Genomic DNA, 57,671 nt, shown 5'->3' on the forward strand with positions numbered 1-57,671 from the left:
CAGGATCATCACTATGACCAAGAATGACCTTTAGCATTTTATCCTCTCGATTAATTCAAATTTATTTAGTTCACTCTTAAGGTGAAGCCATCAATTAGGCTGCTATCAAAATATTTATTTGGCAGTATTATCTGTGCAACACTCGGATCATTTAACATACCTTTTAGCCAGCTTAAACCTACAATTACCACTAAGCTCAGGTTTCCCAGAAACAAGTAGAGAATAACACTGCTGATGCAAATTTTTAATTTATCAGTAACAGTTAAAATTAATTGTAAAATAGTAATATAGCCATCCTATTTGATTTATAAATTCCTCAAGAAGTTAGGGAATAGGGTGTAGAGAATAGGAAGTGAATTGGTTCACGTTTCATTGCAGACTGCTATCGTAAGTATGTAATATAGCGTAATTACTCACAAAGTTAATATTTAGTATTGACAAAGTTTTTGCTATTTAAATAGCATTTTGAGGTAAGCTAATTTGTACTTAAAGTGTGTTGATAGATGAGCGATCGCTATTACAAATGTTAGTAAATAATGATACTGTACTTACGTATATTTACAATAAAAGCCTCCCTGGAATACTCAGGAGGCTTTTATACTTTTATTTGACTTAGGTAGCAAGGGTGGGAGGTTTTGGATACATACACTCCTCAACCCAGTCTTGATTAAGCGGCTGTGTTGAGCAAACCATTGTGCCGCAACAACGAAACTGTACTAGGTTCCCTACCACGGAAGGCTTTGAAGATTTCCATTGGGTGTTTGCTACCACCAAGTGCCAGTACGGTATCGCGGTAGCGTCTACCTGTGGCTTGAACAGCTTCTTCGTCATCTAAACCAGCTTCTTCAAAAGCAGCAAAAGCATCAGCACTCAGAACCTCAGCCCACTTGTAACTGTAGTAACCTGCGGCGTAACCACCTTCAAAAATATGCCCAAAGGCACACAAGAAAGAATCTTCGCTCAGGGGTGGTAAAACTGTTGTTGTCTTGGCGATACGCTGACGCACCTGGGCGGGAGTTTCATCACCACCAGGACGATAGCGATCGTGCAGTTCGATATCCACACTGCTAAAGTGAATTTGCCGCAGTGTAGCACTACCACTCATATAATTGCGTGCTGCTAACAGTTTTTGGTAATAATGCTCTGGTAATGGTTCGCCAGTTTCGTAATGCTTGGCCATACCAAATAAAGTTGGGCGTTCATAGCACCAGTTTTCCATGAATTGGCTGGGCAGTTCTACCGCATCCCACTCGACATTGTTGATACCTGCGGCACTAGTGTAATCAACCTTGGTGAGCATATGATGTAAGCCATGACCAAATTCGTGGAATAATGTCTCTACTTCATAGAAGGTCATTAAGCTAGGCTTACCATCTATGGGTGGAGTTTGGTTACATACCAAATAAGCTACAGGTAATCTAACAGATGTAGCACCATGATCATGAATCTTGCCTCGGTTGATGCATACATCCATCCAAGCACCACCGCGCTTTTCCGCAGGACGGCTGTAAGGATCGAGGTAAAAATAGGCGATGGGTTTACCTGTGTCGTCAGCGATTTGAAAATATCTTACATCTTCATGCCATACTGGGGCTTGGCCATCGGCAGGGGTGACAGTGACACCAAACAGCCGCTTAACTAGTCCAAATAAACCGTCTAAAACTTGGGGTAAGGGGAAATAAGGACGTAATTCTTCAGTTGTAAAGGAGAATTTTGCTTCTCGTTGGCGTTCTGCCCAAAAGCTAATATCCCAGTGTTGTAAATCTGCGGCTTCTGGCGCGCCTTTAGCAGCAGCAAAAGCTTTGAGTTCGGCTAACTCTTTGACAGCAGCATCATAACTGGCACTGCGCAGTTCTTCTAACAGTGCTTCTACGGCTGCAACATTGGGAGCCATTTTACTAGCAAGGCTTAACTCGGCAAAATTTTTGTAGCCTAACAAATTCGCTAGTTCTAACCGCAGTTCTAAAATTCGGGCAATTAAAGGATTATTATCTAACTCACCAGAAGAAGCACGGGTGATAAAGGCTTTGTAAAGCTGTTCACGCAAGTCGCGGCGGGTGCTGTGCTGCATGAAGGGGCCGTAACTCGGGAAATCTAAGGTGATGCGCCAAGGGCCATTTTCGGGGGTGGCGTTTTCTTCACCAGCTGCACGGGCAGCTTGGGCTGCTAGGCTGAGTAAACTTTGGGGTAAACCGTCAACTTCTGCTTTGGTTGTCAAAGTTAAACTAAAAGCTTTAGTAGCATCTAATACATGATTAGAAAATTTGGTCGATAATTCTGCCAACTCCATTTGAATAGCATTATAGCGATCGCGGGCTTCACCTGATAAGCCCACACCGGATAATTCTGCATCGCGGATGGCAGCTTCGACAATGCGTTTTTGGGCTGGTTCTAAAGTTGACCAGGTATCACTAGCCCGCAGTTCTTTAAAAGCATTGTAGATAATTTGGCTTTGACCAAGTTTATTGCTGAACTGAATAACTTGAGGTTGGACAGTTTCATAAGCTTCGCGCAGCTCGGGGCTATTCTTCACTCCCATGAGATGACTGACTATGCCCCAACTCCAATTTAGACGTTCGGTGAGTTTTTCTAACGGTTCAACTAAACCACTCCAAGTTGGCTGGACATTCGCTTCTAAAGTAGTCAGTTGCTCATCCAGTTCTGTTAATAACTGCTCGAAAGCTGGGATAACTTGTTCTGCTCTAACCTCCGTAAAGGGCGGTAAGCCAGTACCTTTGAGCAAGGGATTTTGAGGAATAGTGACTGCACTCATGGTGTTAAATATCTATGATATATCTTCTAATTTAGCGATCGCGCTGGCTTTTTAGCCTTGCCAAAATGCCGAAATAACCGAATGTATCTAACAGAAAACAGGGTTGAAAGTCCCGGAGTGTCTATGTTTATTAGTTTTGTCATCATTTTTTCAGCAACTGCCATAAGTTGTATTCTTTTGGTGGTGCAGTACATGGCTTTACTAACCCAGAAAATAAAGGTCAGCTAAAAGGAGCATTATATAATTCCATCGCTGATCAAAAAAATGGGGTACAAGCCCCGTCGTTCTACGACGGCTTTCTGGTAAAATAAGTATAGTCCCCATAGGGCATTGGGAGACTTTAAACGGACATGGAGGAATGGTAAGACCACCTGTGGCGCAACAAGCGCGAAGTGTCAAGGAATCCTCGTTCCTTCAGGACGAGGAGGTATGTCAACAACGTTCTTGGCTAGATATGCGGCAATTTTTTGCAGAGATTTTTCGCAAATAACCACAGACGCATTTAATTACTTTTATAGAGACTTAGCAATGCTAAGTCTCTACTTTTATTGTGGCAGAACTTGTTTTTCTGGCTCAGGCGAAGATAGTTGTTGAGCAATTTGCTGGAGTGTCACCTTGATGCCATATTCTGGACGCAGAGTGATTGAAGGTTGTGGCACGATGGAAAAACCTGGCACGACATCGATTTGGAATTTTTGGGCAATTGTCGCCAATAATAAAGCCGCTTCCATTTGAGCAAAACCCTTCCCAATACAAATCCGCGGCCCATCACCAAAGGGAATATACACACCTCTTGGCAATTGCTTTTCAAGTTCTTCTGTCCAGCGTTCTGGTTGAAAGGCCTCCGGCTGTTCAAAATATTTTGGATGACGATGCATCACCCATTGACTAATCATCATTGTTGTACCTTGGGGCACTTCGTATTCGCCAATTTTGGTATCGTGTGCAACTTCTCTTCCTAAAAGCGACACAGGCGGATATAACCGCATCGACTCTTTAATGATTTGTTGAGTGTAAGTTAAGCGGCGTAAGTCTTCTACTGTTGGTAATTTTCCTTGTAAGACTTGCTCTAACTCTGCTTGTAATTTCTCTCTGACTTCAGGATGTTGCGATAAAAGCATCCATGTCCAAGATAAAGTATTAGCTGTAGTTTCATGACCAGCCAGCATGAGAGTTGCAACTTCATCGCGCAGTTGCTTATCATTCATTCGCTCATGGGTTTCTTCATCCTCAGCATTCATAAGCATGAAGAGTAAATCATGAGTTTCTGTATTATTTTTGCGTCGCTCGTTGATTAATTGATAAATGGCTGCATCCATTTCGGCAATAGCTTGACGATAGCGAACATTTTCTGGTCGAGGAAACCATTCCCAAACTAAAAAATTCTGTCTTCGCTTGCTCTCAAACCAGTGCATAGTTATATCTAGAGCGTCAGCTACCACTTTAGCTTCACCTGCATTGACATCAGTGTTAAAAATACACTTCATGACAATCTCTAGAGTCAGACGCATCATATCTGCATGGATGTCGTGAACTTCACCATCTTGCCAGTTTTGTAACATCCGGTTGGTGTATTCCACCATAATTTCGCCATAGCCGCTAATTCGCTTTTGGTGAAAAACAGGTTGAGCTAAACGACGCTGATGAAACCATGTGTCACCTTCTGCTGTTAATAATCCTTCACCCAGCAAAGTTTTTAAGACACGAAAGCCGCGGCTTTTAATAAAATTTTCGCGGTCTTTGAGGACTGCTTCAATATAATCAGGATTTGTCACTACACAAACAGGTGTTAATCCTAAACGTAAGGGAACAATATCACCATAATCACGGCAAGCAGTGAGAAAAGCTAATGGATCTTGTCCGAGGTCAAGTAAATGTCCCACGATAGAATTTGCTGGTGGCGATGGTAAATCAAAGACATCTTGTGTCATGGTGCGTTAATCCTGCAAGTTTATTTGTAAACAGCTAAAAATATACTTTTAGCAGAAAATTTTCTGAGTTTTCTACTGGATATTTCTACTATTTCACTTTTACAGGATTTATTATTTTATAGCTAGACACTTCTCAGCCTTTAGCTATATTTCTTTTGAATGATTTTGTCCAAACATTTATACAAAAATATCCCTGATATTTCTCAAATTCAGGGATATAAACGTCATTATAAATTGGTGATAACTGCTGGATAACAAATTAAAATCTAATGCCTATTTGACCGTTAACCCCGCGCACCGAATTATAGCCTCCGCCGACAAAAACATTTTTGGTCGCCCCTACTTGAATTCCCCCAGAAACAGCCAAACCTTTATCTTCAGAATATAATCCTAAGCCTACATAAGGAGAAATAACTGGTAAGTTGATAAATTTCAACACATCTACCCCAGTCGAACCGTCTGGGCCACTGCCTACTTCCACACCTAAATTTAAGGCTCTTGCGCCCACTGCGTAAGTAATATCGCCCTCGTTGCTCCCAACTGAAACCCAAGGCTGGGGTATGAGTTGAGCAGATGCTTGGCTGGGAGTAAATAAAGTCAAAAAACCAAATGAAGCGAGCAATGTTTTAGCAATAATTCCTTTGGTCATGTTTTTCTGTTGATGTTGAGCGCTAATGATGATTAGTGGTGACGCATTTATTGAGGTTAAGTGCCTAAACTGGTTCGTCAGCAACTTTCACAGCTAGTTTGCCTATTTTGTTACCATCAAATAGTTTGAGAATAGCTGATGGTGCATTTTCTAAACCTTCGACAATCTCTAGTTTGTACTTAATTTTGCCTTGGTTTAGCCATTGTCCAAGCTCTTGCATCGCTTCAGGAAATCTGGGCAAATAATCAAGAATAATAAATCCTTGAATTTTGGCTCGCTGCATTAAAATTTGGCTATAGTTGTAGGGGCCAGGCACGGGTTCGGTGGCATTATAAGCTGAAATCAATCCACACAGAGGAATCCGCGCGTGCAAGTTAATTTTGGTTAGCACAGCATCTAAAATTGCCCCACCAACATTATCAAAATAGATATCAATGCCATCAGGACATGATTGAGCTAATGCTGTTTCTAAATTGGCGGTTTTATAATTAATTGCATCATCAAAGCCGAGTTCTTCTAATAACCAACGGCATTTTTCATCTGAACTAGTTATTCCCACTACACGACAATTTTTAATTTTGGCAATTTGTCCGACAACAGAACCCACGGCTCCGGCGGCGGCTGAAACAACTACAGTTTCGCCAGCTTGAGGTTGTCCGATATCTAAAAATCCACAATAAGCGGTAATACCTGTAGCACCTAAAGGCCCAACAAATGCAGTCAGTGGACAGGGTAAAGGTGATGGTAGTTTGGAAATACCATTACCAGTGTTACCCAATGCTAGAGCATAATCTTGCCAGCCAAGTAGTCCAGAAACTAAGTCTCCTGGGTGAAAATTGGGATGTTTTGATTCTTCTACTACACCAATACCACCGCCGCGCATGACTTGACCAATGGCTACAGGCGGCATATATTGAGGGCGATCGCTCATCCAAATCCGATTGGTAGGATCTAATGAAAGATAGATATTCCGTACCAAAACTTCCCCATCGCTAGGGCTTGGTATTGGTTCTTCTCGATATTCAAAATTATTAGGTGTGATATCGCCAACTGGTCGAGATGCCAAGCGAAATTGTCGATTTTTGCCTGTGTTCATAGGTTTCAGCCATTGAGTAATTTAAAATTGACGTGACCAATTATTCGGCCAACGTTCTACAACTACCTTGGTTTGAGTAAAAAATTCGACTGCATGATTACCTTGTCCGTGTAAATCACCAAAGAAGCTATCTTTCCAGCCACTGAAGGGGAAGAATGCCATCGGGGCGGCGACACCAATATTAATCCCGATGTTTCCGGCTTCGGCTTCGTAGCGAAATTTACGCGCGGCTGCACCACTGCTGGTAAACAAACAAGCCATGTTGCCATATTGACCACTATTGACTAAGGCGATCGCTTCGTCAATACTATCTAAGTGAATCAAACTTAAGACTGGGCCAAAAATTTCGGTGCGGGCTATTTCCCCTGTAGGACTGACATTTTGTAAAATCGTCGGCCGGATAAAATTACCTTGTTCATAACCAGTAATTTGCGGGTTTCGCCCATCAACTAATAATTCTGCGCCTGCTGCTACGCCTTGTTGAATTAATTGTTCTATGCGTGTTTTACTTTGGCTGGTGATGACAGGCCCCATTTCTACGCCTTGTTCTAAGCCATTACCTACTACACGTTTTTTGGCTATTTCAGCTATGGCTTCGGTAAATCTTGCCCTGGCTTCTCCCACGGTAACGGCAATGGCAGCAGCTAAACAACGTTGTCCGGCACAGCCAAAGGCACTATCCGCCGCAATTTTGGTGGTCATTTCCATATCTGCATCTGGCAAGACAATGATGGGGTTTTTTGCCCCGCCTTGACACTGCATCCGTTTGCCATTGGCTGCACCCCGACTGTATATATATTTAGCTACGGGTGTAGAACCAACAAAACTAATTGCTTTGATTTGAGGATGATCTAAAATTGCATCTACAGCGGCCTTTGCACCGTTAACTAAGTTAATTACACCTTTGGGTAAGCCAGTTTTTTCGATTAATTTAAAGATTTTTTGCATTGTCAGTGGTACTTTTTCGGATGGTTTGACAATGTAGGTATTGCCAGTAGCGATCGCATAAGGTAAAAACCAAAAAGGAATCATCCCCGGAAAATTAAACGGACATATCACCGCCACCACTCCCAAAGGTTGACGAATCATAATTTCATCAATACCTCTGGCTATATCTTCTAGATTTGTTCCCTGCATCATCATCGGGATACCACAAGCAATTTCCACATTCTCAATGGCGCGACGCATTTCACCTTGCGACTCAGCTAAAGTTTTGCCACACTCTTGGGTAATGGTACGTGCCAAGTCCGCAAAATTTTCTTCTAGCAGATTTTTAAGTTTAAATAGATACTGCACTCGTTCTGTAGCGGGAGTGCGTCGCCAACTTTCAAAGGCTACTGCGGCTGCTTCTGCGGCTTGATGTACCTCTGAGGCTGGTGATAAAGGTACACGCGCTAGAATGGCGGCTGTAGTTGGGTTGATTACATCTAAATATTCTGTTGCATTCGATGTCAACCACTGACCATTGATGTAGTTGGGTAAGCTAGAAATACCATTCATGAGAATTGGCAAAATGTAGATGCAGCAATCTTATCTTAGTCTTTTCAATTACTTATTTACTCTTTGCGCCTGAGCGTGATATTTATGCAATTAAACTATCCCACAGATACATTAAATACTTTATTGAGCCGTTGGCAAAAGACACTGCAAACTTTTGCCGTTGATAAATTAGCTGCTGAACAAGCTTTTGTTAAGTTAGTTGCAGCTTACTCCACGCCTGAGCGTCATTACCATACACTGCAACATGTTGAGCACGTCCTCAACACCGTCGATGTTTTGCAAGGCTATACTCGCAACTTATCGGCTGTGCAACTAGCAGCTTGGTTTCATGATGTAGTATACGATAATCAAGCTGAAGATAATGAAGAAAAAAGTGCGGATTATGCTTGTGAATTATTGAGTGATTTAAGTTTGCCACAAAGTGCGATCGCCACAATCACTCGTTTAATTCTTGATACCAAACATCACCAAGCAACTGTTAATGATGAAGATACCTACGTATTGTTAGATGCAGATTTAGCCATATTAGCTGCTAATCCAGGACAGTACAAAGAATATACTGACTCTATCCGGCAAGAATATGCCTGGGTATCAGAGGCAGATTATATTCAAAGTCGTACACAATTTCTCAAAAAACTTTTGCAGCGTCGGTATATTTATTTTACACCTTTAATGTGGGAATTTGCTGAACCAGCTGCTAGAGCTAATCTCCAACATGAAATTCAAAATCTTGTGTACAACTAGTTAATCTTGTTTTCATTTTTATTCGGGTACTTTACTTTTTGGCAAAGTACCCTATTTTATAATTACTTATGCCGCTTTTGAAAGCTATTATCGCATTTACACTAGACGCGGGCGATCGCTTAATAAAAATTTGTCTGAAATAACATTTATTTAATTACCTGAAATGCGCCATCTTTAGGTGAAACTAAAACAACTAAATCTTTTATATTACTCTCATCAACTCGGCGGTCATGATTTTCATTAAATTGCACTTCTGTTTTAGCACCTTTGACGGAAAAATCAGGCTGATTTAGTTCTTCATATACACGTTTGCGCGTTGGATTAACGCCACTCCTCTTTAACCCTTCTACAAGTGCTTGGGTTGCATCATAGGCCATCGCCGTTGCATAGCTAATTTTTGTAGTTCCCCAAATTTTTTGAGATTGTTTTTCTAGAGAAAACGGATTATTACTACTTCTGTGCCAGGGAATCGCAACGACCATCTTACCGTATTTAATTTGAGTAATTTGGGCACTATCTACATAAGATGTATCTCCTCCTAAGATAACTGCATCTCCGCTGCCTTGTAATATCCTATTAATCTCCTTATCTAAAATATCATCACTCATTGTTAATAAAATAAAATTAGCCTGACTTTTTTTAGCTGATTGTAAGCATGGAGATACATCCTTTAATGGATTAGATAAATCACATTCGTTGACTATTTCTCCTGCTTTACCAAGATTTTTTTTAAACTGTTGACTAAATGATGTACTATAAGGCTCTTCTTTATTCAGAAAAATTGCTATTTTATTACCCTGTTTTTTCCGAATATAATTTACTAAAGATTTGGATATATCATCGTCACTTGGTGACACCCGAAAAACAAATTTGTCTAGATTAAAATTAAGCTTAAAAGTATCACCACCATGAAACTTAGTTCCTCTAACCGCTGTACTAGTCGGAGAAATACTTACTATTCTTTCATCACCATATTTTGTATTGCTATAAATTTGGCCTGCTTCTAGTACCAAAATGCTAGAGTTATGACCGATAACACCTAGAGTTTGTTTATCTTGTTCAACAATTTGTTTGGCAACTTGTTGAGCGATCATAGTTTTTTGTTCATCGTTACAAATTTGCACCAGTAACATCTTCTTATTTATCAGTTTGCTGGGGTTGGTATTTAAATCATCTTGAACAATAGCCACTCCCCGCAAAATTTCTTCAGCCAAGGGATTCTCATTGCCTATGGGAACACACACTGTGATTTTGTAAAATTGATTACTTTTAGCAGCTATCGCATTATTTAAATAGATCCGAATTTCCGGATCATTCTTTTTCACCTTCTTAAGATAATCTTCAAAGCTGGAAATTGCTAGAGAAAAATCTTTATTTTGAAAAGCTGTTATTCCTTTTTGAATGTAAGGATTGTCTTGTAGACCTAAGGGAAGAGGAATGAAACGTTTCTCTCCACAACTAAAGCGAGAATCATCAATACAAAGTGGAGGCAAAGCAGGAGTAATAGTATGTAAATACTGCCAAATACCCAACCCCAATAAAATGACAGAACCTAACCCTCCTAAGAGCAATTTTTTTCCTAATAGTGAAGGTTTTACTGGTGCAAGTGATGGCGTTTGAGATTGAGTTTCTGGAGGTGTTGCTATGGGTGTATTGGGGATTTGCACAGATGTTAAAGGTTCCGGTAGCGGTGTTGGTGCAGATATTCTTTGGTTATCTAAAACCTCAATTACTTGACGTGCAGACTGGAAACGATGATTAATTTCAAATGACAACATCGTATCTAAAATTGTTGCCAATTGGTCACTGACATCAACGTATTTTCGCCAACTCCATATATCTCCAAGACGTAAATTTTCGGTAGGTTGTAATGTTAATAAACAAACACAAGTTGCCGCTAACGCATATAAATCTGAAGATGCAGATACAGCTAAACCTGCTCTTTGCTCTGGTGAAGCATAACCCGGTGTTGAGATGGCAATAGATTGTTCTGCTGGTATTCCTGCGATTGCTTGTTTGACAGCACCAAAATCAATTAAATAAAACCTTTGATTTTTTCCAAAAATGATGTTCTCTGGTTTAATATCTCTGTGAATTAACATCACAGGTTGAAGATTATGAATATAATCTAGTACTGGTAAAAGCTGCTGCAAAAGTTTGATAATTTCTGCTTCCGACCATTTCTCATTTTTAAGTTGCCGAAGATTTTGTCCTTCTATATAATCTTGGACTAAATAAAATAATATGCCGGCATTTTCTGGTTCATGATATTCTTCTTGAGGTGGAGCAGCAAGCTCAAAAAAATCCCACAATCTAGGTATTTGCGGATGATTTAAATTACGTAAAGTTTGGGCTTCTCTTTTAAACGCGTTTTGGACATATTCCAATTGTGCATCTGACCACGCACTGTGAGAAAGATTTTTTGGTCGTAACTGTTTGATTAAACACTCATGCTCTAAATTACAATCCCATGCGCGAAAAGTTCTGCTAAATCCTCCACTACCTATTGGCTCTAAAGGTAAGTAGCGACTCTTCAAAATTAGTCGCATTCCGCAGTTAGCGCAATACCTTTGTTGACCTTTGGTTTGGCGGAATTCCTCAGGAATATCGTTTTCTGGATAACGGCAGTGAGGATTTGTACAGTAGGCTCTCATAAATTAACCTTCAAGCAGAACAAACCAGAAATACTAATGACAATATTTTCCGCCGAGTAAGTATAAATATTATACCTAACTTTTGAAGACAACAAATTTGAGGTGGGTGGAAAATACTTACTTTTACTCTCTCACACCCAACTTCAAAAACTAATATTTGTGCGTAAATATAAATATAAATTTTCCAAATTTAGGGATTTAATGCTACTTTAATTACTCTCCGTGCTTTCATATCACAAAATACTTCTTCTAAATCTTTTAAAGGCCGCTTTTCACTAATGAGTAATTCAAAGGGTATTTTGCGAGTGGCGATTAGTGCTAATGCCGATCGCACATATTCAGGAGTATTATGAAAAACACCTTTTAAAGTTAGTTCACTATAGTGCAGTTGTTCGGTATTTACGGTAATTGTCGTATCTCGTGGACAACCACCAAATAAGTTAACTGTTGCCCCCGGACGCGCGCAAGCGATCGCACTTTCCCATACACTAGGTATACCTGTCGCTTCTATGACTACATCAGCACCCCAGCCTTGAGTTAATTCTTTGACTACACCAGGAATATCTGGAGTTTGATGATAGTTAAAGGTTTTAGCTGCACCGAGTTTTTGCCCAATTTCTAGCCTGTGGTTGTTTCCTCCCCACAGCAATACTTCCACACTATCAGCTAAGGCGGCGACAAACATTAAGCCAATTGCCCCATCGCCTAACACGACTACTTTATCTTGAGGCTGAATACAAGAACGAGCTACTCCATGCAGTACACAAGCTAACGGTTCCGTCATTGCGGCTAGTTCAAAAGGCAACGCATCAGGAACACGCAATAAATTATGCTGGACTATCGGTGCAGGAATTTTTAAATACTCGGCAAATGTGCCATTATTCCAAGTCAAATTTGGGCATAAAGAATACTCTTTTCGTTGACAAAAAAAACATTTCATGCACGGTGCAGAATTATTGGCAACGACGCGATCTCCTACACGCCAATTTGTCACACCAGCACCCACAGCCACAATTTCGCCTGCGGCTTCATGACCAAATAAAGTTGGTGGTTTTAGCATCTTGGCGTGACCACCACGCCGCCAAACCTTTAAATCTGTGCCACAAGTTGTCGCTGCTCCCACCGCAATTACTATTTCACCAGCTGCGGGTGTGGGGTCAGCTACTTGCTCTAACCGTAAATTTTCCTGACCATAGAGTAAAGCTGCTAACACTTTAATATTACTTAAGTAGCTCCACCCGATTTTATCAGGTAGAGCTTCCCAGAGCATTGAGGATGTGAGATGAATCTCAACCTCAAAAATAAGTGAACCAATAAAAATCATCGTTTTTACTAGTTCACTTTATTTGGAAAAACTTACTTCCGTCCGTGTGTTTGGATTAGTTGATGACTTAATTACAAGCCTAAGAATTAATCTTTGGTTGAGATAAAATTCCTGTATTGCGAGTATCCACGTTAGCTAAACGATTAACCATTAACAGTGGTACTTCTTGTCGGCAAGAAAGGCAAAACCAATACAATTCACCGTGACGGACATGACGCAGTAGGGAACCACCGCAACACGGGCAAGTGTTGGCTCTCATACTCATACGAATGTCCTCCTCAGAACAAAATTAATGTTAAATACAGGTAAAAAAGTTGTTGATTATAATCTGATTTTGACCGCAACAATATAAATACTTAAATTAATGCGGTTGTTAATAATTTGTTAGTAAACTTTTGCCTAGCCAGAAACCAATTGGCTAACGCTAAGTTTATAAGTTGTTTTGGTTTAGTTTGTAAAACAGGCCTCTAGTAAAGATTATTATCATCTTTTTTTGAGGGCAAAGCATTCTTACTTACTCTTTTAAGATTTTAATTAACTTAACTGACTCTGAAAAGTGCAACATTAGTTAACACTTGTTAACATTAAAGTCAAAGCCTGCCACTAAATTTAAACCTAGAAAACTTGTTTAGTCACGTTAGTGCCTACACTTTTAAAATATAACTTACCTTCGTTGATTTTCATCTATCTTGAGGATCATAAACCACTAATATATTTTGTAGCAGAACTTACAAAAATCCAAGTTTTGTAGCCGCAAATACTAAAAATCCGGGATGGGATCAATTTTCTCGCAACCTAAATCTAAGGAAAATTAGGCAATTGAGAGAATCTATAGAATAAAGATTAAATAATACTAAAATTTTGTTAACTGAAAAAATCCCACGTTAGTTTGATTAATAACTAAATGAAAATTGTTACTTGGAATGTTAATTCGATTCGCACTCGTTTAGCACACGTAATTAATTGGTTAAGTGAAAATCCTGTAGATGTACTGTGTTTGCAAGAGACGAAAGTAGTAGATAGTGATTTTCCGCGATCGCCCTTTGTAGAATTAGGCTATCACCTCTATATCTGGGGACAAAAAGCTTATAACGGTGTTGCGCTGATTTCTCGTCAACCACTAACAGATGTTAGTGCAGGATTCACAACAATCTTGCCGGAAATTGAACCAGTATGGGATGAGCAAAAGCGGGTTATTACAGGTGTAATTGAGGGAATTCGGATTGTCAACTTGTATGTTCCCAATGGTTCAGCTATTGGTAGTGAGAAATATGAGTATAAGTTACGTTGGTTAACTGTCCTGAGAAAGTATTTACAATTGTTGCTGCAATCACAATCTGCCATTTGTATTTGTGGCGACTTTAATATTGCGTTGGAATCTATAGATATTCACGACAAAGTGAATGGTGAAAATCATGTGATGGCAACTCCAGCAGAACGCCAAGCCCTGAGAGATGTTTTAGAATTAGGCTTTGCTGATGCTTTTCGTAAGTTTAATTCGGAAGCAGGACATTATAGTTGGTGGGATTATCGCGCCGCCGCCTTTCGGCGTAACATGGGCTGGCGGATTGATCATCACTATCTCACACCAGAACTATACGATCGCGCCAAAAGCTGCATAATTGATGTCGAGCCAAGAAAACTCACCCAACCAAGTGACCATACGCCAGTGATTTTGGAATTATAGATGAGATAAAAGTATGAAGTATGAAGTATGAAGTGTGAAGTATGAAAGCTGAAATAGTAGTACAAATTAACTATATGAGACAAAAGTATCAGGTAGGTTAAAAGATGAAATTTCATAATTCATACTAAGCTGCGGCAAGCCACCCCAAGGGTGTCACCACACTACACACTTCATACTACCCTGCGGGAAGCCACCCAAAGGGTGTCTACACACTTCATACTTCATACTTCACACTTCACACTTTAATTACTATGTTTTTAGTAACTGGAGCAACAGGAGGAATCGGTCGTCGAGTCGTGAGACTTCTGCGCCAACAGGGAAAATCAGTACGGGCATTTGTCCGACTGACTTCGCGTTACAGTGAATTAGAACATCGCGGTGCAGATATCTTCATTGGTGATTTGCTGCGAGAAAAAGATATAGACAAAGCGACTCAAGGTGTCGAGTATATTATTAGCGCCCACGGTTCTGGGAGCGATGTCTTATCTCTCGACTACCGCGCCAATATCGAACTCATTGACCAAGCAAAAGCTAAGGGAGCGCAACATTTTGTCTTTATTTCTGTACTAGGAGCGGATCGCGGCTACGAAGATGCAGCTGTTTTTCAAGCCAAACGAGCAGTAGAAAAATATTTAATCAATAGTGGTTTAAATTACACTATTTTACGTCCTGCTGGATTAGCATCAAACTTGCTACCCCTGGCAGAACAGTTTCGGGAAACAGGTTTATATTTATTAGTCGGCGACTCCAAAAACCGTAGCTCGATAGTGAGTACAGACGATTTAGCAAAAATTGTGGTGGATGCGGTGACACTTACAGGCGCTCGCAATCAAATATTTTCCGTTGGCGGGCCAGAAATTCTGCAACGGGAAGATATTCCCCACATTTTTGGGCGAATTTTTAACAAAGAACCAATAGTCATCAACCCGCCGATTTTGTTAATTGATGGTTTGAGAACGGCTATCGGTTTATTCAATCCCCAAACTCAACAAGCGTTAGGCACTTATCGCACATTACTAGCCAATGAATTTTTCTGTACAAAAGAGGAAATAGCCAACCTAGAGAAAACTTTTAATTTTCAGTTAGAAACCTTAGAAAGTTTTTTGCGACGTTATCTAGCAGTTTGAAGTAGAGATATAACAGGAAACAGAATTGCCAGTCTGTTGATATTCATTCACCTGCAATCTGTGGTCAGTCATTATGTCTTTGTCATTTGTCATCAGTCTTTTGCATCCGGACTATGACTAATGACAAAGGACAATTAACAAAGGACAATGAAATTCAAAATTTTATGAAATCTCCCTTAGTTGCAAATCCCACCCAAGCGCGTCAGACAAAACAGCGATTCGCTAAACCAGAAGATCAACTCTCTTATGAACTGGGTAAGGCTGTCCAGGAATTGCCACCACTTTACACCAGATTGTTAGCAGGTACAATCAGCTTAGTTGTCTTTGGGACGATCGCTTGGGCGCATTTCTCAGAAATTGATGAAGTGGCGATTGCTCAAGGGGAATTAATTGCTTCTACCCAAGTGCGTCCTGTCACATCTTTGGGTAACGGGTTAATTGTAGCGGTGAAAGTGAAAGAAGGCGATCGCGTCACCAAAGACCAAGTATTAATTCAACGTGACCCCAACCTGCAAAAAACCGATGTGAATCGCTTAGATCAATCCGCCAAGTTAATCAAAGAAGATATCCAACGTTTAGATGTAGAACGTATTGGTGGTAAAAGCACTGGCGAAGAACTCCAAGATGAACTGTTAACAGCACGTTTGCGAGACTATCAAGCCCGTCAAAGCGCAGCTGAAGCCGAAGCAAATCGTCAACGCGCCTTACTTGACCAAGCAAAAGTCCGCTTGGTGCGATTGCGTGAAAATTTTGCCAGCGCCAAAAGTTCTTTAATTAATGCTAAAACTAACTTAGTTAATGCTCAAAGTATCCGAGAAGGCGTTAAAAAAGCTCAAGCGATCGCTCAAGATAGAGAAGAAAAACTCCGTACCTTAATTACGCCTGGGGCTGTTCCCCGAGTTGACTACCTAGAAGCCCAAGAAAGATTAAATACTGCCAATACAAATATTTCTAGAGCCGAAGATGAAGTAACTAATGCCACTAATAAAGTTACTGAAGCCCAAGACCGTGTTGTCTCCTTGGAAAAAGATATTGCAGCCCAAGCGCAAGAAGTTCGTCAAGCCGAAGAAGCTTTTCAAGCAGCACGCTCTCAAGCACAACGCTTAACTTCGGAACGGCAAAGCGAAATTTTAACCCAGATGAATAAACGCAAGGAAGAATTAACCAATGTCGCAGGTCAATTAGAACAAGCGAAAATGCAGCAAGCCGGAGAAACTGTTAAAGCCCCAGTTGCAGGCACAATTTACCGTATTAAAGCCACTAAAGGCCCAGTACAAGCAGGCGAAGAACTACTTTCGATTCTCCCTGATGGCGAAGAATTGCAGTTAGAGGTGAAAGTTCTCAACCGCGATATCGGCTTTGTTCGTCCAGGAATGAAAGCAAAAGTGAAAATGGCAACTTTTCCATTTCAAGAATTTGGCACTATCGATGGTCAAGTTGTGCAAGTCAGTCCTAATGCCGTAGTTGATAAAGAATTAGGCTTAGTGTTTCCCACCAGAATTCAGTTAACTAAACACTCATTAAATGTGCGCGGTCAACAAGTTATATTTACACCAGGGATGTCTGCTACAGGCGAAATCGTCACTCGCAAGAAGTCAATTTTGACGTTTATTATAGAACCTGTGACGCGTCGTTTTAGTGAAGCCTTTTCTGTTAGGTAATTTGGGTGTCATACCAATTTAATGTGAAGTTCCACATATGTTGATATAAAACAAAGATAGAAGTGGGATCAACACAACCCACAGGCATCAGAAAATATGGCTAGAAATACGTACAAGTTTGCTGCTGCTGGGGAAGATGAACCGATTGTATTTGGTGCGTCCAGACCTGGTTACTCCAATCAACAGGTATCTGATTGGATTGAGTTCATGAAGAAACAAAAGATCCAACGCGTCTGCTGTCTTCTCCCCCAAAAGCAACTAGCTCGTTACTCAAATCTTTTAGCCATATATCAACAAGAATTTGGTGAGCAGCAAGTTTGCTGGGCCCCGATTACAGATTTTCAATTCGCTCATTTAGAAACGCTCACCCAAAGAATACTTCCTTTTTTAGTAACAGCAGACAAACAAAACCAAAAAGTAGTGGTACACTGTTCCGGTGGTATTGGCCGCACTGGTCATGTGCTAGCTGCATGGTTGGTTAGTATTCGGGGATTCTCCAATCAAGATGCCATCGCTGCCGTGAAAAGAACAGGCAGAAATCCTTATGAAGCGGCGATTGCATCTATTTTCAAATTTAAAAATCCTTTGAAAGTTGTACAGGAACTTAATGTACTTTTAAATGATTGCCGTCTAGCATTCTGTTCGACTAATCCTGACGAATTTATTTGACAAAGCTATCCTCTGTATCTGAATCAATTAGCTGCCCCCTGCGGCTTTAATGATAAGTCTTTAACAGGAAACGACATCACACCCTGAAGTCAAATCTTGAAGCGGTAAACCCTGATTTGTTAAGATTTCCCATGCAACCACCTTGAAACAGGGCAATGTCTCACTACCATGCAAACATCTACAATTGACGGTAAAGACGCAGCAGCTATCCAAGCCGCAACAACAGGAGTTGTTGTGTGCGATCGCTCTTTTTGGGGGCGCATCTGTGTTTATGATGAAGATCAGATTCGCTTTTTACATAACCAAAGCACTAACGATTTTCAAAGCCTCAAGCCAGGGCAAGGTTGCGATACTGTCATAGTGACATCTACCGCCCGCACAATTGACCTAGTTAGCGCTTATCTTCTCCCTGATGCTGTGATACTGTTGGTTTCACCCAACCGTCTAGAAACGTTGATGGAATGGCTAGACCGTTACATATTTTTTGCTGACAAAGTAAAGATAGCCGATGTGACAAAAGACACTGCAATCTTCAGCCTGATTGGGCCAGGAAGTGATGCTATTGTCGAGAAGTTGGGGGCGGGAGAAATTATTGGTCAAGCTTATGGCAACCATATAATGATTGATGTGGGGCTGACTGTTGCCGTTGGTAGTGGCTTGGCTTCACCTGGATATACGCTCATTATGCCAGCCACAGAAAAGCAACGAATTTGGCAGAAGATTTTAGACTTAGGCGTAACTGAATTAAGCGAACAAGGTTGGGAAACGTTACGAATTTTGCAAGGTAGACCAAAACCAGACGCAGAATTAACAGAGGATTACAATCCTTTAGAAGTTGGTTTATGGCAGACGATATCGTTTAATAAAGGTTGTTATATCGGTCAAGAAACTATTGCGCGGTTAAATACATATAAAGGTGTAAAACAACACCTTTGGGGTATCCGCCTCGATGCCCCTGTGGAAGTTGGCAGTGCGATCGCTCTAGGAGAAGAAAAAATCGGTAAACTGACTAGTTATACACCAACATTAGATGGTCACTTTGGGTTAGGTTACATCCGCACCAAAGCTGGTGGTGTGGGGTTAAAGGTGCAACTAGGAGAAGTTGCCGGCGAAATTGTCGAAATTCCATTTGTTTCACATGAATATCCCCAGTGAAAACAGAAATATTGATAAATCTGCCTTGAGTAGACTTGACTTATTCAAATTAGTAGTTGATTACTTGAGTAGGCTGTTAGAGCAATAAAATATCCTCCTCAATCAAAAGAATGGATATCAGCTAAATTGCATAATGGCAATCTACACAAAATATCAACTACTTATCTTCAGGGATCAGGCAGATTCATGAAACAAACATCCCCTTTAGAATTACAAATTGTTAGTAATACTCCTGGTCGTCTGCGATTAAAAATTGCTAGCCAAGCGCAGGAATCTCTAGATATTACAGAAATCGCTAACACTTTAGAATATCTTTTTCCTCAAGTTAAAGAAATCAAAACTAACATCCAAGTAGGTAGCATTACAATTTATTACTCTGGTGGTAACGAAACTTTAAGAGATGCTTTCAGTAAATTACAAGATTCAGGTATAAATTTATTAAACGCTCCAGCTAAAAAATTACAACCTGCGTCAATCACCCGGGCTGTATCTCAATTCAATCAGCAAATCAAACAAACAACAAAAGATACAATTGATTTGCGATTACTTGTATCATTTAGCATTATTGCATTTGCTATCAAACGTTTACTTCCACAGTTAGCCCGTTGGCAGTCAACAATATTGTATTTATTGTTGTGGTCTGCCTTAGAAAGTTTATTTAAAATTAGCGACAATCAAGAAACACCAAATGAATAGATATTTTGGTATCTATTATGATATTTGATTAGGGTCTTTATTTAACACTTGTATGTAGCGATCGCCTTCAGTTTCATCATCATAAATGTAATCTCAAGTTGCAGTCAAAGATAGTAACCTAGGATGGGAGTAGGGAGTAGGAATACTACTATATCTGAAAGCAACTCGATTGAGTAATTAACAAGCTCTAGTCTTTACCAAGAATGTAAAGCACGTAATTGCGGTGTTTTTTTAGTTTGATGAGCTTCCATTCTTGTTAGCACATCATCTAAAATTGCTACTGCTTGTACAATATAAGGGCCTTTATTTAACATCACACATTCTGCCCGTTCTGCCATTGCCGCATCGGTCATTTCTGCTCGTGATGGTAAACCGTTTTTCACAAGGTTTTCTAATACTTGAGTTGCCCAAATTACGGGTACATGAGCAGCTTCACACAGCCAGAGAATTTCTTCTTGAATTTCGGCTAGACGTTGATAACCAATTTCCACAGCTAAATCTCCTCGGGCAATCATAATGCCAAATGGCTGTTTACCTGCGGCTTGGACGATTAATTCTGGTAAGTTTGTCACAGCTGTGGGGGTTTCTATTTTGGCAACGATCGCAGGTATTTTAGTATTACTTGATAACCTCGCTTGTAATTCTTGTTGTAAAGTGGCAATATCTTCTGGTTTCTGCACAAAAGAGTAGCCAATAATATCAACATCTTTGGCGTTAGCTGCAATAAAGTCTAAATCTTGTCTATCTTTATCTGTTAACGGGCAAAGATGCAAATCGGTATTTGGAAAGTTAATACCTTTATCAGGACGTAGCTTTTCACCTTTAGGACGAGTGTGTGTAATTCTTAATAATGCACCTTCTGGTGCGATCGCTTCAACAATAGCACCAATATGGCCGTCATCAATCCACACAGGCGCACCGACTTCTAATCTATCTACAACTTCCGGTAGGGTGCAACTAATTTGGCAAGATTGAGAATCTCCATTATTCAATAAATCCCGCTTCAGCCACAAACAATCCCCTTGCTCAATATGCTGTTTACCTTGAGGAACGATAACAGATTGAATGCGGATTTTTGGGCCACTTAAATCTATTAAAACCTGACAAGAGCGTTTAACTTCTACTTCTGCCGAACGTACATGAGCAATCATCGCTGACCACTCGCTTGGGGTATCATGAGCGCAGTTAATCCGCACGCAGTCTGTACCTTGCTGAATTAGCTGCTTGATAAATTCGTAGTTACTAGCGGCTTCTGTTGGCAGTGTCACCATAATCCGCACTCGGCGTTGCTGCAAGGTATCGCCGAATAGCTCTTGGGTGTGGATTTTCAATAAGCGATCGCCTTCAAAAAATGATTCTAGAGGTGGCTGACTAATTTGCGGATTGGGCGATTCATGGCAAACTGCGGCTAAAGTTGCAATGACAGCATCCAAATTAGCTAAAACTCTGGCTTCAATTCGTCCTAACGACGACAAACCCCAAGGCATTAAAGCAGCTTGTAAATGACGTAAATCATGTCTTCGTAGTGCTAAATAGTAAGCCAAGTTGAGACTACTATCAATAAAAGCCGGTCTTTGAATATGCGATCGCCACCTGCTAAAAATTTCTTGCCCTTCCTCATACACAGCTTGTCGCAGTTGTCGTAAAGTTGTCAGTAAAATTTGCGGATTGGCTAACTCTAACGCTAAATCTTTGGTGTCTAGCTGAGTTGATAACATAAAATTTTTTTCTCCTGCTATCTAGATGGAGCGTGTAGCGGTGCGATCGGGAAGATGGCGAGAATAGTGAAGAGATTTAATTCTTGTCAGACCTAATACAGTAAATTTCCTTACCCCTCAATCAGGTGTCTGCGTACACTTATAAGCAGAGAATATGAGGATTTTGTGAGGATACATAGCAGTCCTAAATCATTCGTAAATAAAAATATCCCCAACTTTTTCAAGAAGTCAGGGATAAGCTAATCGTCATTTAAATTGCACCATAAACATGGTAATCAAAGCTGTAAATCCTCTCCCCTGCCCTCTGCGACACCTTTGTCTCAAACTTAAGGTGAAACAGTATAAGGTAGGAAATGTTTATCCAGCTACTGCAATTATTTTTCTGGCGGTAAATCTACGCTGTAAACAACTTTCCCCTCTAAATTACGCAGCGATACTGTCATTACCTTGGTGTAAGCATCAATTTTGACTGCACCAAAGAACTGCAAACCTTCACTTGGCGGTCGATTTGCTTTTGTTCCAGGGGGAAGACTTTGAAATACTAACTGTGGGCCAAAGGTATTTTCTAATTGGTTGGGGCCAAATGTACCTGCGTTAAGTGGGCCGGCGACAAATTCCCAAAAAGGTTTGAAGTCTTGAAATTGGGCTTTGTTGGGGTCGTAATAGTGGGCGGCGGCGTAGTGGACATCAGCAGTCAACCACACGACGTTTTTGATATTTTTGTATTTGATAAACCGTAGTAAATCTGCAAGTTCCAGTTCTCTTCCTAAAGCTGGGCCATCTCCATTCGCCCAAGCTTCAAAGTCAGTCGCACCATCTCGCACTATCAGACCCAAAGGCATATCACTAGCAATCACTTTCCAGGTAGCTTTGGATGAGAGTAATTGTCGTTTCAGCCATTGCACTTGTCTTTTACTCAAAAATTCTGTTTCTGAACTGGGTACTGGTTGACGGTTTGGGGTATTTGGGCCGCGATAGGTGCGCTCATCCAGCATGAAAATATCTAGTAATGGCCCATACTCAAAGGAGCGATAAATTTTAGTTCTTTCTGGGTCATTATTATACTCAATGGGCATATATTCCAAGAATGCTTGCCTTCCTCTTTTTGCTAGCAAGTTAACATCCTTAACTGTGTAGCGAGTGTCATCCTGAGGGAGAATTTCGCCAGGATACCAGTTATTTGTAACTTCGTGGTCATCCCACTGAGCTAAAAGAGGCACTTCGGCGTAAAAACGCTTGATATTTTCATCCATCAAGTTGTATTTATAGTTACCACGAAACTCAGCTAGAGTTTCGGCAACTTTAGATTTTTCTGGGGTGGTGATGTTTCGCCAAATTGTGCCATCATCAAGCGTTACTTGAGAGGTAATGGGGCCATCAGCATAGATATTATCGCCAGAATGGATGAAAAAGTCGGGCTGAAGTTGCCGCATGGTTTCATAGATTTTCATCCCGCCAAAATCAGGATTTATCCCCCATCCTTGACCTGCTGTATCGCCACCCCAAACAAAGCATACATCTTTGCCATATTTAGGTGGTGTGCGGAAAGTTCCTTTGACAGGCGCGCTGTAAGTATTTTGATAGTCTAAATCTTGAAAAATTACTCGATAAAATATCTGTTGATTTGGGGGTAAATTCCTAAGGTTAAGTCTAGCGGTAAAGTCACTATTTTCTAAAGCCAGAGGGCCGCGAATGCGTTGGACATTGCGAAAAGATTCGTGGGTAGAGTATTCTACGATCATTTTAGAGGGGCGATCGCTCCGGCTCCAAATCACCACATTATTTTCGCTAATATCTCCACTAGCCACACCATAAGGTATGGCAGGACGCATTTTTTCGGAGGTAATAATAGCAGGGGCTTGAGCAAAAACTCCTGATTTCGAGGCAATATTTGTCCCAATAATTCCACCTGCTGTAACTGCTGAACGTAGCAAAAACTGGCGGCGATTTACCTTTAAAGGTTGATTAGATTCCATAGATACACAGGTTTGTAGAGAAATAGAACACTCAATTCCAATCAACTATTCATGCGTGCATAACACACATAAAAATAGCCAACAAAGCTTGAAAACTATATTTAATTCAGCAGATAAAGCATTCTTAATTACAAATTACGTATTTAACATATTCTTTGAATATTGCAAGTAAATATTGAGTTATCTATAAGTTAAGAAATAGTTATGCTCAACAAAATAGATCCCGAATTCTTTAAGAATTCGGGGAGCAAAAATATCAAATTGATTATTATTTAAATTTAACTGACGTAATTTTCTTTATTTATTTCAATTGGCGAAACTTTTACACCATCGTCATCAGTAATAATCTGTTGACGCAGTTCTCCGGCGCGCCAACTATCAGCAATATCTTTAATAAAACTGGCAATAGGAATAGCAATTAACAATCCTAAAACGCCGCCTAATTTAGCACCTATCAGTAAAGAAATCACAACCCACACAGGATTTAAACCAGTTAAGTTACCTAAAATTCTGGGTGCAACAATATTAGAATTAATTTGGTCTATGGCTATTGCTACGCCTAAAATTTCTACACCTAACCAAAAATTTTCTAAAGCAACTAATAAACTAACTATAGTAATTCCTATGCCTGTACCGAAGGGAAACAGCGAGAAAAAGCCAATAGCAATTCCAAAAAGTAAAGCTAATGGAACTCGTAGAGAAACAAAAGCTAATGTCACTAAGACAGCTAATATCGCGCCTAATGTTGCTTGCCCAATAAAATAATTTTGAAAATCTTCTCGCAGTAATTGTCTGACTTTGCTGCCGATATGAGAGGGAAACCATCCATAAATGCCATCCCATAGTTTTTCGCCATTTAAGATTAAGTAGATAGTTAAAACGACGGCGATTAAGATATTAACTACAACACCGATAGTATCAAAAGCAAAACCCAGGATTCTACCTGTGAAAGATTGAAATTGATTAGATAATCTATCTAAAAGTTGCAGGGCTAACCCTCTTAAATTGAAAGGAATTTGTTGTGTAGCTGCCCAAGTTTGAAAAGCATCTAATTGTTGTACACCAGAATCTATCCAAGAGGGCAGAATATTAGCTAATTCGTTTAACTGTTGCAAGATAACTGGCACTAAGGTAACACCCACACCCGCTACAATCACCACAGCTAACAATAAAACTCCAATAATGGCTAAGTTACGAGGTACACCACGTTTTTGAAAAAACTGGATGGGGTAGTTTAAGACAAAAGCTAGTAGGATAGCGATCGCAACTACACTCACCAACGGCTGAAAATACTTGACAACTTGAATTAATAACCAACCGTTGAGAATGACTAGCGGAAACGCCAAGCCATAACTTAACCATCGTGGTAGTTTGTTTGCTGATTGCATGAGAAAAAATTAGGGGTGTAAGGGTTTAGGGGTGTAGGGTGTCAGCAGAAAGAGGATTTTTCCTAATTCCCACTCCCCATTCCCCACTCCCGCTTATTGATAAAATCCAGCATAATTGTTTGATGCATTGGCCCTAAAGGTCGAACTTCGCCAGCTATGGCTGAGTAACAGCCACCACTGCGAATATCTTCTGCTGTTAAAAGTCCCATATCCCAGCCTTCGTTTAGTACCAGTTGATTTAAATCTACTAATAAGGGAGCCTGAAAAACATGGCGGATAACTTTTTGGTCGGGATAATAGCCAAATTCTGTAAATTCTGGTAAATCATAACCAATTTCTTCCTGAACTTCGCGTTTAACGGCTATCTTCGGCGTTTCACCAGGTTCGATGTGTCCGCCAAATAAACCCCAGCAACCAGCCGCCGCAATTGTGGGGATATTGTCGCGCAACTGCATAAGATACTTGTTGTCTTGATAAAGAATTGCGATCGCTACTTCTACTGGCTGGTTAGTCATAAAATGTATCATTAAAAATTACTCTTCTGTTATATATATTTCACCAAAATCTTGCCCGGCGATCGGAATACTTTTGTAGCGAACTTTACCCCTTAATACTACTTGCGATCCCTTTTGCAAATTGCTTTGATTCGTAATTACCCAAATTTTGCCAGTTGCATCGCTAATTTGGTATGCCCACTGTTTCATCAAAGGCACTTGTTTTTCAACTTTCCCTTGGATGTACACAGTAGCCTGTTTGTCTCGTTTCGCTGAAATTTTTTCTATAGGAGTGACATTACTGCCGAAGATGAAATTACTACCTTTTAAGTCCGAAGGTGTCCAAGAACCACAACTAGAAAGTCCCGCCACCAGTAATAAATTGCATACTAAACGGTAATATTTTGGATACTTTGGCATTTTCATCAAGAGTAGGGCTTAGATAGAAAACTTTTCTACTGTTCTACTATTACCTGTTGCCTTTTACCTCTTCCCTGTTCCCCATTCCCTACTCCCTACTCCCCCAATAAGATTTCATTGTTTTATCCGTAAGATTAGACAAGGGATCTGAGAAGATAAACAAGTATGGTCTTGTGGCAGGAGAGACGCAACGGCAACTAACAAACAAAGACTTTGTGAAAATGTTAACTTCGCTACAGACAACTGAACTTTTGGATTAGAGGCGAATCTTCTGAGGATTCTCATGGAAACAACAACTGCCAAACTACTTGATGGTAAAGCGTTAGCAGCAAAAATTCACCAGCAACTAAAAACCCAAATTCACCAATTACAACCCACAGTAGGCCGTCCCCCAGGTTTAGCAGTGTTGATGGTCGGCGATAACCCAGCATCTGCCGCTTATGTCCGCAATAAAGAAAAAGCCTGCGCTAAAGTGGGTATCGCTTCTTTTGGCAAGCATTTTCCCAAAGAAACTACCCAAAAAGAATTAGAGGATGTCATTGCCGAACTCAACGAAGACAAACGGGTAGACGGAATTTTGGTGCAGCTACCCCTACCTGACCATTTAGATGCAGTCTCCTTGTTACATCAAATACATCCTGATAAAGATGCCGATGGACTGCACCCAGTAAATTTAGGGCGACTAGTACGGGGTGAAGTTGGACTACGCAGTTGTACGCCTGCGGGAGTGATGCATCTGCTGGCAGAATATAATATTCCTTTGCGGGGAAAAAATGCCGTGGTTATAGGACGCAGCATTTTAGTAGGAAAGCCAATGGCTTTGATGCTACTAGAAGCAGATGCTACCGTCACTATTGCTCACTCGCGATCGCAAAATCTTGCTAGCATCACCAAGAATGCCGATATTATCATCGCCGCAGTTGGTCTTCCAGGACTCATTACATCTGACATGGTAAAACAGGGTGCGATCGTGGTAGATGTGGGGATGAATCGTGTCACTGATGCCAATGGCAATGGTCGCTTAGTCGGCGATGTCGATTTGGAATCAATTGCTGGTGTGGCAGAATATTTCACCCCTGTACCTGGTGGTGTCGGCCCTATGACCGTTGCCATATTGTTGCAAAACACATTTACCAGCTATTTACGCGCGACAAGCTAATTAAAAGTTATGAGATATGAATTTTTCCCGCCAGATTCATCCGGCATAACTTTTAGGAGCCAAAGCCCCGTAAAATTGTGACGTATAAGACAAACAGCCAAAAGCCAAAAATTGAAGGAATTATAAGAATGGTAGCAGCTGATAACCTTCAGAAGATGCCCCAAACAGCAACCTTTAACCTTGCTGCTTATCTCAAAGAACGTCAAAAGCTTTGTGATACTGCTCTGGATAAATCTATGCCTGTGATTTATCCAGAAAAAATTTACGAATCGATGCGCTACTCTCTCCTGGCTGGAGGTAAGCGAGTGCGTCCCATTCTCTGTCTTGCTACCTGTGAAATGATGGGCGGCACTATCGAAATGGCTATGCCTACAGCTTGTGCCGTAGAAATGATTCATACAATGTCATTAATTCACGACGATCTGCCAGCAATGGACAATGATGATTATCGTCGTGGAATGTTGACCAATCACAAAGTCTATGGTGAAGATATTGCGATTTTGGCTGGAGATGGTTTACTAGCCTTTGCTTTTGAACTAGTTGCTACTAAAACACCTGAGAGTGTTCCTAGGGATAAAGTTTTACAGGTAGTGGCGCGCTTAGGAAGAGCCTTGGGTGCAGCGGGTTTAGTCGGTGGTCAAGTAGTCGATTTGGAATCAGAAGGTAAATCTGATATTTCGCTAGAAACCCTAAATTTTATTCACAATCATAAAACTGCTGCCCTTTTGGAAGCTTGCGTCGTTTGTGGTGGCATCTTGGCAGAAGCCTCAACAGACGATATACAAAGATTAACTCGCTACTCACAAAACATCGGTTTGGCATTCCAAATTATTGATGACATCTTGGATGTGACAGCGACCCAAGAACAATTAGGTAAAACCGCCGGTAAAGACCTCATTGCTAAGAAAGTTACATATCCTAGCCTGTGGGGAATTGAAGAATCACGCATTAAAGCTCAACAGCTAGTTGAGTCAGCTTGTGCCGAGTTAGAACCCTATGGACACCTGGCACAACCACTCCAAGCTTTAGCACACTTTATCGTAAATCGCAATAACTAGGATATACCAATTGGATTTTCAATTTTGGAGCCACTGTCTTGTGGTGAATCAGTACTACGGGAGGACGAGCTACTCCTCAGTGGTGATTATGCAATTAGATTCATAGTCTTAACTCATACCAATTGGAAAAATGATGGCGACAGATGGATTTTTATCACCTAGATTTAGAAGTAATTATGAATCTAAAATCCGTCTTGAAAAGTTTGCTCAAGTCGGGAAACCTGCTCACGGCAATGTTTCCCCAACGCACTGGCTCAACTTTTCGCCAAATCTAAAATCCAAAATGGTACAATAGGCTACTCCAAAACTTCAAACAATATTTAGCGTGCCAAGTTGGTATAAGTTCCTTTTGAAATTTGGATTTTTGGGTTGCGTCGCAATTTTTACTTACAACATAAATTACTGCTAATTTTCACTAACTGAACCAAAACACCATGCAGGACATAGCCGATATTTTTAACAACCGGGTGCTGCTGGTAGCCCTGGTAGCCTGTTTCATTGCTCAAGCATTGAAGCTTGTTATCGAGGTCGTCAAAAATCAAAAACTGAATGTGCGTGTTTTAGTCACGACTGGCGGTATGCCCAGCGCTCATTCGGCTCTCGTGACAGCCTTAGCAGCTGGTATTGGGCAAACCGTGGGTTGGGCCTCACCTGAGTTTGCTTTAGCAACAGTCTTTGCCATTATCGTTATGTACGATGCTGCCGGAGTTCGTCAAGCTGCGGGTAAGCAAGCGCGAATTCTCAATCAAATGATTGCAGAATTATTTGATGAAAAGCACGAGTTTAGCCAAGACCGCCTCAAGGAATTACTGGGACACACACCAGTGCAAGTCATAGCTGGGTCAGCTTTGGGGATCACTATTTACTGGTTAGCAAGGGCGGCTTATTGAAGTATGAAGTATGAAGTATGAAGTATGAAGTATGAAGTATGAAGTATGAAGTATGAAGTATGAAGTATGAAGTATGAAGTATGAAGTATGAAGTATGAAGTGTGAAGTATGAAGTATATTTTATCTTTGAATCTTGAACACTTCGGACTTCTGGGACTGGCTACTGTACTTTGACGGCTGAACGCAGTAACACAACTTTACGACTATCGACGAGAATGGCGAAAAAGCCACGCTCGTTGAGTTTTTGTAGGGTATTGTATGCTTGTTGCTGGTTGGTAGTATGAGTTGCTAACAAATAAGGGCGTTGTCCATAGGAAGCAAAACCTACGTTACCACCGACAACTTGCTGGACGCTGTTTGCTAGTTCTGGACGGTTGTAGTAATCTACCAGTACGGCGTAACCTTGTCCTAATGGTTTGGGATTATAGCTAACTGTCGGTATTGTTGCTGGTTGTTGAGCAACTTCGGCAGGCCTTGTAGTGATGATGGCAGACAATCCAACAATATTGTTAATATATCTTGCCCAACGATTTGCATCTTCAATTTTATTAAAGCCACCTATCCTGGTAACGGTGTCGGTGAGGTATTGACAGGTAGTGGTAGAAATTTCATTGGGCAAGGCATTGCGTAATTGCCTTTGATAATCTGTTGTGGGAGTAATTACCAATAGCAAATACTCACCAGGATTTGGCGGTTGGCAGACAGGAATTTTTTGTTGAGCATTGACAGAAATTGTAGTATTAATTAAACCTGCGATCGCTATTACCAATCCACCAGATATAATCTGAACTCTCTGCACAAAGTTGGGACGCATAAGCTGGATTTTTGAAAAAATTATATTTTAGTAGTTCGTCACTAAAAAGTATGAAGTCTAAAGGATGAAGCCTGAAAAATATTTACATACCAAATTCTTTTGGTCAAGGTAATTTAATTTCTCACTTCATACTTCATACTTCATACTTTAGTTGATTAAGAAACACTCGCAAGAGAGGCTAAAGGATTGGGAATTGTCATCGATGGTGCATAAAACTCACCAGTAATTACATACTCCAAGCGTAGTTTCAGCCAAGTGATAAATTGAGGATTTGTTGAAATAATCGCCGCCGCGGGTTTAGGACACTTAGCTTTCACTTCGGCCATTTCTGGTGCTTCTAAAAAGGCTGGTTGCTGTACTAACCAAAAATCAATTTGCTTTTCATGTTCGTGATAATAGCGGGTGCGTTCTTTCAGCACTTCCTCTAGAGGTTCTTCTTGGACTAGAAAGCGTTGACTAGCTAAAACGTAATAATATGTTTGCATTTTCATCCTTGGGTTACTAACGGTTTAAATAGGGTACAGAGTTAATTCTGTACCCTATTTAACTAACTCTTCCGAAATCTTTGGAACCAAGAACTGAAGGGACAACCACTTCCTTTAGTTTCACTATTTGTTTGTTTACCACCAGCTGTCAGTTTGTCTAAAAACAGGGTGTTGTCAAAATAGTGTTCTACGGAAATAATTTTTAAATCATTGGTGACACGAGCTATACTCGTCCCGACAATTTCAACTGTCTCTCCAGTGGGCGCATAACCTTTGTATTCGCCTCTAAAATGTCCCCAGTGTCGCCATTTGAATGCTACATTTGGTGGCCCTGAGTACACTTCCAGCACTTCCCAAGGGAAACCTTGGGGAAATGTTGTGTGGAAGATTTTCGCTGATGATTCAAAGCTTTCTTGGGAAGCTTTGTAATGTTCAGAATCAGCCATAAATAAATTGTAAGTACCTTGGTTGCCTAATTCTGCGGCGGTATATTCAGGGCCGCCATTGGTACTCACACGAAACTTGTCACTCACAACCGATAACCACTGCTGTGGGTTAGATTTGAATGATACCTCCATCTCGAAGGTTCTTACCAAGTTCTGTACGATCGCCTCTAACGATCCTTCAACATGATTACATATACTTTCTTTGGCAAGATTTTCTTTTGAGCGAGAATAATCAGGAGGTGTTTGATAACGCCACTCCGCATCAGTGCTAGCAGCGATAACTTTATCCCTATCCTGTACCCAAAGCGGTAAGTCTTGAGATTGTGTTGAGGTCATAAAAGTCTAAATTGAAAATTTAACCAACAAAGCTGAAGGTTGAAGAGGCTGAAAACACTTATTTCCTACTTCACACTTCATACTTTTTTCTGGATTTCGCAGTTACAACCCCTCTAATGTCAGTTATCAGTTGTCAGTGAACAGTTATCAATAACAAACTGATAACTGATAACTGTTCACTGATTCCCTTGTATTGCTTGTTTCATCTCTCGGACTGCTCTTTCTATGCCGACTAGGGCTGCCCGACTGATGATAGTATGACCGATGTTGAGTTCTTCCATTCCAGGTAGGGCGGCGACTGGATGAACGTTCCAGTACGTGAGTCCATGACCAGCATTTACCCGCAGTCCGGCTTTAATTGCTTGTTCGCACCCTGTAGCCAAAATCGCTAGTTCTTTGTGTCGGCTGGTTTCATCATGGGCTTCAGCATACTGGCCAGTGTGCAGTTCAATAAATTTTGCCTGCACCTTGACAGATGCTTCAATTTGTGCAGGTTCCGCGTCGATAAACAAACTGACAGGAATGCCAGCACTCTGCAATTTATCGACAATCTCTCCTATTCTAGCAATTTGCCCAACGATATCGAGTCCGCCTTCTGTGGTGACTTCTTCGCGCTTTTCTGGCACTAGAGTGACATAATCTGGTTTAATGTCAAGTGCGATCGCTAGCATTTCTTCTGTAGCAGCCATCTCCAAATTAAGATGTGTTCTCACTGTTTGCCGCAGTAAACGCACATCTCGGTCTTGGATATGCCGCCTGTCTTCCCGCAAATGTACTGTAATTCCATCTGCACCCCCTAGTTCTGCCAGCACAGCTGCCGCCACAGGGTCTGGTTCCACCGTCCGCCGCGCTTGCCGGATGGTAGCGATATGGTCAATGTTAACTCCGAGTGTAGGCAACCCTAGTCTCCCGATTCACAGTCCTCCGAACTTGATTTTAGCGGAAATCGGGGTTGAAAATAGAGGTTAGGGGTTATAGCTTAGGGGCTAGAGATAAGAAATAGTGATGCTCTCCCACTCTTGTCTCCTTGATCAACTAGCTTCAACCTGAATCCTGACCTTTTTATTAACTACCCAGCAAAATACACCATACGCTGTAACTACTAAAATTCCATTTTCAACTTTCCCTAAATTTCCTATATACTGCCTCTTTACATAATCTGTTGATGTTCCCTTTTGCTTATCTCCTGTTTCATCGATAATGAGAATGATTTGTCTGCCTCTTAAAAATTTAAGAATTAGCTCTAACCTTAAAGCTCTTAACTTCTCTATATCCCAAGGTGATGTAAGTAGGTCGGCGTAAATAATCAATGTTGGGATAAGGCAGGGAGCAGGGGGCAGGGAGCAGAGGGAGAAAGAGTTTGAGCATTATTTACTTTTCTTCACACAGTTTGGTTTTACTGCAAGTCCCTTACTTAGTCAGAAAATGATGTAAACCTGCTGATTATTTAAATTTTTATTAACCTAAAACATAATATCTTGACAAATTATACACAGTTAAGATACTAAGAATATGGATTCCATTTGCTGAAACTGTAAGTTTCTAGCAGATGTAGCAGTTGTAAGACTGACAATTACAAAGGAAATAATTATGCCTTCACAAGGTAGTGGTGCTCACGTTGAACCGCGTTCACTCAAGCCTTCTATTGACCTCGCTACAGTCATAGAATTGCTTGCTCAGGCTATTTCTCCCAGCAGTAATCAGGGAAATACTAACCAGCTAAGTCCTAAAGGGATGCAGTTGTTTGAATTTGATAACAAACAAAATAAACGTCTGAGAATACGTACTTCAGCCGTAATGCATCGCCTATTTACACAACCTAAGTTTAAAGAGGCTTTTAACCCTACTAGTGGTAGTGGATTTATTCAAAATTTATCGATGCCGGCAAATGGTAATAGGTCGCGTGTTGGCGGTTGTTTGAGTGATGGCAATGCGACAAAGTTACCAGGTGCAATAGACAGATTAATGGCTGCTGTTGACGAGGCACTAAATCATGCTGTGACTTCCGATAACTTATTATCGACATTGCTGTTAGATGACTCTGATAAACAACTCAAACAGCTTGCACAAAAAGCAGGTACACGTTTCCAGAATATGCCTAACACTGGCAACCTCGTACCTATAGCTTTTCAATCTGGAGATGCTAAGGATAACAAGTCTTTGGCAACAGTTATTTCTGCACGCGAACGAGTCGAAAATACTGATTATTTTGAGCAAATGAGCAGTGCTGCGGCACAATATTTGAAAGACGAACGAGACAATGATGAAGATGATGTTGATTCATCGATCGCAACTTTAGAAGAGGAAAAAAATCGATACGATAGCCAAATTCAGCGTTTTTTAAATTTTATAGACGATGAAGCATTGTCACGAGTCCGATTAACAATTAGCTTTCGGATTATGGAAGCGATCGCAGAAAATGCCAAATCAACTAGCGAACTAGATTACCAACTGTTGGCAGAATATGTCAATCGAATACTCATTTTAGTGACATCGGCTCAAGAAGAGGACTATACATTTGATTTAACGGCTCATTTTGGTAGTGCAATTGAATTCGACTTGGCTGATGAACTCAGTAAAGCAACTTTTTATTATTGTCTAGCTGTTTGGCCTGAGTGGAAAACTCAAATTTTTGAGAAAAAGACTGACAATCAAGTTGAGCGTAAAGTATGTTATCGTTTTCGGGTCAACGGAGACAACCCAGAATCAGGTAAACCTGCTTTTGAAGTACGAATTGAGAAAATCAAAGACTATTTACTTAGTGATGATGAAGATTCCTTACAAAAACCTTGGGAGCTTCGTCGTCGTTTAGCTCAACTCATTTTTTTGGCGGTCGTTGTTCCTAAAAAAGATGAAGCCTCGCTAACTAAAGAATCACTAACCGATGTGGTGAATGAACTCCGAGCAAATTTTCAATCTCAGGGTAAAGACGCTATTCGCCAGACTTTAGATGAATTAAAAGAACGCTCTGAGTCAATGAAGTTGATTGCCAAAGCACTGACGAAAGTATTGCGAGATAAGAGCCAAAAAGTCATATCCCAAGTTAAAAATCACTCTTCACAACAATTTATCTGTGTTAAAAACAGCATTATTAATTGGGATCGGCTAGAAGGAGCAACACCAGGTGTAAGAAAGTTGCTTGTAGAGCCACAACAAAATTCCAGCGAACAGGTTGAATGGTTTAAACACATTCAAATTTGTGATCAACCAGCAAAATCTCTATTTTCAGTTAAGGTTACTACTGAGCTTTCGGAATATGACTTAATCACTAAAGGCGCAAACAGCCAAATAACAGCCAAGCGTTTATTGTCGCAGAAACTCCTCCAAGTTTGTTGGGTTCCTTGTTCCTTGAAAAAGGAAAACAATATATGGACTTACAAACTCTCTGAAAATGCACCGCAAGCAAGAGAATGGCTACTATCATCTGCAATTAATATTGAATACGATGTTGAAACTGTGAAGCGGCGAGCAAATACAAAAAACGCTGAGGAAAATAAGCAGTATCATGCAGCCGCCGTCACTGCCTTTGCTGTGCTAGTTTATTGCTGCTTATGGAAAATTATTACACGATTGCAAAAACGTGGTCAGAAGGAAAAATTGGTTGACTTTACAACCTTAATGCTGCGACTACAAGAAACAGGAAAACAACTAGGTGAAGATAAAGACAAGAGTGGCGATGCTTATGTTTACGCAGCCGCCCAAACCTTGGAAGCCATACTAGGCGAAGATATCCCTATCCGAATGCAGGGACTTATCTTAGAAAATCTGGTGAAACAATCCAAAACAAACCAAGATTTTATTAAATCTGGTACTTTTAAAGCCTTATTAAGTGCATTTCCACTTTGTATCAGTTGCCCAAATTCCGATTCTGTTCCCAAGATTGGTTTAATTTCCTACGCCAGTCGCCCCTGTAATGAGGGTAATTTTCCTAATGATGAAGAAAAGGCCTATCTTTTTCTCACTCAGAGTTATGTTGCAACATCTGTTAATGAACCTTTTATAGGTTATGAACTGAAAAGAGAACGGATGCAGTCTGATGTGCTTGATTCTCCGGAACAATTGAAAACGCAACGTCTAGTTCAAGAAGAAATTCGTCATCTCAAAGCCCAAGGATGTCAGCACATTATTTTATTAGCTCATGCCTATGGAGATCGCCGCATTAATCGAGCCGCAGATTACAATTCTTCTTTAATTCCTACAGAGTTTTTAGAAGAAGTCTTTCAAACATTTCCTGATATCAATATTTACCCAATGGTGCGGGATGTATTTCCGGCTACACGCTTGCGCGATCGCGGATACAATGAAGCAGCATTTGAAATTGTGCAAGCTGAAGACCATACAAGTTTTTGGAGTTCTGTTGCTACTTCTGAAGATTTCCGTGATTTTATTCCGGTTTATACCTTTGCTACACTTTATGCTATTCAAGCAGAAGAACGCATACAATCTGGTTTCTGCATTTATTTTCTAGTTTCGGATACCAAAGTTCGCAGCCTTAACTCGATTCAACGCGCTCGTCAGCATTTGATCAATCCTGATTTAGATTCTCCTATTCATCCCTGCTTACTATCTGTACTGAGAGGCCTGCATTTTATTGAAGCTGAACGAGGTGCGAATAAAGCGGGTCAACTCATCCCAGTGCTAGACCCATTTAGTTGGATATCCCCTAATACAGTTGAAGAGGCTGGTGAAGTCAAAGTTCTTCATACCCGCCGCAAAGGACAGGTATTACTTAATTATCGCGCTGTACTTACCCACGTTTCTCAAGTTCTGCACAGGAAATAATGGAATTATCTTTTTTAGAACAAGCCTCTATTTGGGGGCAGGTATTTGAAATTGCTGTCAAACGCGGTGTTTTACAACAGTTAATTCACCAAAATCTACTGTTGCAAGATAATAAGGTTTTCCAGCTTTGGCAATCTCACAAAAATAAAGATATCTCCCAACAATTGGTAAAAGCATTCAAACTGACAGATGCTAATACTAAAGAATGGGTAGAAACAATGCTGCGTCATCTGTTGGTACTCGGCTATGGTTTAGGTTGGACAGCGATGCGTGAGTGTCTCAACCACAGCCAAATTAGAAAACCTAAACTAAAAGCAATTTGGTGTCCGTTGACATTTCCAGGACAGCAAATGCAACGGGATGAAGAAAAAGAAGCGACAGCAAAAGCATTTCAAGAAACTTTCAAAATACTAAGGAAACCAGATGAGAACTTAGTCAACCGAGGACAACCAGCCAGAGCCGATTTTATTTTATGGTTGTCTAATGAATATATCCCCCACAGAAACACACAAGAAGAGGAAGTAATATTCTCTAAAGACTTTAAAAAAGACTTCTCCCAGCCACAAGATTTAAAACGCAAAAAAATTGAGAACTTAATTATCTGCTTGGAATTCTCGTATAACGCACCCATAAAATTTGCAGATTTTCAACATGAAACGCCTCATCAAGAAGAAATGAGCCGCTATGCGCGTTACATGGAATCACGAGGAGTCTTCTCTAGAGTTTGTGCAGAGGTTGAGGGTGAAGAATTTTCAATTTCTAAAAGGTTAGAAAGTTTTCTTTCTGCATTTAGCGGTCAAGATAAACCTTTATTTAAGCTTTGTCAGGCATCATCTTATACAGATCGTCTGATTCATGTCTTACGCAAGCATCAACTATTAGAAGGAAGTTGTCATACTAGAGCAATGGCTGTGACATCCAATGGTATTGAAAGTCTTGCTGCTCATTTTTGGGGTGTAGAACCAGAACCAGATACTAGAGCCGAGTTAATGAAATCATTGGGACAAGCATATTGCAAGGCTGAACATTCAGAGAACGATGAGCCACTTTATTTAGATGGAGAGATTCGTAAAGTATTCAAGCGGCTTTTGAACGGGCTACCCTCTGCGTTGAAAGCGCAAGCAAAGTCTCTAGCTGAAAACCCAACGCTCGGTCAATACTCCCATTTTCTCTTTCAGGAGAATGTGACCGAATTCTACAACCCAATGGATGAAATTAGCAAGGCTCTTGCGATCGCATCTATTGAAGACCACGACGCATTACACGAGTTTTTTGCAGGCAACCCAACTACACAAATTGCTAACTTTGTCAACGACATCAATCCCAATCAAGAAACAATTCCTCTGCGAAAAGTACACGAAGCCGCAGTTTTTGCTGGAGTGAGTGCTGCTCAAGTCGGTAAAATTAACGTCCTAGCGTTAGAAGGAAATCCGGGTATTGGTAAAACTACTGCTGTAATGAAATTTCTCAAGCAGCAAAAAGAGCAGGATCGAGGTTTTTTATTTTTGTATCTCAGTCCACGAGTTGTAATTAATCGAGATGTCACCGACAAACTTGCTAGAGAAAACGAGCAACCCACGGGGATATTAACCATCACCAGTAATAAAAATTTGATTGATGCCGCTCCCGAATGGTATAAAAAACAAGTTCAGCAAAACAATTTTCCACCTCACAATATTGATAGTGCTGTTGTTGTTGATGGTATTGCAAACCTCACACGTCCTCCTAGCAATATCTTCTTCCTAACCCCAGAACAAGAACATGATATTACTTGCAACGAAGTAGGCTCGAATAAGATTAAACGCCGCCTTAACGAAAGAGATTACAGCATAGAATCTCTTTACAGTCCTGGTGTATTGGGTACGATAGCAAAATCAGCCCAAGTATTGCTCAAAGCTAACCCCCAATTGAAACAGCTGGTAATGACTGCCGCCATTCAAGGTTATCGAACACTCAGCGATCAATCAACCACAGTTAATGCCTTCAGCAATTTGTTTGTACACAAAGATGCCAGTAAGAAGCTTGCAAAGAAGGAACGTTCAGATTTTGCAGCCCGGATTCCTACTATAGTTGTCATGGTGGATGAACTCGCTGGTGATGGTGCAGGAGCGCCCTTTGTGCGTAAGTTAGCAGAATGGTTAGAACAGCAATTTATTAAACCATTTGATACAGATCAATCTCCATTTAAAATCGTGCTGATTCTGGCTGATGCTTCACTCAGCAATGAAGTTGTGTTGGATAGCTTTTTGAACTCAGGCGATCGCGCTCCTGATAAAGTTTTAATTAGTCAAAGTCTAGGTGAAGCTCCGTTTCGGGTAACAGGGACTTCTACAAAAATTGGCCCTAGAAGATACCCAACGCTACACGTCATGACAAATAGCTACCCCGCCAGTAAACTCACCATTGATTACAGTATTAGGTTGTCTCCTATTAAACCAGGTCAAAATAGTGACGGTACAGAGCAGACAATTAGACAAGCAATTCGAGAAAAATCAGAAGAAGAAACCCTAACAAATGCCTACTTAGAAATCAAAGATGGGTTAAACAAGGGAGCAGAGCAGTTGATTTTCTTTGCTCAGGATAAAGCTTTTCTACGTCAGTTACAAGAGAAATTGACCAGTGGTAAAGAAGCTCTGCTAAAAAGGGGAGAAGTGGAGGTCTTGGATCAAAGTGTATCACCTGATAAACGATTGGAATTAGTAAAGCCGCCACGACGGGATGAAGTTCGAGTTTTCTTGATGACTTCTTCAGGTGCAAGAGGTGTTTCTTTCCCCAAAACTGATTGCATCATAGCTGCAATTCCCCGATTTAATATTGAAGCCGCTTTAATGGAAGTCGCACAATTAATTTACCGAGGACGAGGAATGTATACACATCCAGAAACCGGAATAGAAGTTTCTGGAGATGACAAAGATAGACGCTTAGTCATGCTTATTAATGATTTCATCATTGAACGAGAAGATATTGACCCTAAAAGACTATGGTTGCGTCAGTCCAGTGATTTATTAACTTTGCTGGTAATGTTACGCTCTACAATTCTTACCCGCATTAAAGGTGATGCAGGACTGAATAAAAATAGAATTGCATTTGTACCCGTTGGTTCTGTTGGGGATGAAGAATTATTGCGTTTGATGTCTGATGATTTATTAGATTTCTTGCGTGAAGCCAAAGTTTTTATTAGTGATAGTCATCCTCAAGACGCAAAAGCAATTGTCAAAAAGGCGGAACAGTTATCTACAAGCATCTTTAAACATTTTGATTTGAAAGGTCAATCATCAGAAAAAAATGCTAAGTCTTATGCAAATTATCAAACTTTACAAGCTTTAGTTAAATCTGCCTCTAGGCCTCAGAGTTCTTTATTGCCATCTTTAGATAATGATGCCCTAGAGATACCTGATAGTCTAACTTGTATAGGCCCTTTCTGGATAGAAGATTGGAGCGATCGCAAAACTGAAGAAATATTTAGCTTTGAAGCATGGAAAGCTGATATTAAACAAAATAGCAGTCGTCTTTTAGGATCACTAAAAGAAATTGCTGACAGCAAGAAATTCAAATTTCCCTCAAAACTCAAACGTCCAGCTAACGAATTATATAAGCTCTTAAGTCGGGAACAAGAAGGATTTGTGATTGAATCTTCTACAATTCAAGCGTTGAAAACCAGAAATATAGTGATTGGCTTACCTCTAGACTATCCCCATTTCTGGAATGAACAATCAGAAGATGACACCCGCCAACAAGTATTACAAGATCCGCAAGCTTGGAGAAGTGCGCTAGGACGTTCTCTAACTCCTCAAGGCTTAGTCATACCCGTAGTGCCTCACTATCGCACATTTCCTTGGGTAGCTGTGGCAGGTAGACGGATTTTTACGCAATTAGAAACAGTTTTTAGCGATCGCTATTTTATGGCATCCAATGAACTAAATCTTCTCAATACCATTCTGCTAGAAGATGAAGCAGAGTAAAATTCTTAGACAATTGAGAAGAGTTGATTTTAGGAGCAAGCTTCTGTCTTTACAATTTATCAATGTCCCCCCAGCTAATTCTCAACCCCCCGTTGGCTTAATTGTCGCTTTGCACGGTTGGGGTGCAAATGCTGAGGATGTCGCATCTTTATTACCTTATTTCCAGTTACCGAATTACCAGTTTGTGTTTCCCAATGCACCATATCCTCATCCTTATTCTTCTGTGGGTAAGGCTTGGTATGACTTGCGAAATGAGAATATGTATCAAGGTTTATCCGAAAGTCGGCAATTACTCACCGACTTTTTGCAATCTTTAGAAAGCAGCACTGCTGTACCTTTATCACGGACGATTTTGTGTGGCTTTTCGCAAGGTGGGGCGATGACTTTAGAAGTGGGGTTAAAGTTACCCCTAGCTGGTTTAGTGGTGATGAGTGGATATTTACATCCTGATGCAGTACCAACAGAACAAAAAGAAATTCCGCCGACTTTGGTTATGCACGGTACTCAAGATGAAGTTGTGCCATTACAAGCAGCTATCAGAACACGGGAAACCTTGCAGTCTCTAAGTTTTACAGTAGATTACCGGGAATTTGCGGCGGGGCATGAAATTAATCTGCAAATGTTAGAAGCGTTACGAAATTTTGTTTTAACGACAATTGCGTAGCCTTAAATACAAATTTTTTACAATTATGGTAAAAATCATGCAAATTTTTACGAAACAAATGCCGTCTAATGAGTAATATAGATTGGGTGGTTGCGTCAAGCGCAACTTTACCCAAGCTGGATGCGAATGCTGCATAAGGGAGGGGCAAGCATTATGAAGACTCTTGGCATTTCCAGAACAGAAATTGCTGCCATGACCGCAGCAGATGTGGAAGATTTAGCTACTCGTCTGGAACTTGATAATTATAGCAATGCTTTTGAAGGTTTGAACGATTGGCATCTACTCCGAGCGATCGCCTTTCAGCGTCCAGAATTAGTGGAACCCTATATCTACCTCTTAGATTTAGAACCTTACGATGAAGCTTAGATGAAGTATGAAGTATGAAGTGTGAAGTGTGAAAATAACTTCAGCCTTCATATTTTTTTCTGATGTCTAATCTTCAGTCCTCAAGTGAAATTCGCAATAACAGGGTTCTTGTTTGTGTAGGCGGCGGTATCGCCGCCTATAAAGTTTGTGAGGTGGTTTCGACGCTGTTTAAAAGTGGTGTGGAAGTGAAAGTTATTCTCACCCGTTCAGCACAAGAATTTATTACACCTTTAACTTTAGCTACTCTCTCCCGTCACCCTGCCTATACAGATAATGATTTTTGGCAACCAACTCACTCCCGTCCGTTGCATATTGAGTTGGGAGAATGGGCAGATTTAATCGTAATTGCGCCTTTAACAGCGAATACATTAGCTAAGTTAACCTACGGAATGGCAGATAATTTGCTGACGAATACAGTATTAGCTTCGACTTGTCCTGTATTGTTGGCGCCTGCGATGAATACGGATATGTGGGAACAGTTGACGGTGCAGCGCAATTGGCAGCAGTTGTTAATAGACAGTCGCTATCATGGGATGAGTACAGCATCGGGCTTACTGGCGTGCGATCGCGTCGGTGCTGGTAGAATGGCTGAACCACCAGAAATTGTCACCCGTGTTCATTCTTTATTACATACTGGCGGTAAGCGAGATTTAGTCGGTAAACGCATATTAATTAGTACTGGGGGAACGCGGGAATATCTCGACCCAGTAAGATTTATTGGTAATCCTTCTACGGGTAAGATGGGTTTGGCGTTGGCACAAGCCGCTTTGCATCGTGGTGCAAATGTGACTTTAGTACATGGTGTAGCTAGTTGGGATGTACCTTTAGGTGTGCAAGCTATACCTGTGATTTCAGCCGAGGAAATGCAGCAGGTAATGTTGGAATATTTACCGAATGCTGATGTGATTATCATGTCGGCAGCTGTGGCTGATGTCAAGCCTAAAGATTATAGTAGCGAGAAATTGCCCAAGCGATCGCTCCCCCAAGCATTACCTTTAGAACCTGTACCTGATATCGTTGCCCAACTAGCACAACTCAAACAAGCACATCAGTTATTAATTGGTTTTGCTGCACAGACTGGAGATATCATCACACCTGCAAAAGAAAAGTTGCAGTCTAAGAAATTAGATGTGATTGTTGCTAATCCTATAGATCAACCGGATAGTGGTTTTGGAAGTAACAACAATCAAGCCATATTCTTAGATGGGCAAGGTCATAAATTAGAAATTGCCCATTGTTCTAAGTTGGAAATGGCGCATCATCTGTTTGATTTTGTGATGAGTCGAGATGCTTGATGATGTTTTTCCAATCAATGATGGAGAACAAGAATTTTATTTTCTCGCGCAAAGGCGCAAAGGCGCAAAGAGTTAGAGAACGTTTTAGGCGGTTATTTTTTTGCTTGAATTACTTGTAAGCTACCGCCTGCATATAATTGCGTCTTCTCTACTTTGAAGCCAATTTCCTTTAATAACTCTGGTAAATCGGTTTTAATTAACTCCCAAGCTGTTTCTGTTTCAAATAATAGTAAAAACACTGATACACCAGTCCAAAATATGGGATTATTCGGTGCATGAAAATCTACTAATGTAAAAACTCCGCCTGGTTTTAGGACTCGATAAACTTCTTGCAGAATTTGTCTTAATTGTTCAGTGTGCATTTCATGTAATGCGGCACTGGTATGTACCACATCAAAAGAATTCTCGGTAAAGGGTATATTTTCGGCAAAGGCCTCTATATATGAGGCTTCGGGAACGTTTTGTCTAGCCCTTTGCAAAGATTTTGGTGAGGCATCTAATCCTGTTACATTTTGTGACATTTTTACTAAAAACTGTGTAGATTGCCCACTGCCACAACATAAATCTAAGACCTGAGTATCTGAATGAATTGTTAAGCCTTGTAAGGCAAGTTGACGAAAACGGCTTTCTCCACCGACGCTGATAGCTGCTACGCGGGAAATAGCATCATATAACCATTGATAGCGGTAACTTAAATCTCGTAAAATTGTGGCCATTGCACCGTTCCTGACTGTTAAGCTTTATATTTAATAAAGATATATTGTTAACATTAGTAAAAAATCTGAAAAGGTTGGGGGAAAATAACTGCTATGGGTCGTGTAGGCGTTTTATTACTCAATCTCGGTGGCCCCGATAAATTAGAGGACGTTGGGCCATTTTTGTTCAATTTATTTTCTGATCCCGAAATCATTCGCCTACCATTTCGCTGGTTGCAAAGACCCTTAGCTTGGTTTATTGCCTCCCGGCGCGTGAAAACATCCCAAGAAAATTATAAACAAATTGGTGGTGGTTCTCCCTTGCGGCGAATTACCGAAGCCCAAGGCGAAGCTTTAAGAGAACAGTTGAGTGATTTGGGTAAAGAGGCTAACATCTATGTGGGTATGCGATATTGGCATCCTTACACAGAAGAAGCGATCGCCCAGCTTACCCAAGATGAAATTGATAAGCTGGTAATTCTGCCCCTTTATCCGCAATTTTCTATCAGTACCAGTGGTTCTAGCTTCCGGTTATTAGAAAAACTTTGGCAAGAAGACCCCAAACTGCAAAATCTTGAATACACCGTCATTCCTTCTTGGTATAAACAGCGCAACTACCTCAAAGCAATGGCGGAACTCATCGCCCAGGAAATAGACCAATTTCCTAACCCTAATGATGTGCATATCTTCTTTAGCGCCCACGGTGTACCAAAAAGCTATGTAGAAGAAGCAGGCGATCCCTATCAGCAAGAAATTGAGGAATGCACATACTTAATTATGCAGACCCTCAACCGTCCGAATGCTCACACTTTGGCTTATCAAAGCCGTGTCGGCCCTGTAGAATGGCTACAGCCTTATACAGAAGATGCGTTGAAGGAATTGGGCGCACAAGGCGTACAAGATATCGTGGTTGTACCCATCAGTTTTGTCTCCGAACACATCGAGACACTGCAAGAAATTGATATTGAATATCGAGAAATTGCCGAAGAAGCGGGAATTCACAACTTCCGTCGCGCACCAGCACCTAATACTCACCCAGTATTCATTCGCGCCTTGGCTGATTTAGTCATTGAAGCACTGGAACAACCCAACTTCAAGCTGTCACAAGCAGCCCAAATGAAAAAAAGGGTGAAGATGTATCCCCCAGAAAGTTGGGAATGGGGTATGACTACCAGTGCAGAAGTTTGGAATGGAAGAATTGCGATGTTGGGCTTTATTGCTTTAATTATTGAACTAATTACTGGTCGTGGTTTGTTACATATGATCGGACTTTTGCAGTAATCAATTAAAAACCAATAAAAAATAAAATATAGGAGTCAGAATCAATAATTTTCTGGCTCCCAATTTTTTAGTTTTTCAATATAGTAGGTAATACTATTTCACATGAACTAGGTTGGGCTGATTTTCACCTGACTGATTATGAAAGTATTGAACGCTGGTGGGAAATCATTTTTAGTGCTTATACTATTTCACGAACAGAATCAAACAGATTCAGATAAAACCTAGATATTTTGATAAGCGATACCCAAGCCAAATCCCCAAAATGCCACCAATGACACTCAAGAATATCGATGTTAACGATAGCAAATTACCACCCCACAGTACAGGGATATAACTGCCAATTGTAGAGCCAAGAAACATCCCAATTCCGATGATGAATTTATTCATTCAAGTCATACCTCACTCAATCTCAAGTCAATTGGCTTTAAATTTAATTTGGTACTGGCAGATAGTTTATATGGCGAGAGTGGGACTAATTTCATATCTGTGTTAGAGGATGTTTTAAAAGTTAAAATTAGTCAAAAATCATGCCAGTCGTCTGACCCTAATACGAATCATAGCAATATAGATAAAGCTATTATTTTACTTACACCCCACCCCAATGAGGCTTGGTGAAGCAGTATAAGCTTTCTTGCTATATCCTATGTTTGTAACGCCAGTCATACCATTGTTTAGCACTACGAACAGCAAACCAAAGCAGTATTAAAGCAATTACTCCACCCTGCCACGGTGCATCAAAAGCAAATAATACTAAGGCAATACATAAAGTATCTTGCAAAAATGTTGCCCACAAAGGTAAGCCACGCAAGCGATAAAACCAGCCAACTTGTACAAGTTGTAATACTAAAGCCAGCAAACCACCAATTAAAGCAATTAACCAGTCAGGTGTTGCAGTTGCAGAAGCGACGGCTAAACCCATGATTGCGCCGACAATAGGAGACAACAATAACTGAACTATTTGGATAATTCTCTGTCCGAGAAGCTTTTTTGAGGCAAATAATTCTAATAAAGACCAACTAGTGAGGCAGCCTAACAATATTGGTGAAGAAATTTGAGACAAAATAGGCGTTTGCGACCACAAATTACTGCCTTGCAACAGTCCAATTATTAATAGTGGTATGCCTATTCTCATTCCTGCTGCCGCAGAAGCAGAAAGCATAGCAAGAATTTCTATCATTAGGGCAATCTATAAATAATCAAATACTTATTATTTAGATTACCCACTGTTCTGAATAATTACAGCAGATAGAAAAATTATTGTTTTTTCTTTGGCAATCTTCGCTAAGATAAACCCCCCTAAAAAAGGGGGGAAACGACTAAATATCCAGGCGTTGGTAAACTGTTTCCAAATGCTGGAGGTGATGTTTTGGGTCAAAACACTGTTCAATTTCTGCGGGTGAAAGCTTTTGGGTAACGCGCGGATCTTGACTAATTAAATGGTGGAAATTGCCTTCTGGTTTGTTCCAAGCGGTGTGTGCGCTTTGCTGCACGATCGCATAGGCTTCTTCACGGTTCATTCCCTTTTCTACTAGGGTGAGTAACACTCTTTGGCTGAAAACTACGCCACCATAGCAGTTAAGATTTCGTGCCATGTTTTCAGGATAAACCAGCAGATTTTTCACCAAATCGGTGGTTTCTACTAACATGAAATGCGTCAAAATACACGCATCTGGCAATACTACCCGTTCTACGGAACTATGAGAAATATCCCGTTCATGCCACAAAGCTACGTTTTCTAAAGTTGCACCAGCATGACTTCTGACCAATCGCGCCATCCCAGTTAACCGTTCTGAACGGATGGGGTTGCGCTTGTGGGGCATAGCACTAGAGCCTTTTTGACCTTTGGCGAAGAATTCTTCAACTTCTAAAACGTCTGTTTTTTGCAAGTTGCGAATTTCCACGGCAAACCGTTCAATAGAGGCGGCTAGTAAAGCTAATTGCTGCACGTAATCAGCATGGCGATCGCGCGAAATTACTTGAGTAGAAGCTGTATCTGCTTTCAGTCCGAGTTTTTCACAAGCGATCGCTTCTACACGCGGCTCAATATTGGCATAAGTTCCCACCGCCCCCGAAATTTTGCCAACGGCAATGGTTTGGCGCAGAATCTTTAGGCGTTCTTGGTGTCGCAATACTTCGGCTAACCAGCCAGCCAGCTTAAAGCCAAAGGTGATTGGTTCAGCATGGATGCCATGCGATCGGCCAATCATCACGGTATGCTTGTGTTCCCGTGCCTTTTGGCGAATTGCCTCAATCAAATCTTCTAGACGTTGGGATATAACATCCAGACTAGCAACTAGTTGCAGTGCTAAAGCTGTATCTAATACATCTGAACTTGTTAGACCCAAGTGAATATAACGCCCAGCCTCACCTACATATTCATTGACATTTGTCAAGAAAGCGATGACATCATGACGAACTTCTGCTTCAATTTCTAGAATCCGCTTGGGTTCAAAATTAGCCTTGGCTTTAATTTCTTCAACTGCATCAGCGGGAATGTAACCCAGTTCAGCCTGGGCTTCGCAAGCTGCGATTTCTACTTGCAGCCAGGTTTTGAACTTATAAAAGTCAGTCCACAGGTTGCCCATTTCGGGCAAGGTATAACGCTCAATCAACGTTCGCGGCAGAATACAACTGTCATATTTTACATTCTATTTTGCCTAGATATGCAATAAGGCGGGAACACGGAATAGGAAATAGGCAATACAAAGGAATTACCCGGTCAAAGTTTCTTTCTGAATATATTACCTATTAGTTTCTAATCGCCTTTTTGTTTAGCTAGAGAAGGTGTTTTTGTCTCAGTGGTGATGATACTAATACCACCATCAGCTTCCATATAAGCTAATTTCACCTCAGCCAGAAATTCAACTCCTTGCTGACGTAACTTACTCATCAACTCATCTTCTGTAATCAAAGCTTTCTCTAAATGTCGATAAATCATTTGCCCATTTTTCACCAACAGTAGAGGCGGCGGATTCAGAAATCGTTGAAATTTAGGCAGTTTATAACCCAACCAATTGAGAAAGTAACTCCAAAAAATAACTGTTCCTACCAGAATGCCACCCTCAGTAATTGATGTATAGTGGCTAGCCATTGCATTTTGGGCTGCTTCCGCAAACAGCACAACTACAAGTACATCTGTAATTCCTAAGGTTCCTATTTGTCGGCTAGGAAGCAAGCGTAGAACAGAAAATAACGCTAGATAAACTAAAGAACCTCTAATAATTAATTCAAAAATGCTGATACTAGGAATAAAAATTGCTTGCCAATCGATATAAAACCATTTATCCATGTGTGGATTTTTTCTATTGTGATGAGAAATTTAGTATATATATGCTGTTTACGCTCTTCAAACCCCTGACTTTTTGAACAGTCGGGGATATTAGATAAACAACAATCCTAGTTTGCTTTTGATTGACTACAATCATCACAACTCTAATTATTTTTGTAGTTATCTTTTAAACGCTTGCTTTTCTCATCAGTTTGACCATTATATTTAAGCGGCATAGCATTTTTTGTTGGTCTAATACCACTGCCGTATCTTCTAGCATAAACTTGCGTAAATTCAGCCCCAAAAAAGAGAATTTGGGCGGCATAATAAACCCAAGCGAGAATTACTACTAATGAACCAGCTGCTCCATAAGTGGAACCAAAACTACTATTGCCAAGATATTGCCCTAATAAATATCTGCCAAAAGAGAACAATAAAGATGTAATTGCAGCGCCAATTAAAACATCATTCCAAGTAATTTTGACATCTGGAAGGACTTTAAATATTAGCCCAAATAATATTGTAGTGATGGAAAAAGAAACTAAAAAACTAACAATTCGCCAAACAAAATCAACACCCGGTAGTAAATGGCTAAAGTAGTTGAATACCGCTGCTAATACTGTACTAATAACTAGAGAGACTAATAGTAAAAAGCCAATTCCCAACACCATTGCAAAAGATAAAGCACGCTGACGGACAACATTTTTCATCGCGCGTCCAGGTCTTGGTTGAACTTCCCAAATTGTATTTAAGGAATCTTGTAACTCAGTAAATAAACCTGTAGCACCCAAAAATAAAAGTAAAATACTAATGATAGAAGCGATCGCACCTGTTTTTGGTTGGCTAGCATTGCGGATAGCTATTTCAATAAATTCGGCTCCGTCTGGGCCGACTAAACCTTTAACTTGACCAAAAATTTCACCTCTGGCGGCTTCTTCTCCAAATACTGCACCAGCGATCGCAATTACAATAATCAATAACGGGGCAATAGAAAAAATGGTGTAATAAGCTAATGCTGCGGCTAAACGTGACGCTTTATCTTCGCTCCATTCCTGAAAAGTTTCTTGAAACAGCCGCCAAACAGCCTGTAAATTCATTTACCTAGTCTCCTTGTTGGAGGATATCGCTTTCTTCCTTGATATATTTGATACTGCTTGGCTTAATACTGACATCCTCCCCAAGATGTTTACGCTGAATCCTGAAGGAGGAATTTTAGGACTGATACCAATTCCTCTTCGTAGTACCTAATACACTAGCCTTAATAATTGATGATTTTTGGAGATCGCACTACATTGCTAAAACTGAGACAGCAGTTTGTCATACTCTGCGTGTGAACCCAGCCAAAACCAAATAATCGTATCTTCCTCTAACTGTCCAACTTCTCGACAAATTTTGCTAATTCGGGCTGAATAAATTGGTAGTTCTGGATGTACTTTTTTGAAGCGCAAACTTGGATGGTTGGGATTTTGTTTGAAAAGGCGGTATGCTTCACGGGTTTGCTCTTGAATTTGCTCAGGTAGATCACCAAATGCTTGCCGAAACTGAGTCGTTATACGTGATTTCAAAATTTATCTGGATCTAATTCTTGAGTTTTGCCTTTACGATATTCAGCTATCGCCTCAGATGCAAGTTTGGCAAGTAAATCTGGAGACTTGGCAAAAGCTTCATCCCAACGGCGTTCATCTTCTAGTTCTTCTAGAATTATGGCTGCGATCGCATCTTGCTCATCAGCAGGTAAGTTTTTCAATCGAGATATAGCGTATTCTAGTAACTCACTCATAGTTGTCTATCGTTACGAAAGTTCTACTATTAATTATCTCTGTTGAGTTTTCTTTAGGAAAATGAGAGCAAGGCGATCGCTTACAGGTAGTTTACACGCTTGTTCCTTAAGCTCTGGCAAAGACATACGAAAACACCTAACAGAGGTTAGACATCAATTTTAGTACATTACGTATAACACGGGAAAATGCTCTGGTAACAATAGAACTGATTGCTTTACACTTACTTTGCAACATTTTTCTCTTGTCTTTCCAGATGAAGTATCAGACGCATAAAGTTACCAGTCAGATAAATCATAAACTCTACTTCATCTAGAGAAAAGGCTTCATTGTGTTTAACAGCACCATTTTGATAATTCAGATATGTACTTAATAATTTTTCATATAAATTGACTACTTCCTTATGTAAGCCTTTAGCATTGAGCCAAGGTAGAATAACATTCTTTTGATTCTCCAAGGACTTGTCGCTCTTCAAAATACTTTTCAGAAGTTGCTCAAGTGCAAAGCGTAGATTGTCAAGCAAATTTCTGTATTGGCTTGTTTCACCACTTTGATAAATTCTTAGTGCAGTTTCAAAATGTTTAGCGACCTTGGGATAATCTTCAAGTCCAGCAAGTACACAATCGATAATACCCTTATCCAAAAATGGATCACCATAAGGATAAATAATTACTTGCCTACCTTTTTTGGCAATTTGAAAACTAACATTGGGTGTTAATATAGACAACTTCCTAATTCCTTCTACTATATTAGAAACCATCTCTTGTGTTTCATCATATTCTTTTTCTATTGCCCAGAAAAGAAACTGTAAAACTGTAGCTAGTTCTTGTGAATCGTTACAACCCTTAACACACACATATATGTTTGTATCGCCAAATCCACTTGGTGTATGTTCAAAACCATCAGAATAATAAGGTAAATTTTTGATTACATTCAATGTTTGCCTAGCAACGATTTGAGACTTTTTTACATGAGGTTCATCAGCTTTATGAAGCTTCAACATTTCAATAAAGTATTTATCAACATTTGAATTTACAGCTATGTACTCCCCCATTGATTTATCGAGAAGTGTAATTAGTCTATTTTTAAAGTTTAAAAATTGTTCTTCATAAGAAAAGTCAATATTCCAGCGTTTGTAATGATTTTTTAAGCGTTTTTCAATTTGCATACTGAGATTCTGAAGTTAATAATTGAATATTATAATAATAATTATTTATAGTTAATCACACCTTCATTCTGCCAATAAGCAACAAGTTCTGCGCCTGTCTTTGGTGGATTTAATAAAACTTGCCGGACAGTAAGAACACGAAGAATATATTCAGAAAGAGTCAAATTAAGTTGAGAAGCTTCATTACAAAGCTCTTTTTCTAGGTCTGGTGGTAAATCAAGATGAATATTCATGTTCACTTTCTACTCTAATAGCCAACCGAATAAATCACCTACAGTAAGCTGTAACTCACTAGCAAAAGATGGCACAGGAAGTAACTGTTCTGACTTATCAAATAACTCTGGTGGCTGGTTTGAGAAATATACAAATACTACTCTTTCATTTGGGTCAATCAGCCAACCCATTTGAGTGCAATGCTTCAAAGAATGCAATATTTTAGCAATGACTTTAGTTTGACTTTGCTCAGGAGAAAGGATTTCAATTATCCAATCGGGTGCTAATGCAAAAACATTTGCTACACCCCCATTTTCATTTCGAGGAATTCTTTCCCAAAGAAACACAGATACATCTGGAACAATAGCACGTCCAGCAAAAATGCAGCGCAACTCTGGAAATGCACGCGCAATTTTCTGCGGCTTAGTGACTCCATTAATGGTAATAATCAGTTCACCTTGAATTGTGCTGTGTTCACCCTGTGGCATGGGTTTCTGAATAATTTGAGCATCAATGTATTCACTAGCAGGTTTAGTTTCTGGTAGTTTGAGAAACTCCTCTAATGTCAAATTTTTGGATGGTGTCTGTACCATTGGAAACTCTATCCTAAAGTAATGCGATAAACTCCTCTACACTTAAATCAATATCTCGAATAATCGCCCTCAAAGTTCCTTTAGCTAACTCTTGATGATCAGGAACAACAACTTGAGCAAATGGCTCATCTCGACGCATAATAATGTGACTGCTTTCTCTTCGTTTTTGGTAGAAGCCAATTTTTTCTAGAGCTTTGACACATTCTTGTCCTGAAATGCTGGGTAGCTTACTCACAAAACCACCAGAAATGTTTCAAAGTTTTCTTCTGGGATAGGTAAGCCATCTTCTTGGAGAGCTGAAATATAACCGGCGATCGCCTCTTTGATATTCAAAAGAGCTTCCTCTTTCGTTTTACCTTGGCTAACGCAACCTTTGAGGCTGGGACACTCTACAATCCAGTAGCCATCTTCGTCCCGATACATGATTACTTGCCTGATATTTTGGCTCATGTTTACAAGCTATGTATAGTCACTTCTAAATTTTATCGTTAACCAAGAGTAAGTACTGGCAGAAAGCAGGATTATAAACTGAACTACACGCTATTTAAACAATAGCTGCTTCTGCTTAGATGTTCAGAGGCTTGCCGTAGGCATCGCACCTTACATTCTCCCCATTGCATCAATCAAACTTTGCAGTTGTTAATAATGAATCTCAAAGGCAACACTTTCAATCTAGATTACGCCATCAATCAACACTCATTGCAACGTTAATTTTCGTAGGCGTATCATGAATTGGCGATCGCACAAATTGTGAACAAAGTTGAGGAGAGCTATTACCTATCATCCTCCGATCAAATGATTGAAATGAAGGTAATTTGGTGAGCTAATTTTTAGCATTTTATCTGGACGGTCATGATTGTTAGTTTGGCGACTAATACGTGTTTTTTGCTTGGCAATACTAATTTCCTTAATGCTGACGAAACGATATACATAATCGCTGAGAAAATTTTGCTGATTCCAAAATGACTGACCAATTTTTTGACAATAAGCAATAAAACACTCCCCTCCTTTAAGTTGCTGAATGATTTCTATTTCTGAACCGCCTTTTCCTCCCTTCATTTCAATATAGAGAATAACTTTTTTGTCCTCTGTATCAGCAATGATGACAAAATCTGCACGTTTGCATTCACCACGCTTTCCTTGAAATATCGTCTTTGGTGATTCAAAATTATCTGCCTTAATTACAATGACTTCATCATCTTTAGGCATCCCATAAATAGTTACCGAATATTTAGGATCTGTCAGTTCGGTGAGTATGACTTTCTTTTTGTCATAGTGTTCTTGCAATGGTACTGTAGCATTTTCCTGAATCATCTCTTTGAGGATAGCGATATCAGACATTACTCTTCACCCCAGACAATCGCTTCCTGAATGCGATTCATTGTTTCGATTGTTTTGTCAAAACTACGGGCTTCAATACCTAGTTGTGGATCAATCTCTGCTGGTACCAGGGTCTGGCATTTTTGTCTTTTTGTTTTACCATCTGGTATTATCAGTTCTTCTTCCGCAATATAGACTTTGATTTTTTCAGCAGATATTAGTTCTTCTTGTCGATAACCTTCTTTTTCGGCAATTCGTTTGAGATAAGGTTTATCATGGTTGAGCATGATCAGTGTATTCAGTTCTTTGATAATATAATCACTGTGTGTGGTGATGAAAACTTTAATACCCAGGTTTACTAATCGAGCAAATAGCCGTGCGACGCAACGTTGATTTTCGGGGTGCAAGTTCAATTCGGGTTCATCTACCATGAGTAAATCGCCAAGTTGAGCCTCATGTCTCAGATAAAAACCAATGTCTAGTAGAGAACGCACCGCACTGGAACTTTCATCCATAGACAGCTTGACACGTTTACCCGTCGGCAAATAGTAAAGCTCATCATTGCGGGTAACTGTGTACTCACCACCGATAATTTTGGCAAAATCCGCCAGCACATCAGGATGATTTTCCGCGATAAAACTATTTTTTTTGACAATGCTTTCAAGTCGCCGTATAAAATCAACATTTTTCTTTATCGGTAGAGCATAATCTCCAAAATCTTTAAGTATCAGTTCTACTCGATTGATATCTTGTCCAACACGACTAATTTCTTCTAGCAAGCGATTACGATCAAAATCTAAGTCTTTACGAAAAATTGCAGCCCCAGTCCGTTCACTACTGGCTATGAAAGGGTTAGGGAAAAACTGATCAAAAATAATCTTTTTTAGTGCGTCGCTAATGATTTCCTCAAGGATTTCTGTGGGAATTTTTACTTTTTCTTTCTCAACCAGCAGAGTTACAACTAATTCTGTACTCTCTTCACTTTTGGTAATAGAAAAAAGTGATACCTCACCAGAACCAATTTTTAGATTAAATCCGCTTTTCAGAGGAATATTTTGGACATCAAGACTGATCTGAAACTCTGTTGTTTTAAATCGTTCGGCTGGTGCTGCAAAAACTTTTGATAATTCTTTAGTATAAGCCTGACAACCTTTAGTAATAATGTTTTCAGAGTGTTTGACATATTCTTGTATATCAAGACGAACTACACCGTCAGTAAGAAGCAGGTTAATCTTGTCAGTATTAATTTTGATTGACAACCTATCTTGCCAAGTAGATAAAAAGCCAAATAAGGCATAAGTAGCGTAGGTCTTTCCCGTATTATTGCAGCCACAAATTATAGTCAATTCGCCAAGTGTGAATTCGGCTTGCTTTAAAGCACCAAGATTTTTGACTTTAATTTTCATTGCCGTATTCCTTTAGCGATCATGCCCTAAAATTTCTGTTCAGCTATCCTTGAGCCTAAGACTTGTTATGGATGAGTTATCGAACTCAATAAGCAAATTCTAAGCTACAGCGTATTTAATATTTACATCGATTTGGGTGAAGACACCAGAACATTAGCATTTAAATCATATCTCACCGATACTAATGAACAGTCGCTGTTTCATCAACTAAAAGATGTATTAAACAACAGCCGCCTCTGCGATCGCACCTTGCATTCTCCCCATTGCATCAATTAAGCTTTGCAATTGTTGGTCGGCTTTCATCACGGCTAAACCTCGGACTGTGACTTTACCAGGGGAGTAAACAAAGCGGGTTTTGAGATGTTCTGGTAAGTTGGCTGCAAGTAAATTCCATGCAGGTTCTTCCATTGGGGTTTCTAAAATTACGTGTTGTTTGTTTTCTGGTTTGATGCGGCTAAATCCTAATTTTTTCGCTATTTGTTTTAGTTCCATGACGCGCAAAAGTTGATTGGCGGGAACGGGTAAAGTACCATAGCGATCGCTCCATTCTGCTGCAATCTGCGCTAGTTCTTCTTTCGATTTGGCAGATGCTACTGCACGATACGCACTCATCTTTTGGTCAATATCGGGAATGTAATCAGCAGGAATAAATGCAGTGAGGTTGAGGTCAATTTGCGTATCATCAACTTGGGGTATTTCTTGACCGCGAATTTCTCGAATCGCTTCTTCTAACATTTCCATGTACAAATCAAAACCGATCGCATCCATTTGACCAGATTGTTCTGCACCCAGCAAGTTACCCACACCCCTGATTTCCATGTCGCGCATCGCCAATTGATAGCCGGAACCAAGTTGAGTAAATTCTTGTATCGCCCGTAATCTCTGCCGTGCTGCATCAGATAAGGTACGTTGCTTAGGATAAAATAACCAAGCATGGGCTTGAATACCTGCACGACCGACACGACCGCGTAATTGGTATAGTTGCGCTAATCCAAAACGGTGTGCGTCTTCAATTAAGATGGTGTTGACGCGGGGAATATCTAAACCAGATTCAATAATTGTTGTACATACTAAAATATCTGCGTCACCATTACTAAAGGTGAGCATGGTTGATTCTAACTCACTTTCGTCCATTTGCCCGTGAGCGATCGCAAATCTTCCCCCCGGTATCATCTCGCGCAATTTGGCTGTCGTCTCTTCAATTCCTTCCACGCGCGGGACTACATAAAATACCTGTCCGCCTCGATCTAGTTCTTGGCGAATTGCACTGCGGACTGTTTCAGGATTCAAGGGTGAAAGATGGGTTTGAATTGGTCGGCGGGTTGGGGGTGGTGTGGTAATCAAACTCATTTCCCGAATCCCCGACAAGGACATATACAAGGTACGGGGAATGGGTGTGGCGGAAAGTGTGAGTACGTCAACCTGAGTCTTCAAAGATTTGATTTTCTCTTTTTGGTTCACCCCAAATCTTTGTTCTTCATCCACCACCAATAAACCCAAGTCGCGGAATGATACACCTTTCCCTAAAAGTTGGTGTGTACCAACAACGATATCTAACTCACCCGTTGCTAATCGCTTTTGGATATTCCGACGTTCTTCAGCAGTACGGAAGCGGTTAAGTAAGCCGACATTCACAGGGTAGGGGGCAAAGCGTTCTTTCAGGGTGTGGTAATGTTGCTGGGTGAGGATGGTAGTTGGTGCGAGGAGTGCGACTTGTTTACCAGAAGTCACAGCTTTGAAAATGGCGCGGATTGCGACTTCCGTTTTACCAAAACCAACGTCACCACATACTAACCGATCCATTGGCCGATCGCTTTCCATGTCCCGTTTGACATCTTGGACGGCTTTTAGCTGGTCTGTCGTAGGTTGATAGGGGAAAGAATCTTCCATTTCCTCTTGCCAAGGCATATCCTGGGGATAGGCGTAACCTTGTTGTTGCGATCGCGCTGCATATAATTTCAGCAAGTCTACCGCTAATTTCTTAATAGCTTTACGGACGCGGTTCTTGGTATTGTCCCAAGCCTTCCCGGTCATTTTGTGCAGTTCTGGGGCTTTATCGCCTGTGGCGCGGAACCTGGATAAAGAACCAACTTGGTCAGCCGCCACCCGCAACAAACCATCGGCGTACTGTACAACGATGTAATCACGGGTTTCATCGTTAATCGTCAAACTTTCCAATTTGACAAACTTACCTATCCCGTGGCTTCTGTGAACTACATAATCTCCCGGACGCAGTTTATTCGGGTCAACTTGCTTAGAAGCAGCCTTACGACGTTTGCGGATATATCCTGGTGTGGCGAGGGAATGCTGACCGTAAAATTCCCGGTCTGTGACAACAACTAAACGGAAAGTTGGCAGAATAAACCCTTCCAGTTCCGCCAAACCAGAGTATTTTAAGGCGACTGGGGTATGGTTGATTTGTAGCTTTTCAATGGCTTGGTAGTCGCGCGGGTTGGGGATAAACTGCGCTGGACAGTCGTGTTCTTGGAGTAAGGAGACAGAACGGGAAGGTTGGGCAGAAATTAACCAAATTGAGAAATTGCGATCGCGTTCTTGGCGTAATGTTTCTGCCAGCTTACCAAACTGATGCGGTGTCACAGGTACAGAACGACTCGCTAAATTAATTCCGTTGTTTTCCTCGGCGATTTCTGATAAATATACAGTGGGAAATTGGGTCAGTTCAGTTAGACAATCATCAAACGACCGATGAATTTTCGGCAATTGCAGAGAACCCAAATCTAATTCCCCAGTCCCCAGCGACCATTGTTCCTGGGCATTTTCCACCCAGCGATCGCTATGGGCATGACATTGTTCTGGTTCATCAATGGCGATTAAAGTATTTTCAGGCAGATAATCTAAAACTGATGCGGGTTTATCAAACGCTAGACCCAAAAATCTGCGACTTCCTTCTAAAACTCCCGATTCTTCCGTTGTAAGTTCCGATTCATTCTTCAACTCAGCACTCAACACTCGGAACTCAGCACTGTCCTTGAGTGCGTCCAAAATTATGGGAGTGAAACTAGTCGGTGTCAGCACAACCTGATTAATTTTGTCAAGAGCAGAACGCTGGGTTGATGGGTCAAATTCTCTGATTTGCTCAATTTCGTCGCCAAACCATTCCAAGCGCACAGGCAATTCTGAAGAAACCGGAAAAACATCGACAATATCACCGCGCCGACTCCATTGACCTTCTGTTTCTACCAAAGGTACTCGCTCGTAACCCAAGGTAGTAATTTTGGTACTGAAAGTATTCAGGTCAAATTCCATCCCTTTAGTCAAAGTCAGACTTAGAGGTGTAAAAGCCTCTGGCGGCGGTAAATGCGGCTGTAACGCCCCCGTAGTAGCAACCACCGCTATAGTTTTATTTTGACCATTAACTGATGACTGTTGACTGTTAACTGATGACTGACCCTTCACCAAATCCGCCAAAACCTGCATTTGTCCCCAGGTCATTTCCGTTTCGGGGTCAAAAGGTTCGTAAGGTGATGCTTCGGAAGTGGGGTAAAAATGTACTGTTGACCAGCCCATCGCCTCTAATTGAGCGTAGGCGCGTCCGGCTTCTTCTAGGGTGGCACAGACGACAAATAAATTCCTTCCTGAATTTTGTGCTAATGCCGATGCTACCAAGCCCTTGGGTAGGCGGGGAATGCCATTTAAGCGTAATTCTTGTTGCCGATTGAGCTTAGTAAGTAGTTCGGTGGTGAGTGGCGATCGAGCCAAGGCACGCACAATAGAAGAAAATGCCATAAGTTCTACTAGAGGTGGAAGTCTTCAGTGATAAGAAAATTTATAGGTAGTTTATGTTCACTATTTTAAAAGCGTTGACACTCCACTTATTACTTCTGTGGAAGAATGATGATTGAAATATAAATATATAGATTTAAAAAGTTAAACTACGACTTTGTATATAGTCAACAGAAGTATGAATTATATAGCTTTAGTCAGAGAATTTAGACATTTTCAAAGCGCAAATGCCACCATTAGTAATAAATTTACTTTTTGGCTTCTACTGCCTCTGAGTATAAATTTC

General features: G+C 40.5%; 50 protein-coding genes and 2 pseudogenes (1 of these 52 only partly in view). 17 read left to right on the forward strand and 35 right to left on the reverse strand.

Going from position 1 to position 57,671, the window contains the following annotated elements; translation table 11 throughout:
* Together H6G69_RS20050 and H6G69_RS20055 are read right to left on the reverse strand one after the other, a co-directional pair.
* Positions 1-37, reverse strand: partial view of an FIST signal transduction protein gene (locus tag H6G69_RS20050; RefSeq protein WP_190690883.1) — the 5' end (the start) only. Its footprint begins 1,148 nt before the window's first position; 37 of the gene's 1,185 nt are visible here — the first part of the coding sequence; it begins with the start codon at positions 35-37; the stop codon falls past the left edge of the window.
* 630 nt (positions 38-667) lie between these two features.
* Positions 668-2,773, reverse strand: a complete 2,106-nt coding sequence (locus tag H6G69_RS20055; protein ID WP_190690884.1) for a M3 family metallopeptidase — start codon at positions 2,771-2,773, stop codon at positions 668-670.
* A gap of 358 nt (positions 2,774-3,131) precedes the next feature.
* Between H6G69_RS20055 and H6G69_RS34435 the strand changes: the two genes are divergently transcribed.
* On the forward strand, positions 3,132-3,263 hold the full coding sequence (locus H6G69_RS34435; protein ID WP_277883425.1) for a hypothetical protein: 132 nt from the start codon (positions 3,132-3,134) through the stop codon (positions 3,261-3,263).
* 55 nt (positions 3,264-3,318) lie between these two features.
* On the opposite strand, the gene H6G69_RS20060 is transcribed toward H6G69_RS34435, so the two are convergent.
* From H6G69_RS20060 to H6G69_RS20075, 4 genes are all read right to left on the reverse strand, one after another.
* Positions 3,319-4,704 carry a cytochrome P450 gene (locus tag H6G69_RS20060; RefSeq protein WP_190690885.1) on the reverse strand — a complete coding sequence of 462 codons (1,386 nt, stop codon included), beginning with the start codon at positions 4,702-4,704 and terminating at the stop codon, positions 3,319-3,321.
* Positions 4,705-4,963: 259 nt separating this feature from the next.
* On the reverse strand, positions 4,964-5,353 hold the full coding sequence (locus tag H6G69_RS20065) for a hypothetical protein (protein WP_190690886.1): 390 nt from the start codon (positions 5,351-5,353) through the stop codon (positions 4,964-4,966).
* Between the two features lie 64 nt (positions 5,354-5,417).
* Complete coding sequence (locus tag H6G69_RS20070) at positions 5,418-6,449, reverse strand: NADP-dependent oxidoreductase (protein ID WP_190690887.1); 1,032 nt, start codon at positions 6,447-6,449, stop codon at positions 5,418-5,420.
* 21 nt (positions 6,450-6,470) lie between these two features.
* On the reverse strand, positions 6,471-7,949 hold the full coding sequence (locus tag H6G69_RS20075; protein ID WP_190690888.1) for a CoA-acylating methylmalonate-semialdehyde dehydrogenase: 1,479 nt from the start codon (positions 7,947-7,949) through the stop codon (positions 6,471-6,473).
* Between the two features lie 84 nt (positions 7,950-8,033).
* Here H6G69_RS20075 and H6G69_RS20080 point away from each other — a divergent pair, with 84 nt between their 5' ends.
* The gene (locus H6G69_RS20080; protein WP_190690889.1) at positions 8,034-8,693 is read left to right on the forward strand and encodes a hypothetical protein; all 660 of its coding nucleotides are present in this window, start codon (positions 8,034-8,036) and stop codon (positions 8,691-8,693) included.
* A 146-nt stretch (positions 8,694-8,839) separates the two neighbouring features.
* Here H6G69_RS20080 and H6G69_RS20085 read toward each other — a convergent pair whose 3' ends face one another.
* The 3 genes from H6G69_RS20085 to H6G69_RS20095 all read right to left on the reverse strand — a co-directional run bounded on the left by H6G69_RS20085 (position 8,840) and on the right by H6G69_RS20095 (position 12,936).
* Complete coding sequence (locus tag H6G69_RS20085) at positions 8,840-11,347, reverse strand: bifunctional serine/threonine-protein kinase/ABC transporter substrate-binding protein (RefSeq protein ID WP_190690890.1); 2,508 nt, start codon at positions 11,345-11,347, stop codon at positions 8,840-8,842.
* Positions 11,348-11,537: 190 nt separating this feature from the next.
* The gene (locus tag H6G69_RS20090) at positions 11,538-12,560 is read right to left on the reverse strand and encodes an alcohol dehydrogenase catalytic domain-containing protein (protein ID WP_190690931.1); all 1,023 of its coding nucleotides are present in this window, start codon (positions 12,558-12,560) and stop codon (positions 11,538-11,540) included.
* 190 nt (positions 12,561-12,750) lie between these two features.
* The gene (locus H6G69_RS20095) at positions 12,751-12,936 is read right to left on the reverse strand and encodes a hypothetical protein (RefSeq protein WP_190690891.1); all 186 of its coding nucleotides are present in this window, start codon (positions 12,934-12,936) and stop codon (positions 12,751-12,753) included.
* A 639-nt stretch (positions 12,937-13,575) separates the two neighbouring features.
* Between H6G69_RS20095 and xth the strand changes: the two genes are divergently transcribed.
* From xth to H6G69_RS20125, 6 genes are all read left to right on the forward strand, one after another.
* Positions 13,576-14,358 carry an exodeoxyribonuclease III gene (gene xth, locus H6G69_RS20100; RefSeq protein WP_190690892.1) on the forward strand — a complete coding sequence of 261 codons (783 nt, stop codon included), beginning with the start codon at positions 13,576-13,578 and terminating at the stop codon, positions 14,356-14,358.
* A gap of 251 nt (positions 14,359-14,609) precedes the next feature.
* Positions 14,610-15,485, forward strand: a complete 876-nt coding sequence (locus H6G69_RS20105; protein WP_190690893.1) for an SDR family oxidoreductase — start codon at positions 14,610-14,612, stop codon at positions 15,483-15,485.
* 164 nt (positions 15,486-15,649) lie between these two features.
* Positions 15,650-17,146, forward strand: a complete 1,497-nt coding sequence (locus tag H6G69_RS20110; RefSeq protein ID WP_190690932.1) for an HlyD family efflux transporter periplasmic adaptor subunit — start codon at positions 15,650-15,652, stop codon at positions 17,144-17,146.
* Positions 17,147-17,242: 96 nt separating this feature from the next.
* Positions 17,243-17,815, forward strand: coding sequence for a dual specificity protein phosphatase family protein (locus H6G69_RS20115; RefSeq protein WP_190690894.1), 573 nt, complete (start codon positions 17,243-17,245; stop codon positions 17,813-17,815).
* Positions 17,816-17,983: 168 nt separating this feature from the next.
* Positions 17,984-18,970 (forward strand): folate-binding protein YgfZ, encoded by a 987-nt coding sequence (locus H6G69_RS20120; RefSeq protein ID WP_190690895.1) that lies wholly within the window; start codon positions 17,984-17,986, stop codon positions 18,968-18,970.
* A 186-nt stretch (positions 18,971-19,156) separates the two neighbouring features.
* Entirely contained in the window at positions 19,157-19,666 is a 510-nt protein-coding gene (locus H6G69_RS20125; protein ID WP_190690896.1) for an HMA2 domain-containing protein, read from the forward strand.
* Positions 19,667-19,860: 194 nt separating this feature from the next.
* Here the strand turns inward: H6G69_RS20125 and H6G69_RS20130 are convergent, their stop codons facing one another.
* The 5 genes from H6G69_RS20130 to H6G69_RS20150 form a co-directional block, all read right to left on the reverse strand.
* A complete protein-coding gene (locus H6G69_RS20130) occupies positions 19,861-21,384 on the reverse strand; it encodes a pyruvate kinase (protein WP_190690897.1) in 1,524 nt (507 codons plus the stop codon).
* Positions 21,385-21,758: 374 nt separating this feature from the next.
* Positions 21,759-23,360 carry an alkaline phosphatase gene (locus H6G69_RS20135; protein ID WP_190690898.1) on the reverse strand — a complete coding sequence of 534 codons (1,602 nt, stop codon included), beginning with the start codon at positions 23,358-23,360 and terminating at the stop codon, positions 21,759-21,761.
* Positions 23,361-23,638: 278 nt separating this feature from the next.
* Positions 23,639-24,748, reverse strand: a complete 1,110-nt coding sequence (locus tag H6G69_RS20140) for an AI-2E family transporter (protein WP_190690899.1) — start codon at positions 24,746-24,748, stop codon at positions 23,639-23,641.
* A 62-nt stretch (positions 24,749-24,810) separates the two neighbouring features.
* Positions 24,811-25,263, reverse strand: a complete 453-nt coding sequence (locus tag H6G69_RS20145; RefSeq protein WP_190690900.1) for an NUDIX hydrolase — start codon at positions 25,261-25,263, stop codon at positions 24,811-24,813.
* An 18-nt stretch (positions 25,264-25,281) separates the two neighbouring features.
* Positions 25,282-25,662, reverse strand: a complete 381-nt coding sequence (locus tag H6G69_RS20150; RefSeq protein WP_190690901.1) for a hypothetical protein — start codon at positions 25,660-25,662, stop codon at positions 25,282-25,284.
* 283 nt (positions 25,663-25,945) lie between these two features.
* Here H6G69_RS20150 and folD point away from each other — a divergent pair, with 283 nt between their 5' ends.
* From folD to H6G69_RS20165, 3 genes are all read left to right on the forward strand, one after another.
* Entirely contained in the window at positions 25,946-26,821 is an 876-nt protein-coding gene (gene folD / locus H6G69_RS20155) for a bifunctional methylenetetrahydrofolate dehydrogenase/methenyltetrahydrofolate cyclohydrolase FolD (RefSeq protein WP_190690902.1), read from the forward strand.
* Between the two features lie 128 nt (positions 26,822-26,949).
* Positions 26,950-27,879, forward strand: a complete 930-nt coding sequence (crtE, locus tag H6G69_RS20160) for a geranylgeranyl diphosphate synthase CrtE (RefSeq protein ID WP_190690903.1) — start codon at positions 26,950-26,952, stop codon at positions 27,877-27,879.
* Between the two features lie 434 nt (positions 27,880-28,313).
* Complete coding sequence (locus H6G69_RS20165; protein ID WP_190690904.1) at positions 28,314-28,769, forward strand: divergent PAP2 family protein; 456 nt, start codon at positions 28,314-28,316, stop codon at positions 28,767-28,769.
* Positions 28,770-28,929: 160 nt separating this feature from the next.
* On the opposite strand, the gene H6G69_RS20170 is transcribed toward H6G69_RS20165, so the two are convergent.
* The 5 genes and pseudogenes from H6G69_RS20170 to H6G69_RS20190 form a co-directional block, all read right to left on the reverse strand.
* Positions 28,930-29,583, reverse strand: a complete 654-nt coding sequence (locus H6G69_RS20170) for a hypothetical protein (protein ID WP_190690905.1) — start codon at positions 29,581-29,583, stop codon at positions 28,930-28,932.
* A gap of 155 nt (positions 29,584-29,738) precedes the next feature.
* On the reverse strand, positions 29,739-30,068 hold the full coding sequence (locus H6G69_RS20175) for an MgPME-cyclase complex family protein (protein ID WP_190690906.1): 330 nt from the start codon (positions 30,066-30,068) through the stop codon (positions 29,739-29,741).
* A gap of 62 nt (positions 30,069-30,130) precedes the next feature.
* Positions 30,131-30,850: an ester cyclase gene (locus tag H6G69_RS20180; RefSeq protein WP_190690907.1), complete on the reverse strand. Its 720-nt coding sequence runs from the start codon at positions 30,848-30,850 to the stop codon at positions 30,131-30,133.
* 176 nt (positions 30,851-31,026) lie between these two features.
* Positions 31,027-31,749, reverse strand: coding sequence for a pyridoxine 5'-phosphate synthase (locus H6G69_RS20185; protein WP_190690908.1), 723 nt, complete (start codon positions 31,747-31,749; stop codon positions 31,027-31,029).
* A gap of 177 nt (positions 31,750-31,926) precedes the next feature.
* Positions 31,927-32,127 (reverse strand): annotated as a pseudogene (locus tag H6G69_RS20190) (transposase); the annotation flags it as partial.
* Between the two features lie 313 nt (positions 32,128-32,440).
* On the opposite strand from H6G69_RS20190, the gene H6G69_RS20195 reads away from it, so the two are divergent.
* The 5 genes from H6G69_RS20195 (at position 32,441) to coaBC (ending at position 41,919) form a co-directional block, all read left to right on the forward strand.
* A complete protein-coding gene (locus H6G69_RS20195) occupies positions 32,441-35,632 on the forward strand; it encodes a hypothetical protein (protein WP_190690909.1) in 3,192 nt (1,063 codons plus the stop codon).
* Positions 35,632-39,594 carry a helicase-related protein gene (locus H6G69_RS20200; protein ID WP_190690910.1) on the forward strand — a complete coding sequence of 1,321 codons (3,963 nt, stop codon included), beginning with the start codon at positions 35,632-35,634 and terminating at the stop codon, positions 39,592-39,594. Before H6G69_RS20195 ends, H6G69_RS20200 begins: the two co-directional genes overlap by 1 nt.
* On the forward strand, positions 39,581-40,258 hold the full coding sequence (locus tag H6G69_RS20205; protein ID WP_242072122.1) for an alpha/beta hydrolase: 678 nt from the start codon (positions 39,581-39,583) through the stop codon (positions 40,256-40,258). Before H6G69_RS20200 ends, H6G69_RS20205 begins: the two co-directional genes overlap by 14 nt.
* A gap of 153 nt (positions 40,259-40,411) precedes the next feature.
* The gene (locus H6G69_RS20210) at positions 40,412-40,624 is read left to right on the forward strand and encodes a DUF2555 domain-containing protein (RefSeq protein WP_190690911.1); all 213 of its coding nucleotides are present in this window, start codon (positions 40,412-40,414) and stop codon (positions 40,622-40,624) included.
* Between the two features lie 62 nt (positions 40,625-40,686).
* On the forward strand, positions 40,687-41,919 hold the full coding sequence (coaBC, locus tag H6G69_RS20215; protein WP_190690912.1) for a bifunctional phosphopantothenoylcysteine decarboxylase/phosphopantothenate--cysteine ligase CoaBC: 1,233 nt from the start codon (positions 40,687-40,689) through the stop codon (positions 41,917-41,919).
* 92 nt (positions 41,920-42,011) lie between these two features.
* Here the strand turns inward: coaBC and H6G69_RS20220 are convergent, their stop codons facing one another.
* On the reverse strand, positions 42,012-42,635 hold the full coding sequence (locus tag H6G69_RS20220) for a class I SAM-dependent methyltransferase (RefSeq protein WP_190690913.1): 624 nt from the start codon (positions 42,633-42,635) through the stop codon (positions 42,012-42,014).
* A 93-nt stretch (positions 42,636-42,728) separates the two neighbouring features.
* Here H6G69_RS20220 and hemH point away from each other — a divergent pair, with 93 nt between their 5' ends.
* On the forward strand, positions 42,729-43,895 hold the full coding sequence (hemH, locus tag H6G69_RS20225; protein WP_190690914.1) for a ferrochelatase: 1,167 nt from the start codon (positions 42,729-42,731) through the stop codon (positions 43,893-43,895).
* Between the two features lie 210 nt (positions 43,896-44,105).
* On the opposite strand, the gene H6G69_RS20230 is transcribed toward hemH, so the two are convergent.
* The 15 genes and pseudogenes from H6G69_RS20230 to mfd form a co-directional block, all read right to left on the reverse strand.
* Complete coding sequence (locus tag H6G69_RS20230; protein WP_190690915.1) at positions 44,106-44,282, reverse strand: hypothetical protein; 177 nt, start codon at positions 44,280-44,282, stop codon at positions 44,106-44,108.
* Between the two features lie 247 nt (positions 44,283-44,529).
* On the reverse strand, positions 44,530-45,072 hold the full coding sequence (locus H6G69_RS20235; protein ID WP_190690916.1) for a DUF4126 domain-containing protein: 543 nt from the start codon (positions 45,070-45,072) through the stop codon (positions 44,530-44,532).
* 139 nt (positions 45,073-45,211) lie between these two features.
* The gene (gene purB / locus H6G69_RS20240; RefSeq protein WP_190690917.1) at positions 45,212-46,507 is read right to left on the reverse strand and encodes an adenylosuccinate lyase; all 1,296 of its coding nucleotides are present in this window, start codon (positions 46,505-46,507) and stop codon (positions 45,212-45,214) included.
* Positions 46,508-46,650: 143 nt separating this feature from the next.
* Positions 46,651-47,184, reverse strand: coding sequence for a DUF421 domain-containing protein (locus tag H6G69_RS20245; RefSeq protein ID WP_190690918.1), 534 nt, complete (start codon positions 47,182-47,184; stop codon positions 46,651-46,653).
* A 143-nt stretch (positions 47,185-47,327) separates the two neighbouring features.
* The gene (locus H6G69_RS20250; RefSeq protein WP_190690919.1) at positions 47,328-48,260 is read right to left on the reverse strand and encodes a YihY/virulence factor BrkB family protein; all 933 of its coding nucleotides are present in this window, start codon (positions 48,258-48,260) and stop codon (positions 47,328-47,330) included.
* Between the two features lie 198 nt (positions 48,261-48,458).
* Positions 48,459-48,728 (reverse strand): hypothetical protein, encoded by a 270-nt coding sequence (locus H6G69_RS20255; protein WP_190690920.1) that lies wholly within the window; start codon positions 48,726-48,728, stop codon positions 48,459-48,461.
* On the reverse strand, positions 48,725-48,943 hold the full coding sequence (locus H6G69_RS20260; protein WP_190690921.1) for a hypothetical protein: 219 nt from the start codon (positions 48,941-48,943) through the stop codon (positions 48,725-48,727). Before H6G69_RS20260 ends, H6G69_RS20255 begins: the two co-directional genes overlap by 4 nt.
* A gap of 221 nt (positions 48,944-49,164) precedes the next feature.
* Positions 49,165-50,109 carry a hypothetical protein gene (locus H6G69_RS20265; protein ID WP_190690922.1) on the reverse strand — a complete coding sequence of 315 codons (945 nt, stop codon included), beginning with the start codon at positions 50,107-50,109 and terminating at the stop codon, positions 49,165-49,167.
* A gap of 50 nt (positions 50,110-50,159) precedes the next feature.
* A pseudogene (locus H6G69_RS20270) lies at positions 50,160-50,342 on the reverse strand (hypothetical protein); the annotation flags it as partial.
* A gap of 9 nt (positions 50,343-50,351) precedes the next feature.
* The gene (locus H6G69_RS20275) at positions 50,352-50,915 is read right to left on the reverse strand and encodes a Uma2 family endonuclease (protein ID WP_190690924.1); all 564 of its coding nucleotides are present in this window, start codon (positions 50,913-50,915) and stop codon (positions 50,352-50,354) included.
* 13 nt (positions 50,916-50,928) lie between these two features.
* Entirely contained in the window at positions 50,929-51,150 is a 222-nt protein-coding gene (locus H6G69_RS34000; RefSeq protein WP_190592818.1) for a type II toxin-antitoxin system HicA family toxin, read from the reverse strand.
* Positions 51,147-51,365, reverse strand: coding sequence for a type II toxin-antitoxin system HicB family antitoxin (locus H6G69_RS20285; protein WP_199336153.1), 219 nt, complete (start codon positions 51,363-51,365; stop codon positions 51,147-51,149). Before H6G69_RS20285 ends, H6G69_RS34000 begins: the two co-directional genes overlap by 4 nt.
* Before the next feature lie 330 nt (positions 51,366-51,695).
* Positions 51,696-52,256, reverse strand: coding sequence for a hypothetical protein (locus H6G69_RS20290; RefSeq protein WP_190676101.1), 561 nt, complete (start codon positions 52,254-52,256; stop codon positions 51,696-51,698).
* Positions 52,256-53,641: an AAA family ATPase gene (locus H6G69_RS20295; RefSeq protein ID WP_190690925.1), complete on the reverse strand. Its 1,386-nt coding sequence runs from the start codon at positions 53,639-53,641 to the stop codon at positions 52,256-52,258. Before H6G69_RS20295 ends, H6G69_RS20290 begins: the two co-directional genes overlap by 1 nt.
* 219 nt (positions 53,642-53,860) lie before the next feature.
* Positions 53,861-57,388, reverse strand: coding sequence for a transcription-repair coupling factor (gene mfd, locus H6G69_RS20300; RefSeq protein WP_190690926.1), 3,528 nt, complete (start codon positions 57,386-57,388; stop codon positions 53,861-53,863).
* Positions 57,389-57,671: the final 283 nt, after the last annotated feature.

Source organism: Nostoc sp. FACHB-110 (genome assembly GCF_014697425.1).
GTDB lineage: Bacteria > Cyanobacteriota > Cyanobacteriia > Cyanobacteriales > Nostocaceae > Nostoc_B.

Coding starts and splice junctions, on each gene's coding strand:
- H6G69_RS20150 (WP_190690901.1), bottom strand. CDS start 25,662: ATGCCAAAGTATCCAAAATATTACCGTTTAGTATGCAATTTATTACTG.
- H6G69_RS20260 (WP_190690921.1), bottom strand. CDS start 48,943: ATGAGTGAGTTACTAGAATACGCTATATCTCGATTGAAAAACTTACCT.
- coaBC (WP_190690912.1), top strand. CDS start 40,687: ATGTCTAATCTTCAGTCCTCAAGTGAAATTCGCAATAACAGGGTTCTT.
- H6G69_RS20275 (WP_190690924.1), bottom strand. CDS start 50,915: ATGGTACAGACACCATCCAAAAATTTGACATTAGAGGAGTTTCTCAAA.
- H6G69_RS20105 (WP_190690893.1), top strand. CDS start 14,610: ATGTTTTTAGTAACTGGAGCAACAGGAGGAATCGGTCGTCGAGTCGTG.
- H6G69_RS20065 (WP_190690886.1), bottom strand. CDS start 5,353: ATGACCAAAGGAATTATTGCTAAAACATTGCTCGCTTCATTTGGTTTT.
- H6G69_RS20220 (WP_190690913.1), bottom strand. CDS start 42,635: ATGGCCACAATTTTACGAGATTTAAGTTACCGCTATCAATGGTTATAT.
- H6G69_RS20265 (WP_190690922.1), bottom strand. CDS start 50,109: ATGCAAATTGAAAAACGCTTAAAAAATCATTACAAACGCTGGAATATT.
- crtE (WP_190690903.1), top strand. CDS start 26,950: ATGGTAGCAGCTGATAACCTTCAGAAGATGCCCCAAACAGCAACCTTT.
- H6G69_RS20120 (WP_190690895.1), top strand. CDS start 17,984: ATGCAAACATCTACAATTGACGGTAAAGACGCAGCAGCTATCCAAGCC.
- H6G69_RS20085 (WP_190690890.1), bottom strand. CDS start 11,347: ATGAGAGCCTACTGTACAAATCCTCACTGCCGTTATCCAGAAAACGAT.
- H6G69_RS20135 (WP_190690898.1), bottom strand. CDS start 23,360: ATGGAATCTAATCAACCTTTAAAGGTAAATCGCCGCCAGTTTTTGCTA.
- H6G69_RS20175 (WP_190690906.1), bottom strand. CDS start 30,068: ATGCAAACATATTATTACGTTTTAGCTAGTCAACGCTTTCTAGTCCAA.
- H6G69_RS20060 (WP_190690885.1), bottom strand. CDS start 4,704: ATGACACAAGATGTCTTTGATTTACCATCGCCACCAGCAAATTCTATC.
- H6G69_RS20125 (WP_190690896.1), top strand. CDS start 19,157: ATGAAACAAACATCCCCTTTAGAATTACAAATTGTTAGTAATACTCCT.
- H6G69_RS20115 (WP_190690894.1), top strand. CDS start 17,243: ATGGCTAGAAATACGTACAAGTTTGCTGCTGCTGGGGAAGATGAACCG.
- xth (WP_190690892.1), top strand. CDS start 13,576: ATGAAAATTGTTACTTGGAATGTTAATTCGATTCGCACTCGTTTAGCA.
- H6G69_RS20095 (WP_190690891.1), bottom strand. CDS start 12,936: ATGAGTATGAGAGCCAACACTTGCCCGTGTTGCGGTGGTTCCCTACTG.
- H6G69_RS20180 (WP_190690907.1), bottom strand. CDS start 30,850: ATGACCTCAACACAATCTCAAGACTTACCGCTTTGGGTACAGGATAGG.
- H6G69_RS20250 (WP_190690919.1), bottom strand. CDS start 48,260: ATGAATTTACAGGCTGTTTGGCGGCTGTTTCAAGAAACTTTTCAGGAA.
- H6G69_RS20170 (WP_190690905.1), bottom strand. CDS start 29,583: ATGCGTCCCAACTTTGTGCAGAGAGTTCAGATTATATCTGGTGGATTG.
- H6G69_RS20290 (WP_190676101.1), bottom strand. CDS start 52,256: ATGTCTGATATCGCTATCCTCAAAGAGATGATTCAGGAAAATGCTACA.
- H6G69_RS20165 (WP_190690904.1), top strand. CDS start 28,314: ATGCAGGACATAGCCGATATTTTTAACAACCGGGTGCTGCTGGTAGCC.
- H6G69_RS20055 (WP_190690884.1), bottom strand. CDS start 2,773: ATGAGTGCAGTCACTATTCCTCAAAATCCCTTGCTCAAAGGTACTGGC.
- mfd (WP_190690926.1), bottom strand. CDS start 57,388: ATGGCATTTTCTTCTATTGTGCGTGCCTTGGCTCGATCGCCACTCACC.
- H6G69_RS20140 (WP_190690899.1), bottom strand. CDS start 24,748: ATGCAATCAGCAAACAAACTACCACGATGGTTAAGTTATGGCTTGGCG.
- hemH (WP_190690914.1), top strand. CDS start 42,729: ATGGGTCGTGTAGGCGTTTTATTACTCAATCTCGGTGGCCCCGATAAA.
- H6G69_RS20130 (WP_190690897.1), bottom strand. CDS start 21,384: ATGTTATCAACTCAGCTAGACACCAAAGATTTAGCGTTAGAGTTAGCC.
- H6G69_RS20110 (WP_190690932.1), top strand. CDS start 15,650: ATGAAATCTCCCTTAGTTGCAAATCCCACCCAAGCGCGTCAGACAAAA.
- H6G69_RS20200 (WP_190690910.1), top strand. CDS start 35,632: ATGGAATTATCTTTTTTAGAACAAGCCTCTATTTGGGGGCAGGTATTT.
- H6G69_RS20230 (WP_190690915.1), bottom strand. CDS start 44,282: ATGAATAAATTCATCATCGGAATTGGGATGTTTCTTGGCTCTACAATT.
- H6G69_RS20075 (WP_190690888.1), bottom strand. CDS start 7,949: ATGAATGGTATTTCTAGCTTACCCAACTACATCAATGGTCAGTGGTTG.
- H6G69_RS20070 (WP_190690887.1), bottom strand. CDS start 6,449: ATGAACACAGGCAAAAATCGACAATTTCGCTTGGCATCTCGACCAGTT.
- H6G69_RS20205 (WP_242072122.1), top strand. CDS start 39,581: ATGAAGCAGAGTAAAATTCTTAGACAATTGAGAAGAGTTGATTTTAGG.
- H6G69_RS20245 (WP_190690918.1), bottom strand. CDS start 47,184: ATGGATAAATGGTTTTATATCGATTGGCAAGCAATTTTTATTCCTAGT.
- H6G69_RS20295 (WP_190690925.1), bottom strand. CDS start 53,641: ATGAAAATTAAAGTCAAAAATCTTGGTGCTTTAAAGCAAGCCGAATTC.
- H6G69_RS20080 (WP_190690889.1), top strand. CDS start 8,034: ATGCAATTAAACTATCCCACAGATACATTAAATACTTTATTGAGCCGT.
- H6G69_RS34435 (WP_277883425.1), top strand. CDS start 3,132: ATGGTAAGACCACCTGTGGCGCAACAAGCGCGAAGTGTCAAGGAATCC.
- H6G69_RS20235 (WP_190690916.1), bottom strand. CDS start 45,072: ATGATAGAAATTCTTGCTATGCTTTCTGCTTCTGCGGCAGCAGGAATG.
- folD (WP_190690902.1), top strand. CDS start 25,946: ATGGAAACAACAACTGCCAAACTACTTGATGGTAAAGCGTTAGCAGCA.
- H6G69_RS20285 (WP_199336153.1), bottom strand. CDS start 51,365: ATGAGCCAAAATATCAGGCAAGTAATCATGTATCGGGACGAAGATGGC.
- H6G69_RS20145 (WP_190690900.1), bottom strand. CDS start 25,263: ATGACTAACCAGCCAGTAGAAGTAGCGATCGCAATTCTTTATCAAGAC.
- H6G69_RS20195 (WP_190690909.1), top strand. CDS start 32,441: ATGCCTTCACAAGGTAGTGGTGCTCACGTTGAACCGCGTTCACTCAAG.
- H6G69_RS20210 (WP_190690911.1), top strand. CDS start 40,412: ATGAAGACTCTTGGCATTTCCAGAACAGAAATTGCTGCCATGACCGCA.